The 57,671-nt window shown below is 42.2% G+C and carries 52 protein-coding genes, 7 tRNA genes and 3 rRNA genes (2 of these 62 only partly in view); 5 read left to right on the top strand and 57 right to left on the bottom strand.

Going from position 1 to position 57,671, the window contains the following annotated elements:
• From rpsM to HT99x_RS02290, 45 genes are all read right to left on the bottom strand, one after another.
• Positions 1-289, bottom strand: the 5' portion of a protein-coding gene (gene rpsM / locus HT99x_RS02510; protein ID WP_075067686.1) for a 30S ribosomal protein S13. It extends 89 nt beyond the left edge of the window; the window shows 289 of its 378 coding nt (coding positions 1-289); its start codon is at positions 287-289; its stop codon lies beyond the left edge, outside the window.
• A gap of 102 nt (positions 290-391) precedes the next feature.
• Positions 392-520: a 50S ribosomal protein L36 gene (gene rpmJ, locus HT99x_RS02505; protein ID WP_075067648.1), complete on the bottom strand. Its 129-nt coding sequence runs from the start codon at positions 518-520 to the stop codon at positions 392-394.
• A gap of 16 nt (positions 521-536) precedes the next feature.
• Positions 537-1,877 (bottom strand): preprotein translocase subunit SecY, encoded by a 1,341-nt coding sequence (gene secY, locus HT99x_RS02500; protein ID WP_075067649.1) that lies wholly within the window; start codon positions 1,875-1,877, stop codon positions 537-539.
• Between the two features lie 6 nt (positions 1,878-1,883).
• Positions 1,884-2,321 carry a 50S ribosomal protein L15 gene (gene rplO / locus HT99x_RS02495; protein WP_075067650.1) on the bottom strand — a complete coding sequence of 146 codons (438 nt, stop codon included), beginning with the start codon at positions 2,319-2,321 and terminating at the stop codon, positions 1,884-1,886.
• The gene (gene rpmD, locus HT99x_RS02490; RefSeq protein WP_075067651.1) at positions 2,318-2,509 is read right to left on the bottom strand and encodes a 50S ribosomal protein L30; all 192 of its coding nucleotides are present in this window, start codon (positions 2,507-2,509) and stop codon (positions 2,318-2,320) included. The genes rplO and rpmD overlap by 4 nt, the downstream gene beginning before the upstream one ends.
• A complete protein-coding gene (gene rpsE, locus HT99x_RS02485; protein ID WP_075067652.1) occupies positions 2,502-3,020 on the bottom strand; it encodes a 30S ribosomal protein S5 in 519 nt (172 codons plus the stop codon). The genes rpmD and rpsE overlap by 8 nt, the downstream gene beginning before the upstream one ends.
• A gap of 11 nt (positions 3,021-3,031) precedes the next feature.
• On the bottom strand, positions 3,032-3,403 hold the full coding sequence (rplR, locus tag HT99x_RS02480) for a 50S ribosomal protein L18 (RefSeq protein WP_075067653.1): 372 nt from the start codon (positions 3,401-3,403) through the stop codon (positions 3,032-3,034).
• A 14-nt stretch (positions 3,404-3,417) separates the two neighbouring features.
• Positions 3,418-3,981, bottom strand: coding sequence for a 50S ribosomal protein L6 (gene rplF / locus HT99x_RS02475; protein WP_075067654.1), 564 nt, complete (start codon positions 3,979-3,981; stop codon positions 3,418-3,420).
• A gap of 10 nt (positions 3,982-3,991) precedes the next feature.
• Positions 3,992-4,387: a 30S ribosomal protein S8 gene (gene rpsH / locus HT99x_RS02470; protein ID WP_075067655.1), complete on the bottom strand. Its 396-nt coding sequence runs from the start codon at positions 4,385-4,387 to the stop codon at positions 3,992-3,994.
• A 16-nt stretch (positions 4,388-4,403) separates the two neighbouring features.
• On the bottom strand, positions 4,404-4,706 hold the full coding sequence (gene rpsN, locus HT99x_RS02465) for a 30S ribosomal protein S14 (protein WP_075067656.1): 303 nt from the start codon (positions 4,704-4,706) through the stop codon (positions 4,404-4,406).
• Entirely contained in the window at positions 4,699-5,319 is a 621-nt protein-coding gene (gene rplE / locus HT99x_RS02460; RefSeq protein WP_075067657.1) for a 50S ribosomal protein L5, read from the bottom strand. Before rplE ends, rpsN begins: the two co-directional genes overlap by 8 nt.
• Positions 5,312-5,650: a 50S ribosomal protein L24 gene (gene rplX / locus HT99x_RS02455; RefSeq protein WP_075067658.1), complete on the bottom strand. Its 339-nt coding sequence runs from the start codon at positions 5,648-5,650 to the stop codon at positions 5,312-5,314. Before rplX ends, rplE begins: the two co-directional genes overlap by 8 nt.
• Before the next feature lie 14 nt (positions 5,651-5,664).
• On the bottom strand, positions 5,665-6,030 hold the full coding sequence (rplN, locus tag HT99x_RS02450; protein ID WP_075067659.1) for a 50S ribosomal protein L14: 366 nt from the start codon (positions 6,028-6,030) through the stop codon (positions 5,665-5,667).
• 92 nt (positions 6,031-6,122) lie between these two features.
• Entirely contained in the window at positions 6,123-6,392 is a 270-nt protein-coding gene (gene rpsQ, locus HT99x_RS02445; RefSeq protein ID WP_075067660.1) for a 30S ribosomal protein S17, read from the bottom strand.
• Positions 6,385-6,591, bottom strand: coding sequence for a 50S ribosomal protein L29 (gene rpmC, locus HT99x_RS02440; RefSeq protein WP_075067661.1), 207 nt, complete (start codon positions 6,589-6,591; stop codon positions 6,385-6,387). The genes rpsQ and rpmC overlap by 8 nt, the downstream gene beginning before the upstream one ends.
• Positions 6,591-7,004, bottom strand: coding sequence for a 50S ribosomal protein L16 (gene rplP / locus HT99x_RS02435; protein WP_075067662.1), 414 nt, complete (start codon positions 7,002-7,004; stop codon positions 6,591-6,593). Before rplP ends, rpmC begins: the two co-directional genes overlap by 1 nt.
• A gap of 8 nt (positions 7,005-7,012) precedes the next feature.
• Positions 7,013-7,690: a 30S ribosomal protein S3 gene (rpsC, locus tag HT99x_RS02430; protein WP_075067663.1), complete on the bottom strand. Its 678-nt coding sequence runs from the start codon at positions 7,688-7,690 to the stop codon at positions 7,013-7,015.
• Positions 7,690-8,040, bottom strand: coding sequence for a 50S ribosomal protein L22 (gene rplV, locus HT99x_RS02425; RefSeq protein WP_075067664.1), 351 nt, complete (start codon positions 8,038-8,040; stop codon positions 7,690-7,692). The genes rpsC and rplV overlap by 1 nt, the downstream gene beginning before the upstream one ends.
• An 11-nt stretch (positions 8,041-8,051) precedes the next feature.
• Positions 8,052-8,348 carry a 30S ribosomal protein S19 gene (gene rpsS / locus HT99x_RS02420; RefSeq protein WP_075067665.1) on the bottom strand — a complete coding sequence of 99 codons (297 nt, stop codon included), beginning with the start codon at positions 8,346-8,348 and terminating at the stop codon, positions 8,052-8,054.
• A 3-nt stretch (positions 8,349-8,351) separates the two neighbouring features.
• Positions 8,352-9,194 (bottom strand): 50S ribosomal protein L2, encoded by an 843-nt coding sequence (gene rplB, locus HT99x_RS02415; RefSeq protein ID WP_075067666.1) that lies wholly within the window; start codon positions 9,192-9,194, stop codon positions 8,352-8,354.
• A gap of 11 nt (positions 9,195-9,205) precedes the next feature.
• Entirely contained in the window at positions 9,206-9,517 is a 312-nt protein-coding gene (rplW, locus tag HT99x_RS02410; RefSeq protein WP_075067667.1) for a 50S ribosomal protein L23, read from the bottom strand.
• Positions 9,514-10,128 carry a 50S ribosomal protein L4 gene (gene rplD / locus HT99x_RS02405; protein ID WP_075067668.1) on the bottom strand — a complete coding sequence of 205 codons (615 nt, stop codon included), beginning with the start codon at positions 10,126-10,128 and terminating at the stop codon, positions 9,514-9,516. The genes rplW and rplD overlap by 4 nt, the downstream gene beginning before the upstream one ends.
• Positions 10,129-10,138: 10 nt before the next feature.
• On the bottom strand, positions 10,139-10,801 hold the full coding sequence (rplC, locus tag HT99x_RS02400) for a 50S ribosomal protein L3 (protein ID WP_075067669.1): 663 nt from the start codon (positions 10,799-10,801) through the stop codon (positions 10,139-10,141).
• 73 nt (positions 10,802-10,874) lie between these two features.
• Positions 10,875-11,189 carry a 30S ribosomal protein S10 gene (gene rpsJ / locus HT99x_RS02395; RefSeq protein WP_445971429.1) on the bottom strand — a complete coding sequence of 105 codons (315 nt, stop codon included), beginning with the start codon at positions 11,187-11,189 and terminating at the stop codon, positions 10,875-10,877.
• A 25-nt stretch (positions 11,190-11,214) separates the two neighbouring features.
• Positions 11,215-13,317, bottom strand: coding sequence for an elongation factor G (gene fusA / locus HT99x_RS02390; RefSeq protein ID WP_075067671.1), 2,103 nt, complete (start codon positions 13,315-13,317; stop codon positions 11,215-11,217).
• A gap of 21 nt (positions 13,318-13,338) precedes the next feature.
• A complete protein-coding gene (gene rpsG / locus HT99x_RS02385) occupies positions 13,339-13,827 on the bottom strand; it encodes a 30S ribosomal protein S7 (RefSeq protein WP_075067672.1) in 489 nt (162 codons plus the stop codon).
• A gap of 30 nt (positions 13,828-13,857) precedes the next feature.
• The gene (gene rpsL / locus HT99x_RS02380) at positions 13,858-14,238 is read right to left on the bottom strand and encodes a 30S ribosomal protein S12 (RefSeq protein ID WP_075067673.1); all 381 of its coding nucleotides are present in this window, start codon (positions 14,236-14,238) and stop codon (positions 13,858-13,860) included.
• 260 nt (positions 14,239-14,498) lie between these two features.
• Complete coding sequence (rpoC, locus tag HT99x_RS02375) at positions 14,499-18,710, bottom strand: DNA-directed RNA polymerase subunit beta' (RefSeq protein WP_075067674.1); 4,212 nt, start codon at positions 18,708-18,710, stop codon at positions 14,499-14,501.
• A 103-nt stretch (positions 18,711-18,813) separates the two neighbouring features.
• On the bottom strand, positions 18,814-22,899 hold the full coding sequence (gene rpoB, locus HT99x_RS02370; RefSeq protein WP_075067675.1) for a DNA-directed RNA polymerase subunit beta: 4,086 nt from the start codon (positions 22,897-22,899) through the stop codon (positions 18,814-18,816).
• 95 nt (positions 22,900-22,994) lie between these two features.
• Positions 22,995-23,372 carry a 50S ribosomal protein L7/L12 gene (rplL, locus tag HT99x_RS02365; protein ID WP_075067676.1) on the bottom strand — a complete coding sequence of 126 codons (378 nt, stop codon included), beginning with the start codon at positions 23,370-23,372 and terminating at the stop codon, positions 22,995-22,997.
• 50 nt (positions 23,373-23,422) lie between these two features.
• Positions 23,423-23,950, bottom strand: coding sequence for a 50S ribosomal protein L10 (rplJ, locus tag HT99x_RS02360; protein WP_075067677.1), 528 nt, complete (start codon positions 23,948-23,950; stop codon positions 23,423-23,425).
• A 278-nt stretch (positions 23,951-24,228) separates the two neighbouring features.
• The gene (gene rplA / locus HT99x_RS02355; protein ID WP_075067678.1) at positions 24,229-24,936 is read right to left on the bottom strand and encodes a 50S ribosomal protein L1; all 708 of its coding nucleotides are present in this window, start codon (positions 24,934-24,936) and stop codon (positions 24,229-24,231) included.
• A 5-nt stretch (positions 24,937-24,941) separates the two neighbouring features.
• Positions 24,942-25,373, bottom strand: a complete 432-nt coding sequence (gene rplK, locus HT99x_RS02350) for a 50S ribosomal protein L11 (protein ID WP_075067679.1) — start codon at positions 25,371-25,373, stop codon at positions 24,942-24,944.
• Positions 25,374-25,536: 163 nt separating this feature from the next.
• Positions 25,537-26,088: a transcription termination/antitermination protein NusG gene (nusG, locus tag HT99x_RS02345; RefSeq protein ID WP_075067680.1), complete on the bottom strand. Its 552-nt coding sequence runs from the start codon at positions 26,086-26,088 to the stop codon at positions 25,537-25,539.
• Positions 26,088-26,468, bottom strand: coding sequence for a preprotein translocase subunit SecE (gene secE, locus HT99x_RS02340; protein ID WP_075067681.1), 381 nt, complete (start codon positions 26,466-26,468; stop codon positions 26,088-26,090). The genes nusG and secE overlap by 1 nt, the downstream gene beginning before the upstream one ends.
• Before the next feature lie 25 nt (positions 26,469-26,493).
• Positions 26,494-26,569, bottom strand: a tRNA-Trp gene (locus HT99x_RS02335).
• Between the two features lie 57 nt (positions 26,570-26,626).
• On the bottom strand, positions 26,627-27,811 hold the full coding sequence (tuf, locus tag HT99x_RS02330; RefSeq protein WP_075067682.1) for an elongation factor Tu: 1,185 nt from the start codon (positions 27,809-27,811) through the stop codon (positions 26,627-26,629).
• A gap of 80 nt (positions 27,812-27,891) precedes the next feature.
• Positions 27,892-27,966 (bottom strand) — tRNA-Thr (locus HT99x_RS02325).
• A 23-nt stretch (positions 27,967-27,989) separates the two neighbouring features.
• A tRNA-Gly gene (locus tag HT99x_RS02320) sits at positions 27,990-28,063 on the bottom strand.
• A gap of 43 nt (positions 28,064-28,106) precedes the next feature.
• A tRNA-Tyr gene (locus tag HT99x_RS02315) sits at positions 28,107-28,191 on the bottom strand.
• A 117-nt stretch (positions 28,192-28,308) separates the two neighbouring features.
• Positions 28,309-28,384, bottom strand: a tRNA-Thr gene (locus HT99x_RS02310).
• A 133-nt stretch (positions 28,385-28,517) separates the two neighbouring features.
• On the bottom strand, positions 28,518-29,510 hold the full coding sequence (gene birA / locus HT99x_RS02305; RefSeq protein WP_075067683.1) for a bifunctional biotin--[acetyl-CoA-carboxylase] ligase/biotin operon repressor BirA: 993 nt from the start codon (positions 29,508-29,510) through the stop codon (positions 28,518-28,520).
• A gap of 141 nt (positions 29,511-29,651) precedes the next feature.
• Positions 29,652-33,596 carry a hypothetical protein gene (locus tag HT99x_RS02300; protein ID WP_259565223.1) on the bottom strand — a complete coding sequence of 1,315 codons (3,945 nt, stop codon included), beginning with the start codon at positions 33,594-33,596 and terminating at the stop codon, positions 29,652-29,654.
• Between the two features lie 121 nt (positions 33,597-33,717).
• Positions 33,718-34,899 (bottom strand): hypothetical protein, encoded by a 1,182-nt coding sequence (locus HT99x_RS02295; protein ID WP_075067782.1) that lies wholly within the window; start codon positions 34,897-34,899, stop codon positions 33,718-33,720.
• A 128-nt stretch (positions 34,900-35,027) separates the two neighbouring features.
• The gene (locus HT99x_RS02290; RefSeq protein WP_083483013.1) at positions 35,028-36,713 is read right to left on the bottom strand and encodes an ankyrin repeat domain-containing protein; all 1,686 of its coding nucleotides are present in this window, start codon (positions 36,711-36,713) and stop codon (positions 35,028-35,030) included.
• A 155-nt stretch (positions 36,714-36,868) separates the two neighbouring features.
• Between HT99x_RS02290 and HT99x_RS02285 the strand changes: the two genes are divergently transcribed.
• Positions 36,869-40,381, top strand: coding sequence for a hypothetical protein (locus HT99x_RS02285; protein WP_259565219.1), 3,513 nt, complete (start codon positions 36,869-36,871; stop codon positions 40,379-40,381).
• Between the two features lie 47 nt (positions 40,382-40,428).
• On the opposite strand, the gene rrf is transcribed toward HT99x_RS02285, so the two are convergent.
• The 6 genes from rrf to tyrS form a co-directional block, all read right to left on the bottom strand.
• Positions 40,429-40,543, bottom strand: a 5S ribosomal RNA gene (gene rrf, locus HT99x_RS02280).
• 150 nt (positions 40,544-40,693) lie between these two features.
• Positions 40,694-43,596, bottom strand: a 23S ribosomal RNA gene (locus HT99x_RS02275).
• A 246-nt stretch (positions 43,597-43,842) separates the two neighbouring features.
• Positions 43,843-43,918 (bottom strand) — tRNA-Ala (locus HT99x_RS02270).
• A 37-nt stretch (positions 43,919-43,955) separates the two neighbouring features.
• Positions 43,956-44,032: transfer RNA gene (locus HT99x_RS02265), tRNA-Ile, on the bottom strand.
• A 70-nt stretch (positions 44,033-44,102) separates the two neighbouring features.
• A 16S ribosomal RNA gene (locus HT99x_RS02260) occupies positions 44,103-45,643 on the bottom strand.
• The 16S, 23S and 5S rRNA genes sit together here with 2 tRNA genes alongside, the layout of an rRNA operon.
• Positions 45,644-46,016: 373 nt before the next feature.
• Positions 46,017-47,234, bottom strand: a complete 1,218-nt coding sequence (gene tyrS / locus HT99x_RS02255) for a tyrosine--tRNA ligase (protein WP_075066982.1) — start codon at positions 47,232-47,234, stop codon at positions 46,017-46,019.
• Between the two features lie 216 nt (positions 47,235-47,450).
• Here tyrS and HT99x_RS02250 point away from each other — a divergent pair, with 216 nt between their 5' ends.
• Positions 47,451-48,887: a peptidoglycan DD-metalloendopeptidase family protein gene (locus HT99x_RS02250; protein ID WP_083482938.1), complete on the top strand. Its 1,437-nt coding sequence runs from the start codon at positions 47,451-47,453 to the stop codon at positions 48,885-48,887.
• Positions 48,877-49,995, top strand: a complete 1,119-nt coding sequence (locus HT99x_RS02245) for an anhydro-N-acetylmuramic acid kinase (protein ID WP_075066980.1) — start codon at positions 48,877-48,879, stop codon at positions 49,993-49,995. Before HT99x_RS02250 ends, HT99x_RS02245 begins: the two co-directional genes overlap by 11 nt.
• Positions 49,996-49,997: 2 nt before the next feature.
• On the opposite strand, the gene HT99x_RS02240 is transcribed toward HT99x_RS02245, so the two are convergent.
• Positions 49,998-51,293: an amino acid permease gene (locus HT99x_RS02240; RefSeq protein WP_075066979.1), complete on the bottom strand. Its 1,296-nt coding sequence runs from the start codon at positions 51,291-51,293 to the stop codon at positions 49,998-50,000.
• Positions 51,294-51,741: 448 nt separating this feature from the next.
• Between HT99x_RS02240 and HT99x_RS02235 the strand changes: the two genes are divergently transcribed.
• Complete coding sequence (locus HT99x_RS02235) at positions 51,742-52,941, top strand: MFS transporter (protein WP_075066978.1); 1,200 nt, start codon at positions 51,742-51,744, stop codon at positions 52,939-52,941.
• Here the strand turns inward: HT99x_RS02235 and kynU are convergent.
• From kynU to HT99x_RS02215, 4 genes are read right to left on the bottom strand one after another with little or no spacing between them, the layout of a single operon-like run.
• Positions 52,934-54,109: a kynureninase gene (gene kynU, locus HT99x_RS02230; RefSeq protein ID WP_075066977.1), complete on the bottom strand. Its 1,176-nt coding sequence runs from the start codon at positions 54,107-54,109 to the stop codon at positions 52,934-52,936. The two genes, HT99x_RS02235 and kynU, sit on opposite strands and share 8 nt — an antisense overlap.
• Positions 54,106-54,951 carry an ABC transporter permease subunit gene (locus HT99x_RS02225; protein WP_075066976.1) on the bottom strand — a complete coding sequence of 282 codons (846 nt, stop codon included), beginning with the start codon at positions 54,949-54,951 and terminating at the stop codon, positions 54,106-54,108. The genes kynU and HT99x_RS02225 overlap by 4 nt, the downstream gene beginning before the upstream one ends.
• Positions 54,948-55,706: an ABC transporter ATP-binding protein gene (locus tag HT99x_RS02220; protein WP_075066975.1), complete on the bottom strand. Its 759-nt coding sequence runs from the start codon at positions 55,704-55,706 to the stop codon at positions 54,948-54,950. The genes HT99x_RS02225 and HT99x_RS02220 overlap by 4 nt, the downstream gene beginning before the upstream one ends.
• Entirely contained in the window at positions 55,706-56,695 is a 990-nt protein-coding gene (locus HT99x_RS02215; protein WP_075066974.1) for an ABC transporter substrate binding protein, read from the bottom strand. Before HT99x_RS02215 ends, HT99x_RS02220 begins: the two co-directional genes overlap by 1 nt.
• Positions 56,696-57,090: 395 nt before the next feature.
• On the opposite strand from HT99x_RS02215, the gene HT99x_RS02210 reads away from it, so the two are divergent.
• Positions 57,091-57,408, top strand: a complete 318-nt coding sequence (locus HT99x_RS02210; RefSeq protein WP_075066973.1) for a hypothetical protein — start codon at positions 57,091-57,093, stop codon at positions 57,406-57,408.
• 34 nt (positions 57,409-57,442) lie between these two features.
• On the opposite strand, the gene HT99x_RS02205 is transcribed toward HT99x_RS02210, so the two are convergent.
• A protein-coding gene (locus HT99x_RS02205; RefSeq protein ID WP_075066972.1) for a coiled-coil domain-containing protein crosses the window boundary here: on the bottom strand, positions 57,443-57,671 show its 3' end. The gene runs 4,940 nt beyond the window's last position; only the last 229 of its 5,169 coding nucleotides appear in the window; its start codon lies off the right edge, out of view — the gene reads right to left on this strand; its stop codon occupies positions 57,443-57,445.

Below are 57,671 nucleotides of genomic sequence, written 5' to 3'. Positions count from 1 at the left end.
CAGGGAGTCTTGAGCGATGACGTTTGCCACGGTAGCAACCTACATCTCGCAAACGCTTAATTCGCATAGAAACTTCACGACGTAAATCACCTTCAGTCGTGAAACCGCTCACAGCGTCCTGTAATTGACGAACTGTTTCTTCATCTAAATCTTTAACTTTAGTATTAGTTGCCAGACTAAGATTTTCACAAATAGATAGTGCTCGGGTTTTACCGATCCCATAGATACTTTGTAAAGCAACCCAAATGTGCTTATTTGGCTCTAGTGGCACATTTTGAATTCGGACCACAGACATGAAAGACTCCTAAATAGACCCCGGCGCTTGTAGACGCAACAGACTACTGCACCTATGTAAAAAAATCAACTAAACAGCTTGGCTTGCTGCAAAAGACTACCCTTGGCGCTGTTTGTGGCGAGGATTATCTTTGCAAATAACAAATAATGCTTTTTTATTACGCTTTGTGCGGCTAACTACTTTGCAGCCTTTGCACATTTTGCGAATCGACGCACGTACCTTCATAACGTTTTACCCCAAATTACTTAAATAACCCAAACCCACCAGGTCCACCATTGCGACCTTTCAAGTTAGCCTTCCGCATTAATGACTCATATTGCTGTGACATCAAGTGCGCCTGAATTTGGGCAATGAAATCCATGATAACAACCACAATAATCAGCAAGGAGGTACCACCAAAATAAAACGGTACTTTCCACGCTAAAACTAAAAACTCAGGCAAAATCGATATTGCAGTGATATAAAGTGCCCCAACTAAGGTCAATCTTGTCATCACCGTATCAATGTAGCTTGCTGTTTGATCACCCGGACGAATTCCTGGAACAAAAGCACCTGAACGCTTCAAATTATCTGCCGTTTCTTTAGGGTTAAATACTAACGCTGTATAAAAGAAACAGAAGAAAATAATACCGCTAGCAAACAACAGAATATAAAGTGGCTGGCCCGGTTGTAACGCCAAACCAATTTCTGCCAACCAAGAAGATGATGATTGGGTTTTACCACTAAACCATTGACTGATCGATGCAGGGAAAAGGATCAAGCTCGATGCAAAGATCGGCGGAATCACCCCTGCCATATTGATTTTCAATGGTAAATGGCTTTGTTGTGCTGCGTACATTTTGCGCCCTTGTTGACGCTTAGCATAATTAACCGTGATACGTCGCTGACCACGCTCAACAAATACAACGAAAGCGGTAATACCTAGCAATACCAACAACAAAGCTAACAATGCAAAACCGTTCATGTTGCCTTGTCTAACTTGGTCAAAAGTATTTCCTATAGCGCTTGGCAATCCTGAAGCGATACCCGCAAAAATGATAAGCGAAATACCGTTGCCAACCCCTCGCTCTGTAATCTTCTCACCTAGCCACATTAAAAACATAGTACCCGTTACTAACGTAACAACGGTGGTAAGGTGAAATAAGAAACCACTGTAAAGCGTTGCGTGTGAACTGACGAGAAATTTACTCATACCAAACGCTTGGAACGTCGCTAATAGCAATGTTCCTACGCGTGTGTATTGAGAAATTTTACGTCGCCCCATTTCCCCTTCTTTTTTAAGCTGTTCCAGGGAAGGAACAATAACCGTCATCAACTGCATGATAATGGAAGCAGAAATGTAAGGCATAATTCCGAGTGCAAATAGCGACAAACGCTGCAATGCACCACCTGAAAAAACACCGGCCATGCCAATAATGCTATTTTGGCTATTGGCAAAAATTTCTGCCAATTGAGCGGAATTGATCCCTGGCACAGGAATATGCGCCCCAATACGGAAAACAATTAACCCCCACAGCACAAACCAAAGTCGCTGTTTGAGTTCCGCAAGTCCACTCGATTGATTTTTTCCAGAACCTATCATTGGTTACTAAGCCTCTATTTTTCCACCTTTGGCTTCTACTGCTAGTTTTGCACCTGCAGTAATACCAACGCCGGAAATGGTGAGTCCATCATGGATTAATTCGCCACTCAGAATGATCTTTACACGCTTAATGTTAGCAGAGATAAGCCCCGCTTCGAGTAAAGTTTCTAAATTAACGACCTTTCCTTCCACTTTGTTCAATTCACTTAAACGAACTTCTTGGAAAGATAATGCTTTGCGGGAACGGAAACCAAATTTAGGTAAACGTCGCTGCAAAGGCATCTGACCGCCTTCAAAACCCACTTTATGGTAACCACCTGCACGGGCTTTTTGACCTTTATGGCCTTTACCGCAGGTTTTACCTTTGCCACTACCTGGGCCACGACCAAGGCGTTTTCCTACTTTTCTAGCGCCTTCGCCTGATGTAATCGTATTGAGTTTCATTTTGTTTCCTCAACTTTCACCATAAAGTAAATTTGGTTAATCATACCCCGAATTGCTGGGGTATCTTGAAGATGAACCGTTTGGTGAATACGTTTTAGGCCTAATCCATGCGCATTCGCAAGATGTTTAGGCAAGCGCTTAGCCAAACTTTTGGTTAGTGTAACTGATAACGATTTTGCTTTAGCCATTAGCTTCACCCGTAATTTCTTCTACTGATTTGCCACGCTTATCAGCAACCGTCTGCGGAGAATGGGAGCCTGCCAAACCTTTCATGGTTGCACGGACAACATTCACTGGATTCGTTGAGCCATAGCACTTCGCTAAAATATTGTGAATGCCTGCCACTTCAAATATTGCACGCATTGCACCGCCTGCGATGATACCGGTACCATCAGAAGCAGGTTTCATAAATACTTTTGAAGCACCATGAGATGAAACGATGGTATGGTGAACCGTTGTACCTTGCATGGGGATTTCCACCAAGTTGCGTCTCGCGTTTTCCATGGCTTTGCGGATAGCTTCTGGTACTTCACGCGCTTTACCACGGCCAATTCCTACTCGACCACTGCCATTACCTACAACAGTCAGTGCAGAGAAACCAAATATACGACCGCCTTTTACGACTTTCGCTGTTCTACGTACTTCAATTAATTTTTCTTCGTATTGACCTTCGGTCTTTTGGTCTTGTTTTGATGCCATGATGCCAACCTTTAAACCGTTAAACCATGTTCATTTGCTGATTGAATTAATGCTGCGACACGTCCATGGAATTTGTATCCTGAACGATCTGAAGCAGCAGCATCAATACCTGCTTCCTTAGCTCTTTCTGCTAAGAGCTTACCCACTTGCTTTGATAAATCAGTTTTTGTTTCTTCGCCTTTTGCTGCGTCTTTGATAGCTTTTTCTAAGCTAGAAGCTGAGGCTAGAATTTTGCCACCTTCTGGCGCAATCAATTGAGCATAGATATGACGAGCTGAGCGACCAATACATAAACGTACCGTGCCTTTTTCAGCTCCCAATCGCTTAACATGCTCTCTTGTGCGACGCGATCTTCTTATACGCGCGATACGCTTTTTATTCATTGTTACTCACCTAATTATTTTTTCTTGGTTTCTTTCAAAATAATCACTTCATCTGCATAGCGGATCCCCTTACCTTTGTAAGGTTCAGGGCTACGTAATCCACCACAGATGCCGCGAATGTCCGCTGCGACTTGGCCCACTAATTGACGATCTAAACCACTTACTTCAATTTCAGTGAAAGAAGCAGACGCCAAGTTAATTCCTGCAGGTGCTGTGAAAGTGACGGGATGTGAAAGACCCAGCGTCAAATTCAACATAGGACGACCATCTGGTGATTTAGCTAATTGAGCACGATAACCTACACCAACCAAGGTTAATTTCTTTACGAAACCTTCAGAAACACCTTTAACATGATTTTGTAATATGGCACGTGTTGTTCCCGCAATCGCATTAGCATTAGCGAAGGATTCATTAGCAGAAACTTTAATTTGCTGATCTTCAAATACAACAGAAACGGCTTGATTTAAAGGCTGTTTCAGCTCGCCTTTTGCCCCTTTGATCACAACAACATTGTCAGCAATTCGCACTTCAATGCCTTTGGGAACTTCAATCGGCAGTCTTCCGACTCTTGATGACATTTTCTACCCCTTACGCCACATAGCACAGAACTTCACCGCCCTGGCCTTTTGCTGCTGCTGAACGTCCTGTCATGACCCCTTGTGAGGTTGAGACAATGGTAATACCCAAATTATCCATCACAATTGGCATTTCGCGTGCTGATGTATATTGACGCAAGCCTGGACGACTAACTCGTTTTATCATTTCGATTACAGGTTTGTTATCGAAATATTTTAAAAATATTGTAAGAGACTTCTTGCCTTCGTTATCTTCAAGCGCAAAATCAGCGATGTACCCTTCGTCTTTTAATACACCAGCAATTGCAACTTTAACTTTAGAAGAAGGCATCGAGACTTCTGCTAATTGAGCAGATTGTCCGTTACGGATCCGCGTTAACATGTCCGCGATGGGATCCTGCATACTCATGATGTTCTCCTCGTTGCTACCAACTTGACTTAACTAATCCAGGAACTTCCCCTGACATTGCGCGTCGACGAAGTTCATTACGGCATAAACCGAATTTACGATAAACACCTCGACCTCTGCCAGTAACGCGGCACCGACGAGATAAACGCACGTAACTTGAATCACGAGGCATCTTTTCAATTTTCGCAATGATTTCGAATTTTTCTTCGATATCTAAAGCGGGATCGTTTAATTGCTTGCGTAATTCTGAACGCTTTTCGGAAAGTCTTTGCAAACGAACTCGTTTATTTTCACGTCGTATCATGCGCTGACTAGACATTGGTTTTCACCTCGGCAGTTTTAGTTTCGCGAAATGGGAAATTAAATGCTTTCAGCAATGCATAAGCTTCAGCATCCGTCTTCGCAGATGTTGTAATAGTGATATCAAGTCCACGAACAGCATCTACTTGGTTGTAATCGATTTCAGGGAACGTAATCTGTTCCTTGAGGCCTAAGCTATAGTTACCTCTTGAATCGAATGAACGTGGATTTAAACCACGAAAGTCACGTACACGTGGCAAAGCAACGCTTAATAAACGATCTAGGAATTCATACATACGATCGCCGCGTAAGGTAACTTTACAGCCAATTGGCCAGCCATCACGAATCTTAAAGCCTGCAACAGATTTACGGCTGAGCGTAATAACTGCTTTTTGGCCTGCGATTTGCGTTAAGTTGTCTTGTGCTGCTTTAGCAATCTTCTTATCTTCAGCTGCTTCGCCTACACCCATATTCAAGGTGATTTTTTGCAGACGTGGCACTTGCATCACATTTTCGTATTTGAATTGCTTTGACAGCGCAGCAATAACTTTGTCATTGAAGTGCTTCTTCAATCGGCTTTGGCCTTTTGCTGTACCTTCTTGTGCTTTAGCACTTTTGCGCTTATTAGACATCCACCACCTCATTCGATGACTTGAAATATCGAACTTTTTTACCATCTGATAATGTTCGAACACCAACACGACTAGGCTTATTGGTCGTTGGATCTAACAAAGCAACCTTACAAGCTGGCATCGCAACTTCCCGAGGAATAATGCCACCTGGCTGTTCACGTTGTGGGTTAGGCTTCACATGTTCTTTTTTAATGTTGATGCCTTCAACGACAACCCAAATCCCAGACTCTGGACGCTGTGGCTTGGTCAGGACTTTTAAAACTGTTCCTGTACGACCTTTATCTTTGCCCGACGTCACCCGAACTTTATCGCCTTTTCGAATTTTGCGCATAATATTCTCTCAACTCACAGCACTTCGGGTGCTAATGAAATAATTTTCATATAATTGTTACGTAGCTCACGTGTTACCGGCCCGAAAATACGGGTACCGATGGGTTGCATTTGGCTATTTAATAATACCGCTGCATTACCATCAAAACGGATGAGTGAACCATCATCGCGTCTTACACCTTTACGTGTACGCACGACGACTGCTAACAATACATCGCCTTTTTTAACTTTGCCGCGAGGAATAGCTTCTTTGACAGTAATGCGAATGACATCGCCAATACCTGCATACCGTCTTTTAGATCCCCCGAGGACCTTGATGCACATCACTCGACGGGCACCGCTATTATCTGCCACGTCAAGAACCGTTTGCATCTGAATCATGATACTCTCCGCTCACTCAAGTCTTAGCTAACAGCCACTCTCCGGCCAAAGGTCGAATATAGTACCATTGCTGCTGTCTAAGAGAAACCAGCTTACTCTGCTTTTTCTATTACTTGTACTAATTGCCAAGTTTTTGTCTTTGAAATTGGTCTAACTTGCTTTATTTCAACCAAGTCACCAACTTTACCTACACTTTCAGGATCGTGAACATGAAAGGTGGTATCTTTTTTGATTACTTTGCCGTAACGCTCATGACGACGTGACCAGCTAACTTTCACTTTAAGCGTTTGCTGGCGGTTGTCGCTAACGACTTTACCCATGAGAGTACCGGATTTGTTCTCAACGTTCTCGACGTTACTCATCCTTACTTCCTTTCATATCAATTTCTGTCATAACGGTCTTAACTCGAGCAATATCACGACGTACATGTCGTAATTGCTGATTAGTCGCTAATTGACCACTACCATGCTGCATTTTTAATTGAAATTGTCTTTTAACAAGCTCTTTCAATGTATTTTGCAACGTCGATTTATTTTGTTGTCGTAACTCGTTTGCTTTCATTACATTACCGTCCGTTCAACAAATTCTGTTCTAACGGGAAGTTTTGCCGCAGCTAATTTGAACGCTTCTTCAGCAACTTCACGTGAAACACCTTGGATTTCATAAAGCATTTTACCTGGTTGAATTAAAGCAACCCAATACTCTACGTTACCTTTACCCGACCCCATTCGAACTTCTAATGGTTTTTGTGTAATAGGTTTATCTGGGAAAATTCGGATCCAGATCTTACCACCACGTTTAACGTAACGACTCATTGCTCTTCGAGCCGCTTCAATTTGACGTGCAGTAATACGACCTCTATCCGTGGCTTGCAATCCAAAATCACCAAAGTTTACTTTATTGCCACGCAAAGCAAGACCGCGATTACGCCCTTTATGTTGTTTCCTATATTTTGTACGTTTAGGTTGTAGCATGTCGCCCTCTATTGCTGTTCCACAGTGGTGGTGGCATTACTTCCAGCAGTGATATCTTTATCAAAGATTTCGCCTTTGAAAATCCAAACTTTGACACCAATAATTCCATACGTTGTTTTAGCAATTGCAGTTGCATAATCAATATCAGCACGGAAAGTATGAAGTGGCACACGCCCTTCACGCACCCATTCCGTACGAGCAATTTCTGCACCGCCTAAACGTCCTGCAACACAAATTTTAACGCCTTTGGCACCAAAGCGTAATGCATTGCTTACCGCTCTTTTCATTGCACGGCGGAACATAACGCGACGCTCTAATTGTTGTGCAATACTTTCAGCAACCAAATAAGCATCTAATTCAGGACGGCGAATTTCTTCGATATTAATGTGTACAGGAACGCCCATCAAAGTAGATACTTTTTGACGTAATTGTTCGATGTCTTCGCCTTTTTTACCAATCACAACACCCGGACGTGCAGTATGGATGGTAATACGTGCATTCTTTGCAGGTCGTTCGATTTGAATACGGCTAACAAACGCATTTTTGAGTTTTCCACGAAGATACTCACGTGTTTGTAAATCGCTTAATAACAAACCTGGATAGTGTTTCTTATTGGCGTACCACATCGAACGATGGGTTTCAATAATGCCTAAGCGCACACCTGTCGGATGAACTTTTTGTCCCATTACGCCCTCTCTTTGCTGTGATTGTCTGATACCACAATTTTAATGTGGCATCGGCGTTTAACGATACGATTACCGCGACCTTTAGCACGTGCTTTAAAGCGCTTTAAAGAAGTTGCTTCGTCAACCGTAATAGTCGCAACTTTCAATTCATCGATGTCTGCACCTTGATTGTGCTCAGCGTTTGCAATTGCAGATTCTAATAATTTTTTAATTAACACTGCTGCTTTTTTACGAGCAAATGTTAATAGTTCAACTGCTTTTTCTACACCAAGACCACGGATTTCATTGGCAACTAAGCGGGCTTTCTGTGGCGATGAGCCAGCATTTTTTAATACTGCAGATACTTCCATTTTTTAGCCCCCTACTTTTTGTCTTTGCCTGAGGTTTTCTTATCGCCTGAATGCCCACGAAATGTTCTCGTAGCAGCGAATTCACCTAGCTTATGGCCGACCATATTTTCATTCACCAGGACAGGTACAAAAATTTTGCCATTATGTACCATCATCGTAGCCCCGACAAATTCGGGAACGATGGTGCTACGACGTGACCAAGTTTGCACAACGACTCGTCCGCGACCACCCGCATCTTGACGGGTTTTCTCAACTTTCTTTAATAATTTTGGGCTGCAATATGGCCCTTTTTTCAATGAACGTGCCATTTATTAACCCCTTTCACCCTTCTTCTGACCACGGCGGCGTACAATAAACCGACTAGAAACTTTTCTACGATTTCTGGTCTTCTTACCTTCTGGCTTACCGTTTTTATTACATGGCGGACGACCACCTGAGGTACGGCCTTCACCACCACCCAACGGATGGTCAACTGGGTTCTTCGCAACACCACGAACTGTAGGACGAATACCGCGCCAACGCTGCGCACCCGCTTTACCAATGACTCGCAGATTGTGCTCGCCATTACCTACTTCACCAATGACCGCACGGCACTCTGCTAATACTTTACGCATTTCACCACTACGCAAACGAATGGTTGCGTAAGAGCCTTCACGAGCAAGTAATTGAACATACGCACCAGCACTACGTGCCATTTGCGCCCCTTTACCTGGCTTTAATTCAACACAGTGAATGGTTGCACCCACTGGAATGTTGGTAATAGGTAAGCAGTTTGCTACCAGAATTGGCACATCTGGACCAGATTCAACTTTGGTTCCTACTTCTAAGCCTTTTGGCGCAATAATATAGCGACGCTCACCATCGGCATAAATTAATAATGCGATGTTCGCGCTACGATTAGGATCGTATTCAATACGTTCTACACGTGCTGGAATACCATCTTTATTACGTTTGAAATCGATAACCCGTAAGCGACGACGATGACCACCACCACGATGATCAACAGTGACTCGACCAATGTCATTTCGACCATTGGTACGATTCTTTTTCTTCGTTAATGCTTTGACTGGGCGCCCTTTGTGCAAGCCTTCCGTTTTAATTTTAATTTTAAAACGTTGACCTGGTGAAGTTGGCTTTAACTCAATAATGGCCATATAACACCTTATTACTCAAGCTCTGCAAAATTGATCTGTGTGCCTTGCGCTAATTTGACGTAGGCTTTCTTCATTTTTTTTGTGCGACCTTCAACTTGGCCAAAGCGAACAAATGCTCGCCCTTTCACAAGTGTTCGAACCGACTCTACTTTTACATCCGGAAAAAACTGCTCAACAGCTTGTTTGATCTCATGTTTACTTGCTTTTGGATTGACCCAAAATGAAACAGAGTTCTCACGCTCACCGGTTCGGCTCGCTTTTTCAGAAACTAACGGTGCTATTAATACCTTTGATAAGGCATCGATTGGTTGTTTTCCACTCATCCTAGCACCTCTTCTAGTTTTCTAATTGCATCGACTGTGATCAGCACATGATCGTATTTCAAGAGCTGAACTGGGTTTACGCCGCTTGCTTCTTTTACAGCAATCGTGGGGACATTACGTGATGATAAGTAAAGATTTTCATCTAATTTATCAACAACAATCAGCACACGATCTAATTTGAACTCTTTCAGCTTGTCTAATAAAACTTTTGTTTTTGGTTGATCAACGCTGAATTCGTTTACTGCATGTAATCTTTCTTGACGCACTAATTCAGAAAGAATGGAGCTCATCGCACCACGATACATTTTCTTATTTACTTTTTGGCTATGATCACGAGGAGTCGCAGCGAAAATCACGCCACCTTTGCGCCATAACGGGCTTCGAATGGTACCTGCACGAGCACGGCCGGTTCCTTTTTGACGCCATGGTTTAGCGCCACCGCCTCTCACTTCTGCACGGGTTTTTTGCTTTTTGGTACCAGCGCGAGCGCCAGCCATTAAAGCAACTACCACTTGGTGCACAAGAGGTTCATTAAACTCGCGTCCAAAGGTTACTTCAGAAACGTCGATACTATTTGTGCCGCCTGCGGCTTTAGCTAAAGCAAGTTTCATCGCACCCTCCTTACGCTGTTTCTGCATTATTGATTTGGACTTTTGCCGTTGGTTTGATGATGAGATCACCACCTGTGCTACCTGGCACGGCACCACGAATCAATAGCAAATTACGTTCAGCGTCTACTCGTACAACTTCTAAATATTGTGCAGTACGACGAACATCACCCATATGGCCACACATCTTTTTACCCTTGAATACACGACCTGGCGTTTGGTTTTGACCAATAGAGCCTGGTACACGATGCGAACGGGAGTTACCATGTGTTGCATCTTGAGTACGGAAATGATGGCGCTTAACGGTACCAGCAAAACCTTTACCTTTGGTTGTACCAACCACATCAACGCGTTGCCCCGTTTGGAACATATCAACCGTTAACGCTTGGCCAACTTTAAATTCAACACCTTCATTCGCGTTTAAAGGAAATTCCCATAAACCTCTACCTGCTTCCACGCCTGCTTTTGCAAAGTGGCCTGCTTCAGGCTTATTGACGCGTTGTGCTTTACGTGAACCGGTTGTTACCTGAACTGCACGAAAGCCTTCGTTATCTTGCGATTTTAACTGCGTAATGAGATTGGGTAACACTTCAACTACCGTTACAGGGATTGAACTCCCTGTCTCGGTAAATACCCGAGTCATCCCTACTTTTCTACCAACCAAACCTATTGCCATTTTTCCCTCCGCCGTACAAGCAATGTTGTACCGGATTTAATTTTGTAAAAACTGCTCTTTAATTCAATAAAACTTAACTAACAGCGATCTGTACATCAACGCCTGCTGCTAAGTCGAGTTTCATCAATGCATCAACTGTTTTATCAGTTGGTTCAGCAATGATAACAAGGCGATTATGTGTACGGATCTCATATTGATCGCGCGCATTACTATCAATGTGTGGCGAGATCAAAATGGTGTATTTTTCAATGTGGGTTGGCATTGGAACTGGACCTCTTACTTGCGCACCAGTACGTTTTGCGGTTTCCACAATTTCTTTAGCCGATTTATCGATCAATTTATGATCGAAGGCTTTTAAACGAATTCTTATGATTTGGCCTTTCATCATCTCTCTCCTGGGCAACTGCGATTTATTAACCGCGTTGCTTACTAATTACTTGTTCTGTAACGTTTGCTGGTGCTTCCATGTATTTTTCAAATTCCATGGAGTAAGTAGCACGACCTTGCGACATTGAGCGCAAAGCAGTTGCATAGCCAAACATTTCAGACAAAGGAACCATTGCAGAAACTGTTTTACCTGATGGCGTATCATCCATCCCTTGTAGTACACCACGACGACGGTTAAGGTCACCCATCACATCGCCCATATACTCTTCAGGAGTTACCACTTCTACTTTCATGATAGGTTCAAGCAATTTAGGCTTAGCTTTTAATGCACCTTCTTTGAAGGCCATAGAACCTGCAATCTTGAACGCCATTTCACTGGAGTCGACGTCATGGTAAGAACCATCAAATAATGTCGCCTTTACGTCAACGACAGGATACCCAGCCAACACACCATTCTGCATTTGTTCAGCAATACCTTTGCTAACTGCAGGGATGTATTCTTTAGGAATCGCACCACCTTTGATTTCATCAACAAACTCAAAACCTTTACCAGGTTCGTTAGGTGCCAAACGGATCCAAACATGACCGTATTGACCACGACCACCTGACTGACGAATGAATTTACCTTCTTGTTCCACACTAGCGGTGATGCTTTCACGGTAAGCTACTTGTGGGTTACCCACGTTGGCTTCTACTGAAAATTCCCGCTTTAGACGATCAACCAAAATTTCTAAATGCAATTCACCTTGACCTGCCAAGATGGTTTGACCGGACTCTTCATCCGTAAATACACGCATTGAAGGATCTTCTTTTGCCAAGCGACCCAATGCGATACCCATTTTTTCTTGATCGGCTTTGGTTTTAGGTTCAATCGCAACGTTAATAACGGGTTCTGGGAATATCATTTTTTCTAAAACAATCACATTCTCAGGATCGGTGAGAGTATCACCTGTGGTGGTATGTTTTAGACCCACAACGGCAGCAATATCACCTGCGCGAACCTCTTTAATTTCTTCGCGTGAGTTAGCATGCATTTGCAGAATTCGACCAAATCGTTCTTTTTTGTCTTTCAACGAATTTAAAATGGTCGTACCTGCTTCTAACGTTCCGGAATAAACACGGAAGAAGGTTAAAGTACCAACAAATGGATCGTTGATAATTTTAAATGCATAAGCAGAGAATGGGGCATCATCAGAAGCAGCACGCGTAATGTGCTTTTCAGATGATTCATCTTCTGTACCAACAACATCAGGAATGTCTGCTGGTGAAGGCAAAAATTGAACAACCGCATCAAGCATCGCTTGCACGCCTTTGTTCTTAAACGCTGAACCACAAAGAACGGGCACGATTTCATTTGCAATCGTACGTGTACGCAAGCCGAAATAGATATCTTCGCTGGATAAATCACCTTCGCTTAGGTATTTTTCCATCAATTCTTCACTGGCTTCTGCAGCAGCTTCAACCATGTTTTCGCGCATTTCTTGGCATTTATCTTTGATATTCTCAGGAATATCATGCTCTTCAAAGCGTGTACCTTCAGTTTTGTCATCCCAAATGATTGCTTTCATTTTGACAAGATCGACAACGCCTTCGAAATTTTCTTCTGCGCCAATGTTTAACTGGATAGGAACTGCGTTGGCACCTAAACGTTCACGCATCTGTTTCACGACACGTAAGAAATCTGCACCAGCACGATCCATTTTATTAACAAACGCAATGCGAGGTACTTTGTATTTATTTGCTTGACGCCATACGGTTTCAGATTGGGGTTCTACACCACCAACTGCACAAAATACACCACAAGCACCATCAAGTACGCGCAATGAACGCTCTACTTCGATAGTAAAATCAACGTGTCCTGGGGTATCAATAATGTTGATACGATGTTCAGGGAAGTTCTGTGCCATCCCTCTCCAGAAGCAGGTTGTTGCTGCTGATGTGATGGTAATACCACGTTCTTGTTCTTGTTCCATGTAATCCATAACAGCTGCGCCATCATGAACTTCACCAATCTTATGTGAAACGCCCGTATAGAACAGGACTCGTTCAGTTGTCGTGGTTTTACCGGCATCAATATGTGCCATAATCCCGATATTTCGAACGTGTTGTAAAGGTGTCTTACGCGCCACGTTTTTGCTCCTAGGGCTTTTTTACCAACGGAAATGTGAAAATGCTTTGTTCGCTTCAGCCATACGGTGAGTATCTTCTCGCTTCTTCACCGCGCCGCCTTTACCTCGACTACCGCCTTCTTCATCAGCAGCATCCAAAATTTCAGCTGCTAAACGTGCTGTCATTCCTTTTTCACCGCGTTTACGGGAATAATCAACAATCCAACGCATTGCTAATGCCGTACTACGGGATGGTCTGACTTCAACAGGAATCTGGTAAGTCGCACCACCAACACGGCGAGATTTAACTTCAACCGTTGGGCGTACGTTCTCAACAGCGCGTTTGAATAGCTCGATAGGATCTTTATTACCGCGGTCACGGATAATTTCTAAAGCACCATATAAGCTTTTTTCTGCGATTGATTTTTTACCATCTTGCATAAGATGGTTAATAAATTTAGCAGCTAACTCGCTTCCATAAACTGGATCCGGTAGCGTTTTACGTTTGGTAACGACTCTTCTTCTTGGCATGATCTAATTTTCCTACAACCAAGTTATGAACTATGCAGCTTGTTTAGGACGCTTTGTACCGTACTTCGAGCGACCTTGCTTACGATTATTCACACCTGCAGTATCCAAACTACCGCGCACGACGTGATATCTCACACCTGGTAAGTCTTTTACACGACCACCGCGGATTAATACGACTGAGTGCTCTTGTAAGTTATGTCCTTCACCACCGATATAGACAGTAACTTCGTAGCCGTTTGTTAACTTAACACGACATACTTTACGTAATGCCGAGTTAGGCTTTTTAGGGGTTACAGTGTAAACCCTTGTGCATACGCCACGACGAAGTGGGCATGACATTAACGCCGGGCTTTTTGATTTTCTTTTGACTGAGCGACGTCCTTTACGGACCAGCTGATTCACGGTTGCCATAACGCGCGTGACACTCCTCAATAAAAATTGCAATTTTTACTCAAACAAAAAGGGCAAAAAGCATCCCGCTTGCCCATTTGAGAAGCGTGATGCTAAATGCATTAAGACATTCTGTCAACCCGTCTTCGCTTACTTTGTAAGCTATGCCGGGCAAGCCCCTTGTAGAGCGATGTCCTTTATCCTTTAGGGCCACCCCTTAAATTGTATGGGGCCCATTTTTTTATGAGGGCTGATACTTAATCAGCCCTTTAGTCATTCGACTAAGATGTAGATGAATTTAGCATCTCACTTAGTGCGTGTTCTACATCACTTGCTGTCACTGTGCTCTTTTGCCCCAGTGCACCACGAGCAAGTGCTTGTTGCTCTTTACGACGCTGCAGGTGGCTAGCTAACCCAGTACCTGCGGGAATTAGTCGGCCAACAATAACGTTTTCTTTCAGTCCGCGCAACTCATCTTTTTTACCACTGACCGCAGCCTCTGTTAAAACGCGGGTCGTTTCTTGGAAAGATGCCGCAGAAATGAACGATTCTGTTGCTAACGACGCTTTGGTGATACCTAACAACATGGGCTCTATACGAGCAACCATCTTGCCCTTGGCAATCATCTCTTTGTTTACATCGTTAACACGGTAAACCTCAGCTTGCTCACCTTTTAAGAAGCGTGTATCGCCTGGATCGCTAATCACCACTTTGCGCAGCATTTGACGAACAATCGTTTCGATGTGCTTATCGTTAATATTTACACCTTGTAAGCGATAAACATCTTGCACTTCATTAACGATGTAGTTCGCAAGCGCCCCCACGCCTAATAAGCGCAGGATATCATGCGGGTTATTAGGGCCATCTGCGATGACTTCCCCACGCTCAACGTATTCCCCTTCAAACACGCCAACATGACGCCATTTAGGAATAAGTTCTTCGTGTGATTCACCACCTTCTTGTGAGGTAATGACCAGTCTTCGTTTACCTTTTGTTTCTTTACCAAAGCTCACAATACCTGAGATCTCTGCCAAGATAGCAGGCTCTTTAGGTTTACGTGCTTCAAAGAGGTCGGCCACTCGGGGCAAACCACCGGTAATGTCGCGGGTTTTAGAGGTTTCTTGTGGAATTCTCGCTAAAACGTCACCCACTTTAATTTGTTGTCCGTCTTCAACATTGGCAATTGCGTTAGCAGACAAGAAGTAATGTGCTGGCAAACTGGTTCCTGCCAAGCAAAGATCTTCTCCATTTTCATCCACTAATTTCAACATCGGACGCAATTCTTTACCCGAGCTCGAACGGTATTGTTTTGCGTCAGAAATCACAATGCTAGATAGACCAGTCAATTCATCGGTTTGACGATGCATTGTTACGCCATCAACCATGTCGACAAAGTTAATGAAACCGGCAACTTCAGTAATGATCGGATGGGTATGCGGGTCCCAGTTAGCAACGGTTTGACCACTTTGTACTTTATCACCATCGGCAATGGTTAATACCGCACCATAAGGCAATTTATAACGTTCACGATCACGACCGTGTTCGTCCATGACAGACAGTTCACCAGAACGAGAAACCGTCACATAGTTACCACTATCATTTTTAATAATCTTCAAGTTATGTAACTTGACTGTACCATTCGATTTCACTAACACGCTATTTTCAGCGGTGGCTCTGGACGCTGCACCCCCGATGTGGAAGGTACGCATGGTTAACTGTGTACCCGGCTCACCAATTGACTGCGCTGCGATAACCCCAACAGCTTCACCGCTATTGACTAAATGGCCTCGAGCTAAGTCACGGCCATAGCACATTGCGCAAACACCATGACGAGATTCACAGGTAATAGGCGAACGAACGAGTACCTTATCAACGGTATTTTGCTCAAGTGTTTCAACCCATTTTTCATCTAATACCGTGCCTGATGGAACCAGAATGTCATTGGTACCTGGCTTGAGTACAGGAGAGATAACGGTACGACCCAATACACGTTCGCGTAATGGCTCAACCACGTCACCACCCTCAATGTGTGGCATCATCACCAGACCATCAGTAGCACCACAATCATGCTCGGTGATCACCACATCTTGTGCGACGTCAACTAAACGTCGGGTTAAGTAACCAGAGTTAGCGGTTTTAAGCGCCGTATCGGCCAAACCTTTACGAGCACCGTGGGTCGAAATAAAGTACTGCAATACGTTCAACCCTTCACGGAAATTCGCCGTAATTGGGGTCTCAATGATCGAGCCGTCTGGTTTTGCCATCAAACCACGCATACCAGCCAACTGACGGATCTGAGCAGGGCTACCACGAGCGCCTGAATCAGCCATCATGTAGACAGAGTTGAATGATTCTTGCGCAACTTCAACACCTTTTGCGTCTTCAACGTTCTCAGTAGAGATTTCGTCCATCATCGCTTTCGCAACTTGATCGTTAGCGCGTGACCAAATATCGATAACTTTATTGTAACGCTCACCATGGGTCACTAAGCCGGAGCTATATTGTGACTCAATTTCTTTTACTTCTTCTTCAGCGCGATCAACGATGCCGCTTTTCGCTTTTGGAATCACTAAATCGTTAATACCGATAGAACAGCCTGAAATCGTGGCATAACGGAAACCAAAATACATAAGCTGATCGGCAAAAATAACCGTGTCTTTTAAGCCAACTTGACGGTAGCACTGGTTAACTAAACGAGAAATGGCTTTCTTCGTTAGGGTTTGATTCACTAATGCAAATGGCATTCCAATAGGTAATAGTTCCGATAGCAATGCACGCCCGACGGTGGATTCAACAAGCTTCTTATTGTTTGCACTTTCGCCAGTGTTCTCAACATCCACACGAACACGAATTTTTGCATGCAAATCAACGGCTTTAGCAGAATAAGCGCGATGAACTTCAGCAACGTCACTAAAGACCATTCCTTCGCCTTTGGCATTCACTTTTTCGCGGGTCACATAGTAAAGCCCTAATACCACGTCCTGAGAAGGAACAATGATAGGCTCACCATTCGCAGGTGACAGTACGTTATTCGTCGACATCATTAAAGCACGTGCTTCTAATTGTGCTTCAATGGTTAATGGCACGTGCACGGCCATTTGGTCACCGTCAAAGTCCGCGTTATATGCAGCACACACTAACGGGTGTAATTGAATTGCTTTACCTTCAATTAACACGGGTTCAAATGCTTGAATACCCAAACGGTGCAAGGTAGGTGCGCGGTTTAACAGAACAGGATGCTCTCGAATCACTTCTTCTAAGATATCCCAAACTTCTGGACCTTCTCGTTCTACCATTTTCTTGGCAGCTTTAATGGTTGTTGCCAAGCCTCTTAATTCAAGTTTGCTAAAAATAAATGGTTTAAATAATTCTAAAGCCATTTTTTTCGGCAAGCCGCATTGATGTAATCGTAAGGTAGGACCCACAACGATTACCGAACGGCCTGAGTAGTCAACACGTTTACCTAAAAGGTTTTGACGGAATCGACCTTGTTTACCTTTAATCATATCCGCTAAGGATTTTAAAGGACGTTTATTAGAACCAGTAATGGCTCGACCACGACGACCGTTATCCAATAACGCATCAACCGCTTCTTGGAGCATACGCTTCTCGTTGCGCACAATAATATCGGGAGCATTGAGATCTAACAGACGTTTCAAGCGATTATTACGGTTAATGACTCGACGATAGAGATCGTTCAAATCAGATGTTGCAAAACGTCCACCATCTAACGGTACTAAAGGCCGCAAATCGGGTGGCAAGACGGGTAATACCGTCATAATCATCCATTCAGGCTTATTGCCGGAATCCAAGAACGCTTCAACCAATTTAAGACGTTTAGCCAATTTCTTGGATTTCGTTTCGGAATTGGTGGTTGGAATTTCTTCACGAATGGTTTCAGCTTCGGTTTTCAAATCAATGCGCTTTAGCAGTTCTTTTACTGCTTCTGCACCCATGCGCGCATCAAACTCATCACCATATTGTTCAATAGAATCCAGATAGGCTTCTTCAGAGAGCAATTGACCTTTTTCTAGAGGGGTCATGCCTGGATCAATGACGACATACGCTTCAAAATAGAGAATGCGTTCAATATCACGCAGTGTCATATCCAGCAGCAAGCCAATACGAGATGGCAAAGATTTTAAAAACCAGATATGCGCGACAGGGCTTGCAAGTTCAACGTGGCCCATACGTTCACGACGTACTTTTGCCAAGGTGACTTCCACACCGCATTTTTCACAAATAACACCACGATGCTTGAGGCGCTTATATTTGCCACATAAGCATTCATAGTCTTTAACGGGACCAAATATTTTGGCACAAAACAAACCATCTCTTTCTGGTTTGAAGGTACGGTAGTTAATGGTTTCAGGCTTTTTCACCTCACCATAAGACCAAGAGAGGATCAATTCCGGTGGAGCAAGGCCAACCGCGACCCTATCAAAATCGTGACCTTTCGTTTGTTGGCGTATGATAGAAAGTAAATCTCTCAAGGTTCTCTCTCCATATCAATGGATGCAAATTCTTTAACGCTATTCGTTTTCTCGAACCCGCATAGAGCGGATTCGAGAAAGCTTAGGTATTACGGATACAGAATCAATTTTCGTGTTCGAGTTCCATATTGATACCCAAGGAACGGATTTCTTTCACCAATACGTTGAAAGATTCCGGCATACCAGGTTCCATACGATGATCGCCATCAACAATGTTTTTATACATCTTGGTACGACCTGCCACGTCATCGGATTTAACCGTTAACATTTCTTGCAAGGTGTAAGCTGCGCCATATGCTTCTAAGGCCCACACTTCCATCTCACCGAAACGCTGACCACCAAATTGTGCTTTACCACCTAGTGGCTGTTGGGTTACTAAGCTGTAAGAACCGGTTGAACGAGCATGCATCTTGTCATCAACCAAATGGTTTAACTTGAGCATGTACATGTAACCAACCGTCACAGGACGATCAAAGGCTTCACCGGTACGGCCATCGTATAACGTTGTTTGGCCACTTTCTGGTAAATCCGCCATCTTCAACAATGACTTAATTTCACCTTCACTCGCACCATCAAATACGGGTGTCGCCATCGGAATACCATGACGCAGATTCCCGCTCATTTCTGTTAGTTCTTCATCAGTAAATTGTTGGAAATCAATTTTTTGACCACCCATGCTATAAACTGACTGCAAGAAAGTTCTAACATCATTTAATGCGCGTTTTTCATCTAACATCTTACCGATCTTGAGCCCAAGGCCTTTGGCTGCCCAACCTAAGTGGGTTTCTAGGACCTGACCGACGTTCATACGAGAAGGAACACCTAATGGATTCAATACGATATCAACTGGCGTACCATCTTCTAGATAAGGCATATCTTCAACAGGAACAATGGTTGAAATCACACCTTTGTTACCATGTCGACCCGCCATTTTATCGCCAGGCTGAATGCGACGTTTAACCGCCAAGTACACTTTGGCAATTTTTAACACACCAGGTGCTAAATCATCACCTTGTTGTAACTTCGTGCGTTTTTCATCGCGACGTTGTTCATAATCTTCACGTAAAGCTTTAATACGCTCATTAGCCGCTTCCAACTTTTGGTTTGCTTTATCGTCTTTTAAGCGAATTTCAAACCATTTTTCATGCGCTAATTTTGCAAGGTACTCTTGTGTGATGCTGTCACCCGCTTTTAAGCCTGCAGGACCACCTTCGGCAACTTTACCAATCAACATTTTTTCAACGCGTTGATAAATATCACCTTCACGAATACGGAATTCATCTTCCAAGTCTTTCTTGATGCGCTCAAATTCTGTTTTTTCAATTTGTAACGCACGCGCATCTTTTTCGACGCCATCACGTGTAAAGACTTGAACATCAATAACCGTACCGTTCATACCGGTAGGAACACGCAAAGAAGTATCTTTTACGTCAGAAGCTTTTTCACCGAAGATAGCTCTTAAGAGTTTTTCTTCAGGGGTAAGCTGTGTTTCACCTTTAGGTGTCACTTTACCTACCAGAATATCACCCGCTTCTACTTCTGCACCGATGTAAACAATACCGGACTCATCCAGTTTAGAAAGTGCGCTTTCGCCCACATTCGGAATATCGGAAGTGATTTCTTCTGGTCCTAATTTGGTATCGCGAGCTACACAAGTTAATTCTTCGATATGAATGGTTGTGAATCTATCTTCTTGCACAACACGTTCACTGATGAGAATGGAATCCTCAAAGTTGTAACCATTCCATGGCATGAATGCCACGAGCAAGTTTTGCCCCAGTGCTAATTCACCCATATCAGTAGAAGGACCATCTGCCAATACGTCACCAGCAGAGACTCTGTCACCTTGGTTAATCAAAGGCTCTTGATTAATACAGGTATTTTGGTTTGAACGGGTATATTTCGTTAAATTGTAGATATCAACGCCCGCTTCATCTTCCAGTGTTTCGTCATCGTTTACACGAATAACCACACGGCCTGCATCAACAGAATCCACAATCCCGCCACGTTTAGCAACAACGGTAACTCCAGAATCGGTTGCAACGGTACGTTCCATCCCTGTACCCACTAAAGGCTTTTCAGCTTTTAGGGTAGGTACTGCTTGACGTTGCATGTTCGAGCCCATCAAGGCGCGGTTCGCATCGTCATGTTCAAGGAACGGAATTAAGGAAGCCGCTACTGACACGATTTGTTTAGGCGAAACGTCCATAAACTGTACGCGTTCTTTTGTTGTGAAAGTGAATTCGTTTTTATGACGGCAAGGTACTAAATCATCAAGCAATTCACGCTTTTCGTTCGTTGTCGCATTTGCCTGCGCAATGACGTAATCGCCTTCTTCAATTGCTGACAAGAATTCAACTTCATCCGTTACTCTGCCATCAACGACTTTACGATATGGGCTTTCTAAGAAACCATATTCGTTGGTTCGAGCATATACCGCCAAAGAGTTGATCAAACCAATGTTTGGACCTTCAGGCGTTTCAATTGGGCATACACGACCATAATGTGTTGGGTGAACGTCACGAACTTCAAAGCCCGCTCGTTCACGAGTCAAACCACCCGGTCCTAATGCAGATACCCGACGTTTGTGCGTCACTTCTGATAGTGGGTTATTTTGATCCATAAATTGCGACAATTGCGATGAACCAAAAAATTCTTTAATTGCGGCAGAAACAGGTTTTGCATTAATTAAATCTTGGGGCATTAAACCATCTGATTCAGCGACGCTTAAACGCTCTTTAACTGCGCGCTCAACTCGCACAAGACCAACGCGGAATTGATTTTCTGCCATTTCACCGACGCTACGAACACGACGATTACCAAGATGATCGATATCATCCACTTCGCCTCGTCCATCACGGATATCAATGAGTGTTCGGATAACAGCAATAATATCGTCTTTGGATAAAACGCCTTCACCAATGATCTCTTTACGGCCAACACGTCGGTTAAATTTCATTCGACCAACCGCAGAAAGATCGTAGCGATCAGCTGCAAAGAATAGATTTTCGAATAAGGTTTCCGCCGCTTCTTTGGTAGGAGGTTCGCCTGGGCGCATCATACGATAAATTTCAACTAAAGCTTCTAATTGAGATTTCGTTGGGTCGATACGCAATGTATCAGAAATGTACGGACCATGATCCAAATCATTCGTGTAAAGTATTGAGAATGAAGAGATGCTTGCTTTAATAAAAGCTTCTAACAATTCAGGTGTGATTTCAGCATTTGCTGCAGCAATAATCTCACCTGTTTCTGTATCGATAATATCTTTAGCAAGTGCTTTGCCATAAAGATATTCACGAGGTGTACGTAATTGTTTGACGTCACCTTCTTCCATTTGTCGGATATGACGCGCGGTAATACGGCGGCCTTCTTCGACAATCACATTGCCCTTTTTGTCACGTATATCAAACATAGCGGTTTCGCCACGTAAACGTGCAGGGACTAAATTCAGAATGAAATCACCTTTTTCAATTTGATATTCATTCGTTTCAAAGAATATTTCTAAAATTTCTTGCGCACTGTAACCTAAACCACGCAACAAGATGGTGGCAGGAATTTTGCGACGACGATCGATTCGTACAAAAATGCAATCTTTAGGATCGAATTCGATATCTAACCATGAACCACGATAAGGAATAATACGCGCTGAATACAGCAATTTGCCGGATGAGTGGGTTTTTCCTTTATCATGATCAAAAAACACACCAGGGGATCGATGTAACTGAGAAACGATAACACGTTCAGTGCCATTGATCACAAAAGTACCGTTAGGAGTCATGAGCGGGATTTCGCCCATGTAAACTTCTTGTTCTCTAATATCTTTTACTTTTTTGGTATCGCCAGAAGCTTCTTTATCAAATAATACTAATCGAACCAATACCCGCAATGGCGTAGCGTAGGTTAAGCCACGTTGTTGGCATTCTTTCACGTCAAATGTGGGGGTTCCCAAGCGATAGCAAACAAACTCCAGCTGTGCATTTCCAGAAAAACTGGTAATCGGAAAAACAGAATTAAACGCTGCCTGCAAGCCGATATCTTTGCGTTGTTCAACCGGAACATCTTCTTGCAAAAAGTTTTGCTTATACGAAGTAAGCTGTATATCAAGAAGTGGCGGGATCTCCAAAGTATTCAGGCGTTTGCCAAAATCAGCACGGGGTCGCTTTTTCTCGGTATAGGATAATGCCATTGGGAGTCCTCAGCTAATAATCACCTAAAAACGACGAAAACTGAAGAGGAACGAAGTTCCTCTTCAGCCTAAACAAATAATCAAGAGCAAAAGTCTTATTTAATTTCAACCGTTGCGCCAGATTCTTCAAGTTCTTTCTTGAACTTATCTGCATCAGCTTTTGAAACAGCTTCTTTAACAGGTGCAGGAGCGCTTTCAACCAAAGCTTTTGCTTCTTTCAAGCCTAAGTTGGTGATAGCACGAACCGCTTTAATAACGTCTACTTTCTTGTCACCAAATGCTTTCAAGATAACATCAAATTCAGTCTTTTCTTCAGCAGCAGCAGCAGCGCCACCAGCAACAGGTGCAGCAACAGCGACAGCAGCTTGTGCTGAAACGCCTAATTCGTCTTCCATCTTTTTAACAAGATCAACAACTTCCATAATGGAAAGTTCAACGATGGAATCGAAAATCTTTTGAATTTTGTCTGACATAGTATTTCTCCGGGTATCTATAATTCAATCAAGCGTTCGTAACAGATTCGTTACTCGCCTTCTTTTTTGCGTCGATAATCATCCAAAGCTCGGACTAAACCACTGTGTGGCTCTGCAATTGTACGTACCAGCTTGGTTGCAGGCGCAAGTAACGTTGCAGCCAATTGGCTCAACGCTTCTAGACGTGTTGGCAATGAAGCAACAGCATCTAACTTGCTTGCATCGTAATATTGTCCAGCAACGGATAAAGCTTTTACTTGGAACAAATCATTGGTCTTTGCAAACTCTTTAAACAATTTCGCTGCTGCACCTGGTTCGTTCTTAGCAAATCCAAATACAAGCGGACCTACCAAAGCGTCACTCATGCATTCGAAATTAGTGCCTGTTAATGCTTTACGCGCTAAGGTGTTACGAATCACCCGCAAGTAAATGCCATTATCACGCGCCTGCTTTCGTAGTGAGGTCATCGCTGGCACGCTTAAGCCACGATATTCCGCCACAACAAGTGAGATCGCTTCGTTAGCTACGTTCGAGACTTCGGCGACAATCGCTTTTTTATCTTCAAGATTGAGCGCCACTTTGTCTCTCCTTCTAAGGTTATTAACTGCGGTTACATTACTGCTCCCGCCTACGCAGATTTACTCTTTACAGAGCATCATTAAGCTTTTGGCATCTGCGGTCTTTGACGTTCACTGTAACTGCACTCGCCCTAAAGGAGAGCGGAGAAACTGCTACAGCCCCTCATCCCGATTTAGTTTTATTGATGTTGTCTCGGTTCACTCTCGTGACTTAACACACCCCTAATACCAAACTGGCTTGAGGGATTTAGGCAGGTTTTAACCTGCCCATTATTTCTTTAGATACTTAACGAACCTTGGTCAATGATAAGGCCTGGCCCCATCGTTGTGGTCAAGGTAATTCTTCGCATATAAACGCCTTTTGAGGTGCTGGGTTTTGCTCTGCGCAAATCCATCACTAATTTCTCTAGGTTTTCGCGAAGTGCTTTTACTTCAAAATTGACTTTACCGATAGTGCAATGAACGATGCCGCCTTTATCACTACGGAAAGAAACCTGGCCTGCTTTCGCATTTTTAACTGCTTTAGCAACGTCGGTTGTTACGGTACCAACTTTAGGATTTGGCATTAAACCACGAGGACCCAATACTCGGCCTAATTGACCAACAAGACGCATTGCATCAGGGGTTGCAATCAGAACATCGAATTCCCATTTACCGGTATCAGCCATTTGTTTGATTTGATCAGCAAGATCTTCAAAGCCAACAAATTCTGCGCCCGCATCTTTAGCAGCTTGCGCATTTGCACCTTGTGCAAATACTGCAACACGCATATCACGACCTGTACCATTTGGTAACAAGGTTGCGCCGCGCACAACTTGATCAGACTTCTTAGGGTCAATACCAAGCATAACGGCAACGTCCATACTTTCAACGAACTTAACGCTTGAAAGTTGCTTCAAAATGGTTAAGGCATCGTCTAATGCATAGACTTTATTCGCTGTTACTTTTTCAGCAATCGCTGACATTCTTTTTGATAGTTTTGCCATGACGATTAACCCTCTACCTCAATGCCCATGCTACGTGCAGTACCTGCAATCGTGCGAATCGCTGCTTCCATATCTGCTGCTGTCAAATCAGGCATCTTGGTGGTGGCAATTTCCATTAACTGAGCACGTTTTACTTTGCCCACTTTTTCAGTATTGGGTTTGCCGCTACCACTTTTCACGCCAGCTGCTTTTAATACCAAATAGGACGCTGGTGGGGTTTTGATAATAAAGGTAAAGCTTCTATCACTGTATACGGTGATAATAACCGGTAAAGGTAAGCCTTTTTCGTATGTTGTGGAAGTTTGTGCATTGAATGCTTTACAAAATTCCATGATGTTTACGCCGTGTTGACCTAATGCAGGACCAACTGGGGGGCTTGGATTTGCTTCCCCGGCTTTTACTTGCAGCTTAATATAAGCTGTAATTTTCTTAGCCATTTTATACCTCGTTGTGGGTTTTAGCGCCTTTTTACTCTTTCGAGCTATTAGCTCCCCGATTGTTTACACAAATCACGCTATGACGTGATTAAGTCGTTTAGTTACTTTAGACTGCCCGCCTACGCATAAATGCTTCGGCGTAGCTTAATTACGCTAAGCGTAATTAGGTTTTCTCAACTTGGCCGAATTCTAATTCAACCGGTGTTGAGCGACCGAAAATTAAAACCGCTACACGTAAACGGCTTTTCTCATAATTGACTTCTTCTACGACACCGTTAAAGTCAGCAAATGGACCACTGATAACCCGAACCACTTCGCCTGGTTCAAACAAGGTCTTGGGTTTGGGCTTCTCTGCCCCTTCTTTAACCCGTTCAATAATTTTTTGTGCTTCTTTATCAGAAATAGGTGCAGGTCTGTCACTGGTTCCACCAATGAAACCAAGAACTCGAGGTGTGCGTCGCACTAAATGCCACGTCTCATCATCAAGTTCCATTTGAACTAAAACATAACCTGGGAAAAATTTGCGTTCGCTTTTACGCTTTTGACCACTGCGGATTTCAACGACTTCTTCGGTAGGTACAAGAATTTCGCCAAATTTCTTTTCAAGACTGTGCAGTCGAATCGTTTCTCTTAGATTTTTAACGACTTGATTTTCATAACCTACTAATGCTTGTACGACGTACCAGCGCAATACGTTTTGTTCGGCTTCCATCATTAAGACGCTCCGTAACCGGTCAGCCAGGCTATTGCTCTGAGAAGGATAATATCGACTCCCCACAAAATAAGCCCAATAATTGCCACAACACCAAGTACCATCACAGTTGTCTGTACGGTTTCTTGGCGACTTGGCCAAACAACTTTTCTTAATTCATTTCGCGCGTCTAAAGCAAAACGCCAAAAGCGTTTACCTTTTTCAGTTTGGAGCGCAATAAATAGAGCAAGTACAGCAGTAATACATAAACCCGCCACTCGCAACATCAAAGATTGATCAGCAAAGTGATAATTGCCGAGGATACCTAACGCTATCAAAGATAGCACGATGGTCCACTTGAAGGAGTTCATGATACCACCTAGCGATGCTGATTGTTGGTTCATTAATGGTACTCTACTACCCTTTATTTGGCAGGCCAGGAGGGAATCGAACCCCCAACCTACGGTTTTGGAGACCGTCGCTCTGCCAATTGAGCTACTGGCCTAATAAAGAAAGAACAACTCGCGCTAAGCATGAGTTGTTCTTTAAAACATCTGGGTTATTACTCAAGAACTTTGGAAACAACACCAGCGCCTACGGTACGACCACCTTCACGAATTGCAAACTTCAGACCTTCTTCCATTGCAATTGGGTTGATCAATGTACCAATGATCTTCACGTTATCACCTGGCATTACCATCTCTATCCCTTCTGGAAGGTCAATAGAACCGGTTACGTCAGTTGTTCTGAAGTAGAACTGTGGTTTGTAACCCGTAATAAATGGGGTATGACGACCACCTTCTTCTTTGGATAATACGTAAATTTCGGCTTCGAATTTTTTGTGTGGGGTAATGGAGCCAGGAGCTGCCAATACTTGACCACGTTCAATATCTTCACGTTTGGTACCACGTAATAAGACACCAACGTTTTCGCCCGCACGACCTTCTTTCAGAAGTTTGCGGAACATTTCAACACCGGTAACCGTTGTTTTAACAGTATCTTTAATACCAACGATTTCAACTTCTTTACCTACTTCAATAATACCGCGTTCGATACGACCGGTTACAACAGTACCACGACCAGAAATAGAGAACACGTCTTCTACTGGTAATAAGAAAGGTTTGTCGATAACACGTTCTGGAATTGGGAAGTATTCATCCATTGCTGCAACAAGCTTCAGAACAGCAGGCTCACCAATATCACTGGTATCGCCTTCTAATGCTTTCAATGCAGAACCAATAACGATAGGAATTTCATCGCCAGGGAAGCCATAGCTGCTGAGCAGATCTCTTACTTCCATTTCAACTAATTCGATTAATTCCGCATCATCAACCATGTCTGCTTTGTTCAAGAAAACGATGATGTAAGGAACGCCTACCTGACGAGCTAACAAGATGTGCTCGCGGGTTTGTGGCATAGGACCGTCTGCTGCAGATACAACAAGAATCGCGCCGTCCATTTGTGCCGCACCGGTGATCATGTTTTTTACATAATCGGCGTGGCCTGGGCAGTCTACGTGTGCATAGTGACGGGTATCTGATTCGTATTCCACGTGAGAGGTAGAGATGGTAATACCACGCTCACGCTCTTCAGGGGCTTTATCGATGTTTGCATAGTCGATGAACTCTGCTTGACCTTTCGATGCAAGCACTTTAGTGATTGCCGCGGTCAATGATGTTTTACCATGGTCAACGTGACCGATGGTTCCGACATTCATATGCGGCTTGTTACGTTGAAACTCAGCCATTTGGTTTGCCCCCTGAAATTACGCTTACAATCAAATCAGCGATATCTATAGTAAAAAATCCGAAATTGTTCCTTTGGTCCTGGAGCCCACAACCGGGATTGAACCGGTGACCTCTTCCTTACCAAGGAAGTGCTCTACCACTGAGCTATGTGGGCTTTAGTCGCCAGCCGCCAGCTCTTGGAGCGGGTGATGGGAATCGAACCCACGTCATCAGCTTGGAAGGCTGAGGTTCTACCATTTAACTACACCCGCGATATTCCGCTTGCGCAGGATCTCAGCGTTTGGCACTTATTTTTGGTGGAGGGGGAAGGATTCGAACCTTCGAAGGCGAAGCCGTCAGATTTACAGTCTGATCCCTTTGACCGCTCGGGAACCCCTCCCAAAATACGAACGACGTATTTTCCTTAAGCGTCAAGTCCTTGTCAACAATTAAAACAAGGAAGTAGGCTTTACCCACTAAACTTAATGCAAAATTCTTTTAAATCGCACCTAACTCTTGGTGCTGGCGACAGGAATCGAACCCGTGGCCTGCTGATTACAAATCAGCTGCTCTACCAACTGAGCTACGCCAGCTAACGAACTATCCAATTCTCGTCCCGCTATAGAGTTAGCTTCGCCATTCTACTGAGGTCAGCGCTACGACGCAATGCTTTCTTCTTTGCTTACCAGGTGATATTCGCAAAACGATAGCCTTGATACAGAAAAGTTAGTGTTTATTGGGTTTCACACTGACGTCACCGTAGCGTATTGCTTTGAGACTCTCACCTATTTTGACAAGCAACTCACCTCGTTCATTCACGCCCTGCGCGATACCGCACTGCTGCGCATACGCTGTGGAAAGTTGTACTGATTGCTCTAATAGCAAATCATATTCGCGCCACTTCGATGTAAAATGAGCAAAACCATACAATTGAAACAATGCGATATATTCAGTGATCGAATTTAAGAGCGCCGCAATTAAATCATTTCGTCCAGGAATATATCCCAGTACTTGTTTCAAATCTGTCCAGGTGGACTCTAATTTCATTTGTTCAGGCATATTGAGGTTCATACCAATACCAACCACCACATCGGTAGAAGCACTTTGCTGCTGTGTTTGTTGATTACAGCTTTCTATCAAAATGCCACACAATTTAGCTTGGTGATACCAAACATCATTAGGCCATTTAATACCGATGCCTTCGGGTAATGGCGCTATTGCTTTTAATGCCTCAATAATGGCCAAGCCAAGTACAAGACTCAAACCCGATAATTCATGTAAACGGTTAGGAAAACGCCAATAAAATGAAAGATAGACATTAGCACCAAAGGGTGAGCGCCAGGTTTTCCCCATTCGCCCTCGCCCTGCCGTCTGCGCTTCTGCGACACACACGGTGCCATTAGGAAGTCCATGAGGAAGACGCTGAATTAAATAATCATTGGTCGAAGAAAGTACATTAACCACATCAATTCGGTTGTAAGCCTGTTTTGCCGCTAATGATAAACCTGCTTGAATAGCTTGTTGGTTTAATAATTCAAACGGTTGACACCATCGATAACCACGACCGGAAACTGCTTGAATATTGACTTCAAGCTGACGCAAAAAATGGATGCCTTTCCAAATGCTAGAGCGGCTCACTTTGAGCTCATTAGCCAGTGAAGTACCAGAATGAAATTTACCGTCTATTAACAGACGTAAAACATCGTAAGCGACTTGCATAATAATTATTAAGTCGAGCAGTTAAATAGTAGAATGAGCGTGATAATAGCTGCCTATTGTCTGCAAAAACAAGGGTTTGTAAAAGAAATTTTATCTATGCTTAAGGGAGAATTATCGCAATTCTCCCTTTATGGCAGACAATTAATGAGATTTACGTTGAAGATTGCTTGTCTGTTGAGGTTTGATTGGCTCATTAGCAGCTCTTCTAAATTCTTCAACCCCGCCGCTCTTATAGCTTTGATAGTATGTTTTGGTTCTCTCAGCATCCAGCGTCTGTACGCCTGCTCCTTTAACAGCTCCTTTCATTTCTTGACAAATGACTAATAGACGCGATTTAAACTTATTGCTTTGTTCTGTGCTTTGAATATTATCGATCACTGATTGTAAAGCACCTTGCAAAATAATCCCTTTTTCATGTTGATTCAAATCACGATCATTTTGTAATTTTGCCATAATAGTGGCTAAATCGCTAATTTGGCCATCTCGCTTGTTAGTAAATACACGACCATGAGCAATATTAAAACGCTGAAATAATCCTTTTAATTTCTTTTCTGTACGCTTACCTTGATAGCGATTTTTTAGCGTTCGATCAATAGCCGATTTTCCTTGGCCAAATTCTTGAAGATATCTATCGATTTTTTTCTGACCTGCATCTTTTAGCTCAAAAAAAGCAGTTTGCGGTTTGCCATCTGGTTGTGTTTTCGGCGGTTTAGGCTTGTTTTCATGCTCTTGTTTTTGCTTGGCTTCATTTTCGTTGCGAAGACGTTCCGCTTCTAAGGCTCGTAATTGCGCAATTCTGGCTCTTTCTTGTTCAAGACGCTCTGCTTCTTGCGCTTTACGTTCTGCTTCTAATGCACCCCGATCTTCAGGTGGCGTTATATTTGCAATATGCGGTTGTTCATTTTGCAAGCGTTCTTGCTCTGCTTTTAATCGTTCTTGTTCTTGCTGCAAACGTCGTAATTCAGCGCGCTCAGCTTCAGCAGCACGTTCAGCTTCAGCCCTTTGTTCTGCTTCTCGTCTAGCTTCTGCTTCTCGTTTCGCTTCTGCTTCTCGTTTCGCTTCTGCTTCTCGTTTAGCTTCTGCTTCTCGTTTCGCTTGCGCTTCTCGTTTCGCCTGCGCTTCTCGTTTCGCTTCTGCTTCTCGTTTCGCTTCTGCTTCTCGTTTAGCTTCTGCTTCTCGTTTAGCCTGCGCTTCTCGTTTAGCTTCTGCTTCTCGTTTAGCCTGCGCTTCTCGTTTAGCCTCTGCTTCTTTTCTAGCTTCTGCTTCTTTTCTAGCTTCTGCTTCTCGTTTAGCCTCTTCTGCTTTTTTAGCAGCCGCTTCCATGGCTTTTTCTTGCTCACGACGTGCTTGCTCTTGTGCTTGGCGAGCTTTCTCTTGTTCCTGTGCTTGGCGTAGCTGTTCTAATCTAACCTGCTCTTGTTGTTCCTTTTGGGCTTTCAGTTTTTCTTGCTCAAGACGTATTTTTTCTTGTGCAAGTCTTGCTTGTTCAGCTTTTAGCCTTTGTTCTTCTTCCTGTTTTCGCTGTTCTGTTGCTTGTCTTTGACGCTCTGCTTCTTGCGCAAGTTGCGCTTGATAATTTTCTTTCGTTGATGAAATATCATTTTTAGCATTGGCTAAACTATGAGTGACCGTTTGTTCAAGTTTACTTAAATGAAGCTCTTCCTTTATTTCCTGTGCTGCAGCAATATTCGCTTTAACTTGCTTATCTTGTGAGGGCTGTTCATGGGCTCCTGCTGACAGAAGCACTAAAAATTGTTGCTCTAACTGTGAATGTAATCTGTTGATGTTTTCGACCAATTCACTATATTTCGCTTCATGGGCTCGATTATCAGGAGCTTGCTTATATTTTCCAGTTACTGATTTTAATTCTTTCAGATTGGCTTTAATCTCTTTCTTAATATGCTCGGCATCTTTTTTGACTTTAATCGCGAGCATTTTTCTTTCTTTCTCTTGACGCTGATGTATTGCTTCCAATCGTTCTTTGTCAGCTCGCTCTACTTCGTCTCGCTTTGCTTCTTCTTTATGAGCAGTCAGTCCTTGTTTAACCTGTTGAAGTAACGGTTCTATTTGCTTTTGTAATCCTTGCCACTCTTTCAGTCCCATATTCTGGTAACTGTAAAATGTCACTAAATATTGCAAATCTTCAATTTCCTTTAAATGATCTTTACGATTATCAGCATGAAGCCAACCACACCTATCCATAAATTGAATAGCATTTTTAATATCCTGTAACATTTCTTGCTGTATTTTCATTAACACAGCTTCATTTTCAGTCGTAACCGATAAATTATGCTTATTGATATAATTTGCACGATTATGAAGACTATCACCCACGGCATCCTGATAGGTTTTCTTGGCATAGACTGCTGGATTTTCCATTAAACTGGTTAATCCTTGCTTAATGACCAGCAAATCAGCATCTTGATTAGCATCAGAGTTGGCACCTATCCAAACCCGCTCTCCATTACCATCTTGATTGAGTGTCAAGGTTACCCAGTGCCCCTCTTCATTTGAATTACCTACTATAAAAGTATGCTGTAACTCTTCATTAGGATGGGTTGCAATGTAATATAAATTGGCAGCATCTTCTAAATTATCTGAACCACTACTGGCATAACTATAACGATCGTTCCCTTCTATTGCTAACCCTGCAATACTCACAACCGGCAGACCTGTTTTGGAATGCAGTGTCTCTTTAACTTTGTCAATCACGGGATCATGATATTTATTCGCTTGCAAATCTTTAATAAAGGCTTTCACTTGCGCAATATTAACATCTCTAGAATCAGCATCTGAGGAAATATAGGTTCGTAATTTACTAAATACATTATTGAAATATCCCAGATCGTTCACCCAAGCCGAGGGTTGCTCTTGATTCGCTAAACAATAAATCATTGCCAATGCATTTTTAGTCGCATGATAACCACAAGATTCCTGCCCAAATCCTGTTTTATCTGCCACTTGATCCATAACCGGTACTTTAAAAAGAGTTGGATCAGCGGTAGCATCTAAGACCTTTGAGCCCTTTGCTGCCCAAAAGATTTCTTCTTCTTCTTGCTTAGCGCCAAGCGCGGCCTCTTCTTCAGAAGCGATACGAATATCCTCTTCAATTCGTACAACTGCTCGCTCTAAGGCTGCTAAAGGAGGCATTCTTCTGAATTTAATATTGGCTTCATAAGCTTGTTGTAATGTCTGTTGATACTTGAGAGCGTAATTTTTCATTAAATCCCGTAATTTCAGATCAGCCACTTCTCTTTCTGTTAGCTCTTTTTCGGGGAGGGGTGTATTTTCCAATTCATCGCTGCCTGATGATGGGGGTTTAACATCATGGATACTATCCCACATCAATGTTTTTTTCATTGTTTCCAATATTGCTGGTTTCAGCTCTTGAGGACCTTTACCATTAACCGTAAATTGTTGAGACATTAACCACTCAACAAAAGGTTCATAAGTTGCAAGATTATCTGGCAAGGTCGATAATTGTCCACCCATCCCACCCAATTCACTGACATAAGTGGTGCGATAGTGATCTATCATTGCACATATTGCTCTGACTTCGTCGCTGACATCATCAAATACACCTGGTTTGACATCTTCAAGTTGAATTCTCCATTGCTTAATGGCTCTTGAACAAACTTCATAACAGCCACCACTCATTTCTGATTTAATAAAATCCACTTTTTTACCACGGTCGATAGCCAACTGCCATGCTTCACCAAAATCCCTAATTTCTTTTTCTAAATATTGTTCTAAGGTGAAAAACTGCGTCATAAGGTCATCGGTATTTAATACTTTTTTAGGTGCCCAATACTCAATATGCATGGGAACCGATTCTTGTTTCTTTTTTATTGCTTCTGCGCGAGGGGTTTCAGAGGTATTGTAAATTTCAGTAGTAAAATATAAAGTTTGCTTTCCTTTATCATATCGAGTCTCTTTTATATATGCCGCATGTTTTTGAGGTCCTTCTTTATCTAATGCTTGGATGGTCCTAACATAACGGATTTTATCTTCCTTTATACTTTGTTTAAGACCTGAACGGTTGATCTCTTTAATGAGGTTTTCATAAAATTCATTAGTGTATATCATCACATACCTCAGGAAACTGAATTCTCTGTTCAATGAGACAGATTGACTCAAATAGAAGTTCAGGCAATATATGATGAAAAAAGACTTTTAAAGATGCATATGCATCCTTAAAAGTCTTTTTTTAAATTTTTACTACTTTAGAAACGGAGGGAACGGTCAATGCTTTGAAATCTTCAATATAGTTTTTCAATAACATTTTTAATTCCTCATTTTTAATGTTATCAATGTGTATGGTGTGCAATAATTGATAAAGTTGTTCTAAACGTTTGAAATGTTGCATTAATGTTAGAATTTCCGGGGTATTGTTTTGAAGTATAAAATTTAAAACCTTTTCAAAAGCACCATTTGTAATGAAACCATCACTCCTTTTAATTTGTATATTTTTTAATTTTTCAGAAAAGCTTAACCAGATTTGATAGAAAGTATCAATTGGTTCATCTACAGATTTTTCCATTCCATTTGCCTTGGGCTTCTCAAGGAACGTAACTTCTTCTTCCCACACTCTATCTAACGAAGGTACAAAAAGCATATGAATGTTATCCAGGCTAGGATGTTCTTCACTAAATGACTGACTAGCACCATTAAATTTCAAAGAACTATTATATACGAGATATTTTATTTCATCACATGACATTTTTTTGGAAACAACAATAGGCGCCCTGGTTGATATATAATACGCTAATGTCGGGTTCCAAGAACTACTCTCTTCGTTTATATTGAGATTAAGTTTCTGCAAATCTACAGCTAAAACAGCAAGAACTTCGCTTTCATTTGAAAAGATTTTCTGTAATTTATTATGTGCAATATACCAAGCTCGAATACTTCTAATTGCCATTTCAAAACAAAAACCTTCTTTAGATGCTAGCGCATCAAAAAAGCTTTTTTCTGCTTTGCTTGTTATAGCATTATCTGCAATCAAACAAAATTCGTTGACTGCATATTTAAGATAATCTTCAATAGATAATAAGCCCATTAAGGGTTCATCTGTGTTTGTAAATGGGTGTTCAGGATTAAAATATTCAATATGGACCACTGCATTGCGAGATTTTATTTTTTTACGTTCATAAGGGTCAAGTGCAGTAATATCTTGCACATGAGATAAAGCAGGAGTATACAAGGTAACATTTTTTTTAGCATAACGTTCTGCCAATGCTGAAAGATGTAAGGGATAATGTAAGTCAAACTCCTTTACTGTCTCTATTACAGCTCTAGCATATTTTGTCTTGCTTTCACTTAAAAAATCAGCGGCCTTTGATTTCAGTTCATCATAATATTGAAAGTCTTTATTAATCCCATTTATCATAAAGAAAAACCTAGTTATAAAAATTAATTGCCTAATATAATATACCTTTTATATTTTCAATCAATGCAATGTGTCTGTAATTTATTGCACGCTATCCTATTCTTAATACATGGTATTACACATCTTCATCAAAATACTTTCGGGCCCAATTTTGGTTGTAGCTGCGCAAGAAACTCCGGCTCTATTTCATTGTTTTGTTTGGCGAGCGTTAAAGGTGTGTTACCTTCATGATCATGTGCATTTATATCAGCACCCGAATCAATCAAAGCCATCAACATTTTTATATTATTCTCTAAAACAGCCAAATGAAGCGGAGTTCTTCCTGATAGGTCTGTTAAATTAAAAACACTTTTATCTTTCACCAAAGACATTAACCCATCTTTCCCTGTTTTTACAGCAAGATGAATAGGAGTATAGCCCAAATAATTTTTCGAATATAAATTAGGATTTCCTCTTTCAAAAATTTTATTCATGAAATTGCTATCTACTTGATTTAATGCTTCATGCAAAGCTGTATTTCCCAAATGGTCTTGAACGTTTTCATTTGCCCCCATTTCCAAAAACAATTCTACTACATCTAAAGCACCTGTTTTTATCGCATAATGTAATAATTTTTGTTCATCAATAATCTCATTATCAAGATAACCTTCCTTAAACAACCTTCTTAGAAAATCAATTTCCTTTTCCTTTATTAACATTTCAAGCACTGAAAGCTTTCCGGCTTGTTTTTCTTGCAAATTTGCATTTTGGCCAATCAAATTAAATGCCACTTTCCATTTTTTATTTTTAATAGCATATATCAAAGGACTATTTCCCGCATGACATGGAACATCAATGTTTTGATAATGCGGAATTAGTATTTCAGCCATTTCATGGTAACCGTGAATGGCAGCATAATGTAATGGAGTCATGCCTTTACTGTCTTTTAAAATCACTGAAACATTTTCGTCAATTAATGTTGTTAATATTTCATGATTATTTGCCAACACCGCCATATGCGCATCCGTTGTTCCATCTTTACTCATTCTAACTTTACCAGGCACAGGTCGTCGGGTTTTATTTCTTAAAACTTCAAGTGTAACCTCTCTGCTATTAGGAAAATTTATTAATTGATCATTTTTACCGAACACATCAATCATCAATTTCATATCAGGCGACAATTGAAACATATTGGTAAATAATGATTTTTTAATTTGTTGTGCTAGATTTTCTACTGTTGTCGTTATAATCCCTTCCCTATTTACTGAATCATAAAAGCGGATAGACTGTTCTTTTCTATAAAAACTGATTACATGATCTTCACTACGAACAACTATTGGCAATTGAGAATCAATTAATTTTTTTATAATAAATTCCAATTCACTCTCATTCAAAACAAAGCTAAAATTAAAATATCTTTGTATACTTTTCTTTCCAGTAAGAAAAGTTAATTGCTTGTCTAATTCAGCTTGTGGACGATTTGCAAACACTAATTTAAAATATTTTTGCAACCACATAATATGACTTATAAATTCTTCAATGCTATCAAATAATGCTTTATTCTGCTTCAACGTTATTTCTTTGCCGTCCCAAGCTGAAATTGTATTTAGTGTATCAAAATGTTTTTCTTCTTTCCCTTGAATAACCCTATACATCCACAGACCAATATATCCATTGCAGTTTCCATCTTTTATAATACTCAAAAGGGCATTCACATCTTCATCTTTGTATTTTTCCGGGTGTTTTTGTTTTTGTATTGCAATATATTTTTTGATTTTTTTATAAATACTTTTCTGCGAAACATCAATGGAATTGTAATAGTTCAACATCATCATTTTCCAATGCAATTTATATGATTTTGACTATAGATTTAAAAAAACGTTCTAGATATTTAGATTGCATCCACACGCAACATTTTTCCTCGTTAAAGAACTTTTATTAGACGACATTGTCATATTTGTAAAATACGAGTTTAAAATATAGGCTTAAGATGATATACACTAATGAATTTTATGAAAACCTCATTAAAGAGATCAACCGTTCAGGTCTTAAACAAAGTATAAAGGAAGACAAAATCCGTTATGTTAGGACCATCCAAGCATTAGATAAAGAAGGACCTCAAAAACATGCGGCATATATAAAAGAGACTCGATATGATAAAGGAAAGCAAACTTTATATTTTACTACTGAAATTTACAATACCTCTGAAACCCCTCGCGCAGAAGCAATAAAAAAGAAACAAGAATCGGTTCCCATGCATATTGAGTATTGGGCACCTAAAAAAGTATTAAATACCGATGACCTTATGACGCAGTTTTTCACCTTAGAACAATATTTAGAAAAAGAAATTAGGGATTTTGGTGAAGCATGGCAGTTGGCTATCGACCGTGGTAAAAAAGTGGATTTTATTAAATCAGAAATGAGTGGTGGCTGTTATGAAGTTTGTTCAAGAGCCATTAAGCAATGGAGAATTCAACTTGAAGATGTCAAACCAGGTGTATTTGATGATGTCAGCGACGAAGTCAGAGCAATATGTGCAATGATAGATCACTATCGCACCACTTATGTCAGTGAATTGGGTGGGATGGGTGGACAATTATCGACCTTGCCAGATAATCTTGCAACTTATGAACCTTTTGTTGAGTGGTTAATGTCTCAACAATTTACGGTTAATGGTAAAGGTCCTCAAGAGCTGAAACCAGCAATATTGGAAACAATGAAAAAAACATTGATGTGGGATAGTATCCATGATGTTAAACCCCCATCATCAGGCAGCGATGAATTGGAAAATACACCCCTCCCCGAAAAAGAGCTAACAGAAAGAGAAGTGGCTGATCTGAAATTACGGGATTTAATGAAAAATTACGCTCTCAAGTATCAACAGACATTACAACAAGCTTATGAAGCCAATATTAAATTCAGAAGAATGCCTCCTTTAGCAGCCTTAGAGCGAGCAGTTGTACGAATTGAAGAGGATATTCGTATCGCTTCTGAAGAAGAGGCCGCGCTTGGCGCTAAGCAAGAAGAAGAAGAAATCTTTTGGGCAGCAAAGGGCTCAAAGGTCTTAGATGCTACCGCTGATCCAACTCTTTTTAAAGTACCGGTTATGGATCAAGTGGCAGATAAAACAGGATTTGGGCAGGAATCTTGTGGTTATCATGCGACTAAAAATGCATTGGCAATGATTTATTGTTTAGCGAATCAAGAGCAACCCTCGGCTTGGGTGAACGATCTGGGATATTTCAATAATGTATTTAGTAAATTACGAACCTATATTTCCTCAGATGCTGATTCTAGAGATGTTAATATTGCGCAAGTGAAAGCCTTTATTAAAGATTTGCAAGCGAATAAATATCATGATCCCGTGATTGACAAAGTTAAAGAGACACTGCATTCCAAAACAGGTTTGCCGGTTGTGAGTATTGCAGGGTTAGCAATAGAAGGGAACGATCGTTATAGTTATGCCAGTAGTGGTTCAGATAATTTAGAAGATGCTGCCAATTTATATTACATTGCAACCCATCCTAATGAAGAGTTACAGCATACTTTTATAGTAGGTAATTCAAATGAAGAGGGGCACTGGGTAACCTTGACACTCAATCAAGATGGTAATGGAGAGCGGGTTTGGATAGGTGCCAACTCTGATGCTAATCAAGATGCTGATTTGCTGGTCATTAAGCAAGGATTAACCAGTTTAATGGAAAATCCAGCAGTCTATGCCAAGAAAACCTATCAGGATGCCGTGGGTGATAGTCTTCATAATCGTGCAAATTATATCAATAAGCATAATTTATCGGTTACGACTGAAAATGAAGCTGTGTTAATGAAAATACAGCAAGAAATGTTACAGGATATTAAAAATGCTATTCAATTTATGGATAGGTGTGGTTGGCTTCATGCTGATAATCGTAAAGATCATTTAAAGGAAATTGAAGATTTGCAATATTTAATTGCCTTTTATGCTAACCATGATGATTCTTTAGGGATATGGCAAGAACTGAATCAAATAATGGAATCGCCTCGGCAAATAAATGCCATTAGTGTCAAAACAACCTCTAAAAGAGTTTCCTCCATAACAACATCAGAGACTCAGAACGAACCACCATTATCTTACAAGCAATCCAAAAAACAAAAAGAATCCGTACCTAAATATGATTTTAAAGCTAAAAAAAATGCATTAGCCGATGTTTTTAAACCACCTGTAAAACCCAGTACTTCTTCTGATAAACCCGAAACCAGCATTTTAGCTCCTAGTACACCTAATACGGATATACTTCAATTTCAAAGCAATGTGCAACGGCTTATTCACGGTAAAGCCATTGAGATCCCCAGTCATATGAGTACTGATGATTTACAAGATTACCTTCTGGGTAAAAAGTCCATCGATACCTTTATACAGAAAAAGGGTTCACAAGGAACCAAACGAACCGCCGCTGTCGGAAGTAATGTTAATCCTGAAGAGCAACAACGATTACTTTCCGAATTACAGCAAGCCTTTAACAAAAGAGGGATATCTTCTACAAAGTTGACTCAACAAGAGCCTTCCCCCAAACAACCCTCTATACCTAAAAAGACTTCAAGTTCACAAGCGGCTTCTAGTTCTCCAGTAGAACCGTCATTACCATCTCTTCCTGAGCCTCAGGACATAACCCCTGATATTATAAAAACAAGACTCACAGCATTATCGAATGAAGGTGTTATTGGCATTAATTTTCCACTAGAAGGGGATAGCGGAATTATTAACTTCTTATTCAATAAAGATGTACAACTAGAGAAACGAAAAATTGATTCAAAACTCAAAGATCCTGCTTTAAAAGCTGCAATACAACCTGGCGCCTTAGTTCAAGACAAAAAAGCTTTTCTTTCGCATGCAAAGCAATTTGGTTCAGTTAGAAACCTCCTTGCAGAAAAGGAAAAGGAGAAGGAGCAAGAAACTAAAGTGAAGCGCCCTAAAGCAATCAGGCATCACAAAGTGGAAGACTTACCTCCTTTAAGTCCTTCTACTAATACTGAATTAAAGCAGAGTAAAAAACGCCCAAAACCAAAGGTGGAGGATATAGCTCCTTTAAGTCTAGAATCGCCTAATACTGAATTAAAACAAAGTAAAAAACGCCCAAAACCAATCATTAGTAGCGAAAAGGAAAACATCTCTCCTAATAATATACAACCTCAAAATTCACCACATTCACCACCACAAAGTATTTATGGACAATCTTGGCAACAATTTTGTGACAAACTTGAAGGAATTCAGATAGAAAAGAAGGATGGCACTATTACCAATAATGCTTATAAGAAGATATTAGGATTTCTTGCCAAAAATAATGATGGGAAAAGTAAAACACCGGCACAAGAACATCAACGTTTACAAGAACTGCGTGATATGCTGCTGGGTATGCATACTGTTAAAAATGCCGACCTAAAAGATGCGATAAAAATATTCATTGAGGATTACAAGAAATTGCCTCCACCGCTATCAAGATCTTTATCAATAAAAAAACGCTAGGCAATAAAAAACCCCTAACGGTAACCCGTTAGGGGTTGAAGTTAAAAGCCTGGCAGTGTCCTACTTTCACATGGGATCTCCCACACTATCATCGGCGCTGAGTCGTTTCACTACTGAGTTCGAAATGGTTTCAGGTGGTTCCCACTCGCTATTGCTACCAGACGTATTCGGTCTTCCTTTTTAGGAAATTTCTTAGTTTTTGTTTAACAAATTTGGTTACACACTTCGCGAATACCCGCTCTCTAAAAAAGCGTTATCGTTTTTAAAAATTTTCGTTTGTTGCATATCGCACCCAAATTTCTTGGGCGTTATATGATCAAGCCGCTCGGTCAATTAGTACAGGTTAGCTCAACGCCTTACAGCGCTTACACATCCTGCCTATCAACGTTGTAGTCTTCAACAAACCTTATGGAGACCTTATGGTCTCGGGAGAATTCATCTTGAGGCAAGTTTCCCGCTTAGATGCTTTCAGCGGTTATCTTTCCCGAACTTAGCTACCCGGCAATGCGACTGGCGTCACAACCGGAACACCAGAGGTTCGTCCACTCCGGTCCTCTCGTACTAGGAGCAGCCCCTCTCAATTCTCCAACGCCCACGGCAGATAGGGACCGAACTGTCTCACGACGTTCTAAACCCAGCTCGCGTACCACTTTAAATGGCGAACAGCCATACCCTTGGGACCGGCTACAGCCCCAGGATGTGATGAGCCGACATCGAGGTGCCAAACACCCCCGTCGATGTGAACTCTTGGGGGGTATAAGCCTGTTATCCCCGGCGTACCTTTTATCCGTTGAGCGATGGCCCTTCCATACAGAACCACCGGATCACTAAAACCTACTTTCGTACCTGCTCGACCTGTCAGTCTCGCAGTCAAGCACCCTTTTGCTTTTACACTAACAGCATGATTTCCGACCATGCCTAGGGTACCTTCGCGCTCCTCCGTTACTCTTTGGGAGGAGACCGCCCCAGTCAAACTACCCACCATACACTGTCCACGCTCCTGATTATGAAGCTGTGTTAGAACCTCAAACATTTAAGGGTGGTATTTCAAGGTTGACTCCACGCCACCTAGCAGCGGCGCTTCATAGTCTCCCACCTATCCTACACATAAATGTTCAAAGTCCAGTGCAAAGTTGTAGTAAAGGTGCACGGGGTCTTTCCGTCTAGCCGCGGGTACACTGCATCTTCACAGCAATTTCAATTTCACTGAGTCTCGGGTGGAGACAGTGTGGCCATCGTTACGCCATTCGTGCAGGTCGGAACTTACCCGACAAGGAATTTCGCTACCTTAGGACCGTTATAGTTACGGCCGCCGTTTACCGGGGCTTCGATCAAGTGCTTTGCCGAAGCTAACACTCTCAATTAACCTTCCGGCACCGGGCAGGCGTCACACCCTATACTTCCTCTTTCAAGTTTGCAGAGTGCTGTGTTTTTAATAAACAGTCGCAGCCACCTGGTATCTTCGACCACCCTAAGCTTCATCCGCAGGGATTACACTCAAAGTGGCACACCTTCTCCCGAAGTTACGGTGTCAATTTGCCTAGTTCCTTCACCCGAGTTCTCTCAAGCGCCTGAGTATTCTCTACTTGTCTACCTGTGTCGGTTTTCGGTACGGTTCAATAATGTTTATGCTTAGTGGCTTTTCTTGGAAGCATGGCATCGATCACTTCAGCGCCCGAGGGCACCTCGTCATCACGTCTCGGAATATGTTAGCCCGGATTTGCCTAAGCTAACTTCCTACCGGCTTAAACCACCATAACCAAAGGGTGGCTGATGTAGCCTTCTCCGTCCCCACATCGCAACATTACCAAGTACAGGAATATTAACCTGTTTCCCATCGACTACGTGTTTCCACCTCGCCTTAGGGGCCGACTCACCCTGCTCCGATTAGCGTCGAGCAGGAAACCTTGGACTTTCGGCGTGCGGGTCTTTCACCCGCATTATCGTTACTTATGTCAGCATTCTCACTTCTGATATCTCCAGCGCCCCTTACAGGACACCTTCACAGACCTACAGAACGCTCCTCTACCGCGTGCACAAAGTGCACACCCGCAGCTTCGGTAATTGGTTTGAGCCCCGTTAAATCTTCCGCGCAGGCCGACTCGACCAGTGAGCTATTACGCTTTCTTTAAAGGATGGCTGCTTCTAAGCCAACCTCCTGGCTGTCTATGCCTTCCCACATCGTTTACCACTTAACCAATATTTTGGGACCTTAGCTGGCGGTCAGGGTTGTTTCCCTCTTCACGACGGACGTTAGCACCCGCCGTGTGTCTCCCGTGATAACACTTCTTGGTATTCGGAGTTTGCATCGGGTTGGTAAGATCTTCGATCCCCCTAGCCGAAACAGTGCTCTACCCCCAAGAGTTACTTCACGAGGCGCTACCTAAATAGCTTTCGAGGAGAACCAGCTATCTCCGAGCTTGATTAGCCTTTCACTCCTATCCACACCTCATCCCCTACTTTTTCAACAGGAGTGGGTTCGGACCTCCAGTAAGTGTTACCTCACTTTCATCCTGGGCATGGATAGATCGCCCGGCTTCGGGTCTATTCACAGCAACTTAACGCCCTTATCAGACTCGGTTTCCCTATGCCTCCCTTATTAAAGTTAAGCTTGCTACTGCAAATAACTCGCTGACCCATTATACAAAAGGTACGCAGTCACGGAACTAAATTCCGCTCCCACTGCTTGTACGCACACGGTTTCAGGATCTATTTCACTCCCCTCTCCGGGGTTCTTTTCACCTTTCCCTCACGGTACTGGTTCACTATCGGTCAGTAAGTAGTATTTAGCCTTAGAGGATGGTCCCCCTATCTTCAAACGGGATTTCTCGTGTCCCGATCTACTCATCGTTACCCACTTATATACTCTTTCGTTTACGGGGCTATCACCCTGTATCGCCGTCTTTTCCAAAACGTTCAACTAGAATAAACAAGCTTGTGTAACTGGGCTGTTCCGCTTTCGCTCGCCGCTACTGACGGAATCTCGGTTGATTTCTTTTCCTACAGGTACTTAGATGTTTCAGTTCCCTGCGTTCGCCTTACTACCCTATGAATTCAGGTAGCAATAACTGAATAAATTCAGCTGGGTTTTCCCATTCGGATATCTTCGGATCAATGCTCGTTTGCCAACTCCCCGAAGCTTTTCGCAGGCTACTACGTCCTTCATCGCCTCTTACTGCCTAGGCATCCACCATGTGCGCTTAGTTCGCTTGATCATATAACCCCAAAAAATCTGCTGCGTTGACGATATTGATTTGAATAAATTCAAACCTCATCATCAAACACACGACATTCGGAATTACATGTGAAAACTCTTAAAAATTGCTTTTTAGATTGCAAATGTATCGCGTTGTGTGTTGTTACCAAATTGTTAAAGAACTCTTCTTACACTCTTTCGAGCACAAGCCTTAATTATCTTTTCGAAATAATTAAGGCTTAAACTCTCTTGCCTATTTGACGAGTGGTGGAGCCAGTCGGGATTGAACCGACGACCCCCTGCGTGCAAAGCAGGTGCTCTCCCAGCTGAGCTATGGCCCCTTGTCAAATACTCTTCTTCTTGGTGCGCGCTCATTACTGGTGGGTCTGGGTGGACTCGAACCACCGACCTCACCCTTATCAGGGGTGCGCTCTAACCACCTGAGCTACAGACCCAAGCTGAGAGCGATATTAACTAGACCATGGTATTTGTGTGGACTCTTAATCTTAAGGAGAATCTTTTCGATAAGGAGGTGATCCAGCCGCAGGTTCCCCTACGGCTACCTTGTTACGACTTCACCCCAGTCATGAATCATACCGTGGTAGGCGACCTCCTTACGGTTAGTCTACCTGCTTCTGGTACAACCCACTCCCATGGTGTGACGGGCGGTGTGTACAAGGCCCGGGAACGTATTCACCGCGGCGTTCTGATCCGCGATTACTAGCGATTCCAGCTTCATGGAGTCGAGTTGCAGACTCCAATCCGGACTACGACCGGCTTTTTGAGATTAGCTCCCCCTCGCGGGTTGGCAACCCTTTGTACCGGCCATTGTAGCACGTGTGTGGCCCTACCTGTAAGGGCCATGAGGACTTGACGTCATCCCCACCTTCCTCCGGTTTATCACCGGCAGTCTCCTTAAAGTCCCCGACATAACTCGCTGGTAACTAAGGACAAGGGTTGCGCTCGTTACGGGACTTAACCCAACATCTCACGACACGAGCTGACGACAGCCATGCAGCACCTGTCTCACGGTTCCCGAAGGCACCCTCACATTTCTGCAAGGTTCCGTGGATTCAAAGGTAGGTAAGGTTCTTCGCGTTGCATCGAATTAAACCACATGCTCCACCGCTTGTGCGGGCCCCCGTCAATTCCTTTGAGTTTTAACCTTGCGGCCGTACTCCCCAGGCGGAGAACTTAACGCGTTTGCTGCGATACTAAAAGGTCTAAGCCCCCTAACATCTAGTTCTCATCGTTTACGGCGTGGACTACCAGGGTATCTAATCCTGTTCGCTCCCCACGCTTTCGTGCCTCAGTGTCAGTAGTGGTCCAGGAAGTCGCCTTCGCCACTGATGTTCCTTCCGATATCTACGCATTTCACCGCTACACCGGAAATTCCACTTCCCTCTACCACACTCAAGTTATTCAGTATCAAATGCAATTCCTAGGTTGAGCCCAGGGATTTCACATCTGACTTAAAAAACCACCTACGCACCCTTTACGCCCAGTAATTCCGATTAACGCTTGCACCCTCTGTATTACCGCGGCTGCTGGCACAGAGTTAGCCGGTGCTTCTTCTGTGGGTAACGTCAATCCTCAGCAGTATTAATACTGAGGCCTTCCTCCCCACTGAAAGTGCTTTACAACCCGCAGGCCTTCTTCACACACGCGGCATTGCTGGATCAGGCTTGCGCCCATTGTCCAATATTCCCCACTGCTGCCTCCCGTAGGAGTCTGGGCCGTGTCTCAGTCCCAGTGTGGCTGGTCGTCCTCTCAGACCAGCTACAGATCATCGCCTTGGTAGGCCTTTACCCCACCAACTAGCTAATCTGACGCAGGCTCATCTAATAGCACAAGGTCTTACGATCCCCTGCTTTCCCCCTTAGGGCTCATGCGGTATTAGCCTGGGTTTCCCCAGGTTATCCCCCACTACTAGGTAGATTCCTACGCGTTACTCACCCGTCCGCCACTCGTCAGCACCTAGCAAGCTAGGCCTGTTACCGTTCGACTTGCATGTGTTAAGCATGCCGCTAGCGTTCAATCTGAGCCAGGATCAAACTCTTCAATTTAATCTTGTTTGGTCTTTCGACCGAGTCTTTTTTGTCACCACTTACGTGGCAACTAATCTTGTTGACTCTCGCTCTTGACTAAGCGCCCACACAAATAACATGGTCTATTTTGTTAAAGAACAGTGCTTGTTTCTTATTCAGTCTCAAGCTTTACTTCGTATTCGTCTTCGTTTTCTTTCGTTTCGAAGGTTGCTTATTTTAACCATTCTCAACTCTTTGTCAACACTTATTTTCTTTCGTCTTTTTCGTGTTGTTGTCTCAACTTTCGTCTCGACTCTCGTCTCACTTCACCGGCTTCGTTTGCCCTGTGAAGTGGAGCGAATTCTACGCTTTTTTCGTGCAGTGTCAAACAACTTTTTCATTTTTTTTGAAATTAGGTTGGTTCGACTTCTGACACTGTTATCTTTGCGAAGCGTCTTTTGCCTACCTGCGCAATCACAATAATGCCACTTTTCAGCTGAAAATCTGCAGAATTTACCCGCTCACCATCAAGCTTCACAGCACCTTGCTGGATCATTCGAATCGCCTCAGAAGTGCTCTTAGTTAGCCCTGCTTCTTTCAAAACATGCACCAATGCAACCTCTTTTTTGGAGGTCGAAATCGTTATTTCTTCAATATCATCTGGGATTGCCCCTTGTCGAAATTGTGAAACAAATTGTTCTTCGGCTGTATTGGCAGCCTCAATGCTATGAAAACGTGCCACAATTTCTTTAGCCAAGGTTACTTTCACATCTCTGGGATTCATTCCTTCATCAACAGCTTTGCGTAACGCAGCAATTTCTTGGATAGTTTTAAAGCTTAATAACTCAAAGTAGCGCCACATTAATACATCTGAGATCGACATCATCTTCCCAAACATATTATTAGGGTGCTCTGCGATGCCTATATAGTTGTCTAATGACTTAGACATCTTCTTAACGCCATCCAACCCTTCTAATAGTGGCATTGTAATCACGATTTGAGGGGATTGCTGATGTGCCTTTTGCAACTCTCTTCCCATTAATAGATTGAATTTCTGATCTGTTCCGCCAAGTTCAATATCTGACTTCAACATAACGGAGTCATAGCCTTGTAATAACGGGTATAAAAATTCATGAATTGCTATGGCTTGCCCTTGGCGGTAGCGATTTGAAAAATCATCACGCTCAAGCATTCTCGCTACAGTTTGTTTAGCTGCTAAACCAATCAAGTCTCTAGCACTTAATTTACCTAACCAAGCTGAATTAAAAACAATCTGTGTCTTATGGGGATCTAATATCTTATAGATTTGCGATTCGTAGGTTTTTGCGTTTTCAATAACTTGTTCAACGGTCAAGGGTTGGCGAGTTATATTTTTACCTGTTGGATCCCCAATCATGCCAGTAAAGTCACCGATCAAGAATAAAATCTCATGCCCCATATCTTGGAGCTGCTTCATTTTGTTGATGAGTACGGTATGACCTAAGTGGAGATCAGGCGCTGTTGGATCAAATCCTGCCTTAACACGTAAAGGCGTTCCTTTTTTTAATTTTTCTACTAACTCATCTTTGATTAAAATTTCTTCCGTGCCGCGAGCAATCTCTGCTAACGTGACATCTATATGTGTGCCCATGTACTAATACTCTCAACAAAATTTATTTCTACAGCTTAAATCGTCTTTTAATCATGATATTGTACAAGGTGAAATATCAGTTAATATAATTACCCTTGCCTGTCTTTGATTAATTTTGTTAACCAAATTTCGCACGGTAGCAGCAGAATGAATAAAAATCAACAGACCGCAGCCAACATTGATTTTATGAAAACTGGCAACTAAATTTGAAAGGTAATGTCATCAAGGATGCGAAGTACCATTAAAGTGAAAACCGATTATAAATACAGCACGGTAAAATCTAGCGCAGCTAGATCCACAGCTGCTGCAGTTGCTAGCAAATGGATAACACCCGCGGCTCTTAGTGCTCTGGGATTTGTTGTTATCTGGCGATGCATTAATTGGTTTACCCCCACTTACACCCCAGAATTAACAGAAGATGAATGGCTTGCTTCACAGCAAGTTTCTACCAGCATTGCCTTGCCAGAAATGAATGAACCCGCTAAGCCAACCAAATCGTTAGCTAGCACAGCGCAGCCAAAAGCAACAACGCCAACGACCGTCACTGAAGATCCTTGGCAAACTTTTACTATTAAAGCGGGCGATAACCTTGCTTACTATTTCCAACAAGCCGGGCTCTCTTCTAAGGCCTTAGACGAAGTCATTTCTCTGCGTCAGGCACATTCACTTAAGAAAATATTTCCTGGCCAAACCCTCAGAATCAATGCTGATGAGAGTGGTCGATTACTTGCCCTTCAATTTGATGTTGATCCACTTACCACATTGATGGTTCAACGCCAAGATAACGGCAGTCTAACGGCAAAAGTTGAAGAAAAACCCATTGAAAAGCGTGTTGCCTTTGGTGGGGGTCAAATAAATGATTCTCTATTCCTCGCTGCTAAACATGCGAAACTCGACGATGCCTTAATTATGGAACTTGCCAATATCTTTGCCTATGACATCGATTTTGCCCAAGATATCCAGCCCAATGATAATTTTAAAGTTCTCTATGAAGAATATTTTGTGAATGGGGTCAAAGTCGGTAATGGGCCCATTGTTGCAGCGGAATTTACTAATAATGGAAAAGAATACCGCGCGATTCGTTATACTGATACCGATGGTCAAACTAGCTATTTTAGCCCAGCAGGACAAAGTTTAAAGAAAGCCTTTATCCGTACCCCTGTTCAGTACACTCGGATCAGTTCACATTTTAATTTACATCGTAAACACCCCGTCTTACATAAAATTCGCGCTCATCGCGGCGTTGATTATGCAGCGCCCACAGGCACTCCTGTGAAAGCAGCAGGTCAAGGTAAAGTCGTTTTTGTGGGACGCAAGGGTGGATATGGCAATACGATCGTTCTCCAGCATGGCTCTAAATACACCACTCTTTATGGTCATCTTTCTCGTTTTACCAAAAACCTTAAAAGCGGTATGCCTGTTAAACAAGGCCAAGTCATTGGTTATGTAGGCAGTACAGGACTTGCATCCGGCCCCCATTTGCATTTTGAATTCCGTGTTAATGGCGTTCACCATGACCCCTTAAAAGTAGCTTTGCCATTCGCTGATGGGCTCACGGGTAAAGCCAAAACACAATTTTTAGCTTATTCCAAAGACTTGCTCAGCGTGATGGCTCGCCACGAAAAAACCATGATCGCTTCAAATGAGTACTAATCAGGCTGAAAAATACTTTATTGGATTAATGTCAGGCACCAGTATGGATGGCGTTGATTGCGTCATCGTCGCCTTGGCTGCCACCAAACTTGAGCTCATTGGCTCACACCTTGAACCCATTCCTGAGGACTTAAAATCAACCGCTCTTAAAATAAGCCTTGGTCAGGGCAGTGAATCTTTCACTGAAATAGCAGAACTGGATGCTAAATTTGGCCATTTATTTGCCAACAGCGTTAATCATCTTTTGCAAAAGACTGCCGTCAATGCGCAAGAGATTATCGCGATTGGTAGCCACGGCCAAACGCTCTGGCATCAACCAAGCGGGCGCTATCCTTTTACCTTACAAATTGGCGATCCTAATATCATTGCGAAAAACACAGCGATTACCACCGTTGCCGATTTTCGTCGAGCGGATATCGCTCTGGGAGGCCAAGGAGCTCCTTTTGTTCCTCCTTTTCATCAATGGTTATTTGGCTCTGATAATCCTCGTATTGTTCTTAATATTGGTGGGATTGCGAATATCACTGTGTTGGCGCAAAACGCCAGCCCTTGTTTTGGGTTTGATACAGGCCCTGGAAATGGTTTGATGGATGCTTGGATCATGGAAAACCTTCTTGTTCCTTATGACCAAGGTGGTGCTTTTGCTAAACAAGGTCAAGTTCAGCCTGATTTACTGCAGCAGTTACTGGATGATCCTTTTTTCACGCAAACAGGCCCTAAAAGTACCGGTAAAGATTATTTTAATTTACGCTGGTTAAAAGCTTATCTGAAAAATAAGCCCTTAGCGCCTGCCGATATACAAGCAACCTTATTAGAACTCACTGCCATTTCTATTAGCAAAGCTATCAAGCAAATTCACCCGACTGCAGAAATTGTATTATGTGGCGGCGGCTGCCATAACACGGCATTAGTCGCCTGCTTAGAGAAGCATTTAGGCAAGGGTTACCATTTAAATACCACGCTTAATTACGGCTTACACCCAGATTGGGTGGAAGCCGCTTGTTTTGCTTGGCTGGCTAAAATGCGCTTAGACAATCAAGCCATTGATTTAACCGCAATCACCGGCGCTAGAAAGCCTGCGATATTAGGAGGCATTTTTGCGCCTTAATATTAAATCGCTTCAGCTTGTATAGTAGCTCGCTCCTTTGCTGACATATATAAGCGCATCGGTATTCCCAATAAAAGTAGTACTAATGATAATGTAACCATTTTAAAGCCCGCAGCCCACAGCGAGAAACCCACAAATACTAAAGCGCCCACTCCAATTGCCATTGCAGCTTTGCTTGAATAGCCTATTTTCAGTTTGAAATAAGCTAAAATACAAACCAGATAAATAAGCAATATTAAGGTAATAGAAATATCAATAATGGCATTAAATTGGCTCAATAAATTCTCTTGTAAAGAGAGAAATAGCAAAGGCAGTGTGCAAAGTGCAGAAATAATGAGACCTCGAACAGGCGTACCTTGCTTGTCAACCTTTGCAAAGGCACGGGGGAATAATCCTTCCGTTGCCGCGCCTTGTGCAATGCGACTCACAACCATCGTCCAACCATTAAAAGAACCTAAGCAGCAACAAAAAGCAGCAGCAGCAATAATATGAGTCCAATTTCCACCCAATAAATGCCCTGCCAGATCAGCATAAGGGGCAGAAGAGGTGCTTAATCCATTGCCAAGAATTCCTAGCATTACCACAGACCCTAACACATAAACGAGTAAAGCGATTAACGTTCCTAGCAACGTTGCCAAAGGAATAGTTCGTTTTGGATTTTTTACCTCGCCAGAAGGCACCGTGGCGGTTTCTAATCCAACAAAAGCCCACAATGTTAAAAACATTGCCATTTTCACTCCATCTAATAATTCAACATTATCAGGGGGAGCAAAGCTTAATTGTTGCCAATCTACGACAAAAAGACCAATCAGTGGAATGATGACTAAAGGCATGAGCTTGATTGTCGTCATCACTAATTCAAAACGACCTGCAAATTGGATCCCTTTAAAATTAATGAGGGTCACTGTAGCTAAAATAAGGATTTCGCTGAGTAAAACCATCGGTTGAGACATGCCTCCTACCAATGGTGAAAAGTAACTGACCGCAGCAACAACTAACGCTGTATTACTAATCCAAGAAAGTACCCAATAACCCCATGCAATCCAATAAGCCGCTTCTTTACCAAAGGCGAGACCTACATAATTATGAGGACCACCATTAGCTTGAGTTGTTTGGCTTAATTTTGCAAAAACGGCCGCCAATAACAAAGCGCCTATTCCAGTTAACATCCAACCGACTAAACTAAGGCTACCCAATGTTCCCAAGCTTGCAGGTAAGAGAAAAACACCGGATCCAATTAAATTACCTGTCACCAAAGAAATGGTTTGCAGCAATCCTAAACGAGGACCTGAAGACATACTAAACTCCCAACAAATAATATTTATTCGAGAAAAGTGGCTTAATTTTTGATAAAGAAGTTGTAGTGCCCCTAGCGGGCCTTTCGGAAGGATGATTTAGAACGTTTCAGATTGTCGTGATACATAGCTTACATTCTGTAAAAAGGCGTTGATGTAGCATAAAGGATCTAAGCAACTTTGAATAGGTCACTTGTCCCATGATTCTTCCTTTTATCGCAGCTATCGCTCTGGATGTCAAGTTCAACGACTTGGAAAGAGTGTGGCTACAAAGAAATGAAATTTTATTGACGATAAGCTCACTAGCTCGTTATCCTAACGAATTATACCCACAGCAGATGATTTGTCGGGTAGGCGCCGAACTCCCGAACAACCGCAATGTATACAAAATTCATGAGGATTGTGAGGTGAGTGAAGGCAACACCCCCGAAAATTCAGCTGCGAAGGGTATATGTTTAGATTTATTGCTATTCTCCTCATTCAGATCCTTGTCGGCGTAGAAATCGATCTTTTTACACCGAGCTTTCCTGAATTACAAAGCGTATTTCAGCTATCTCCTGTGATGGTGCAATTAATGCTGAGCGTTAATTTTATCGCTTACTGTATTTGTTGCTTATTTGCGGGCACCTTAGGCGATCGCTATAACCGCCGATATGTCATGCTGTTGAGTTTAGTGCTTTTTGTTATCGGTAGCGTCTTTTGCGTTAATGCAGATCAGTATATTGGGCTCTTGCTCGGACGCTTTTTGCAAGGCATTGGGATTGCAGCGCCTTGTACTCTTTCTTTTGTGATCATTGCGGATGAATATCCTATTGAAAAACAGCCTGGTTTAATGGGGACGCTGAATGGTTTGACGACAATGGCAATGGCCTGTGCACCCGTACTTGGAAGTTACGTTGCACTTTACTCCAGTTGGCGTGGCAATTTTTTTATCCTATTAATATTAGGGCTAATTTGTTTGGCTGTCAGCTGGTTTGCTATCCCTCACCGTAAAGGGGATCCAAACGTTTCACTCTCACTGAAGGCCTATTTGCCATTGCTGCGTTCGCCTTCATTGCTATCTTATATTGCGGCATTCTGTTTACTATGCATTCCTTATTGGTTATTTGTGGGCATGTCTCCCATCCTTTATATGCAAGATATGGGCGTCCCATTAAATCATTTTGGCTTCTATCAAGGGGCTACTGCACTGGTGTTTGCTAGCGTTAGCATTTTCAGCCCTTATATTCTGAAAAGAGTTGGCACCCATCGATGCTTCTATATAGGCATTGGACTGTGTGCGTTAACGGCCCTCATGATTAGTTGGCTACTCTGGTATCGCATCCAAAGCCCCATGCTTATCACTTTGATGATGATTATTTTTGCGATTGGCGCAGTATTCCCCATTAACATTATTTATCCTTATTCCCTGGAAATTATCCCTAATAGCAAAGGACGCAGCGCAGCGCTAAATCAAAGTTCGCGATTAATTTTTACGGCGATATTACTTGAAACGACAAGCTTCTTTTATCAAGGTAATTTTATCGCTGTGGGTATTGGTATGCTTATCCCCTTGATGCTCTTTTTCTGGATAATTCAAAAACTCATTGTCAATCAATGGCTCACTTTTGATTCACCCTCTATAGCTTTACAAGCAGAACATGTCATGTAACGAGGAGGCGCTTTTGAAATACCTCCCGTTGATAGAGTCGTGATTCAAAGATTTCAATTAATGTTTGCACCACCCGGTCGATATCGAGTTCATCGATATACAGTGGGGAAATACCCATGCGAATAAGCCCTGGCTCTCGGTAATCAACAATAACGCCTCGTGAAATAAGCGCTTGTGTGATGGCATAAGCTTGTGGGTGAGCATAAGCAACGTGCGAACCTCGAACACTTGCCGCTTGAGGTGACACTAAATGTAACATAGGAAGCGCTTGCTGAATCTTGTCAATCAGTTGTTGCGAAAGTTTGACACTTTTTTCTTGTAAACTAGATAAGTCAACCGCATCAAAACAGGTTAAGGCTCCCTCTAATGCTTTGAGACTCATAATCGCTGGCGTTCCAGTTAAAAAAGCTTTGATCCCCTCAGCTGGTTCAAAATCAGGCGCAAAAGCAAACGGAAGCTTATGCCCCATCCAACCTTTAATCATAGGAACCATGCGTTCATGGTGTCGCTTGGTAGCATAGATGAAGCCAGGGGCCCCGGGTCCACCATTCAGATATTTATAAGTACACCCTACTGCAAAATCAACGTGATCATCAGCACAAGCAAGCGACATTGCACCCACACTGTGAGACAAATCCCATACCACTAAAATACCTAATGCATGCGCTTTTTGCGTTAATGATGCGATATCATGTTTTTGACTGGTGCGATAATTGACTTGTGTTAGCATTAATACTGCAATCGTCTCATCAAGCATTGCAACCAATTCATTGTTAGCGACCGTTTTTACCTGAATCGTCGGATCGATTGCGGTGATAGATTGTGCAATATAGTGATCCGTCGGAAAATTATCATGCTCTGTTAAGATAACTTTACGTTGACTATTTAATGCTAATGCCGTTAATAAACATTTCAACAAATTAATTGAAGTGCTATCAGCAACAATCACTTCTTCAGGCTGCGCACCTATCAAGGGAGCAATTGATTTACCAAGTTTTTGTGGCAAATGAATCCATGCTGACTTATTCCATCCTCCGACGAGTTCATGACTCCAACTTTGCAAACCTTCATTGAGAGTTTCTTTGGCTGCATGACAGACAGGACCTAAAGAATGACCGCACAAATAAATTTGCTTATCAGGGATAGCAAAAAGAGTTCTGTTCTTCACAACGCTTGCCTCACTCCAAACCGCTGATAACTGATTGCGAATAAAACAATCGCTCCCGTAATAAATTTGAGATCGGTTGGCGCTAATCCCATGCTCAATGCCATCCCTTGCATTTGCTGATAGATAATGGCCCCAACAATCGGTGCAAGCATTTGCCTAAAAAGGGTTTGTGTTCCGACCAAACTTTCGCCAATCATGAGTGCCGCTAAAGCATGAATGACAATACCCAGGCCCATGCTAATATCGGCATAGTGTTGAATTTGCACAATAATACTACCTGCAAAAGCGGATAATGCATTGCCTGCAAACAGACCTAGAAATAAATACTTTGAGATGACAATTCCTTGCTTAGCAGCACAATGCGTATTCAAACCAACCGCACGAAATCGTAATCCTTTCTCAGTCATCAGAAAATAATAGCCAAGCCCTAATAACAAGATATTGATACTGAGTAACAATACTATATTGCCAGGAAATAAATCATTTATTTCAAATAAAGGAACATTGGGTTTACCCATTAGTCGTAAATTAATGCTATAGACCATGGTGCTCAAAATAATGCCTGATAACAACGTATTAAGCCGTAATCGCAGGTGCAAATATGCGGTCCCAATACCCATCATTCCACCGCATAAAGTAGCAAGCAATATCGCCAATAAGGGGTGACACCCCTTAACGGCTAATACGCAGGCAACGGCCCCTCCTAAAGGATAGGCTCCCTCTGCCGTCAAATCAGGAAAATTCAATAGGCGAAAAGGTATCATGACACCCAAAGCAACCATCGCCAGTATCAATGCATATAACAAACCGCTGGGAATCAATGACAAATAGGTTGCAATCATTGGAACACCTCGTTATTTATTTGAAATAGCTCAAACAAATCTGCCATTTTTAATGATTTTTTTTGTCGCTGATTAAAATCATGACTGATCTGGCCTTGATGAAGCATGATTAATCTATCACCATAATTGAGGGCATCATTAAGATGATGTGTTACCATCAACGCCGTGATTCCTAATTCAGCAATCATTTTTGCTGTGAATTCCATGACATCAATCTGCGTTTTAGGATCTAATGCCGAACAATGCTCATCTAGCAATAATAGAAATGGCTCATTTAAGGTTGCCATCAGCGTCGCTACCATTTGCTTTTGCCCACCTGACAAACAAGAAAGAGGCTTGTCTAAATAGATTTCTAAAGCGGGATTTAAATGAAACAATTTTTCTCGGAGATTTGCATAGTGGTGCTTTATTTTTTTAAATTTTGCTTTTTCACCTCGCAATTGGCTTAACACTAAATTCTCTAATAATGTCATCTCTTGAATAGTGCCTTGCAAAATATTTTGTGAAACCCCACTGATATATTTTGCGCGTTCGCTGAATGATAAAGTTGTAATATCTCTTCCATTTAACAAGATCTGACCTGAATCAAGGGTGTTTTCGCCCGATAATGTTTTTAAGAAAGTCGATTTTCCTGAACCATTACTACCTATTAATACGCAAAATTCACCTGGCGCCAACGACAAATTTAGCTTGTTTAAAATAGGTGACGTATCTTGCGTAAAGGATTTTACAATATTTTTTGCTTGTAACATCATTATTCCACCACCGTCACATTTTCTATCTCAGATAAATCAATGCCATACTTAAGTGCTCTTTTTTTACTGATATAACCTTGATGATCTTGAGCTTTGGGATAGCGTGGGGTGAGCGTATTAAACGGTTTGCCATTGAGTAATCCGGCTATCAATTGTGAAGTATTGACTCCCACTTGATAGTAAGAAACACCCATACTAGCCAGTACTTGATGGTTTTTTACGGCATCTTCATTCGCATTAAATATCGGAATATTCATGCGGTCTGCTTCTTGCACAATAGCCGGTAATGATGGTTGAATAAGACCACTAACGCCAACATAAATGAAATCGACTTTATTTTTGAGGGCTTGCATTCGAAACGGGATATCTCTGGCATGCTCAACCGGTATGCAAATCACGTCCATCTCTAATTCTTTTGCAGCCTTTTGAAGCATATTCACTAAAGCAATATCATTTGCTTCACTACTTGCATAAAGTAGCCCTACTTTCTTTGCATTAGGTAAGAGCTTTTGAGCAAAAGCTAATAATACATTTAAATCTTGCTTATCAGATGCCCCTGTCATGTTATTGAAGGTGTGTTCATTATCCTTTAGCAAACCTGCCGATATGGGTTCGGTTACATCAGTAAAGAATAGCGGAATATCTTTAATCGTATTTTTGGCATTTTGTGCAATCGGCGTGGAAATAACCACCATGGCTTGTGGTTGCATTGCGCGTAATTTCGCTAGCATCTGTGGAATGAGAGTAAGTTCAAAATTAACATCTAACACTTCGATGCTAATATTTTCTTTATCTTTAAAACCTTGCTGAGCTAAGCCTTCTTTAATGCCCCGAATACTTTCTTCTAAGGAACTATGCGGACCATAATGAGCTATCGCAATTTTAGGCAAAGATGAGGTAGAAACCGCGGGATTTAAACAGAAATAAGTGCAAAGCGTAAGGAACGTTACAATGAATAATGAGAGTAGTATTCTTCGACAAGATAACATGTTTTAACCCTTTTAACCTTTTTATGAAACCAATCAAACGTGCAAACGACTGCGTCTAGCCATCGCCACCAACGGTTTGAAAGGTTATTTAGGTTAAAGGAAAACATTTTCTTACTTGTCATCCACAAAAATAAAATGAAGTATCGAGCTTGAACTTAATATAATTAACCAGAACAAGCAAGCCTTGTTTTTCAAATTATAGGATAAAGGTCCTATTCTGTCAGATGAACATCTCAGCCTATTTGCATGCTGCTTCGAACTCGTAGCGCTTTGCCTCAAAGGAAGATATCAACCCCGTGTATATTCATTAAAAGAAAATGTTTAAAATTACTTTACATTGACAAAAATTTAGTTAAAATCATGACTAAATTTCATTTGTCGCTTTAGGAATACCGATGAGTATCATTAGTGAGGAAAAAATGGCTGCTTATTTACCTGCATTCGAACTACACAAAGCTATTTTAAACGAACAACAAGGGTTAAATCCTAATGAAGAAACCGCTTTGCGTGAAAGTTTACAATTAAATGGGATTAACCTTCATAGCGATATTTTACACGGCAATGAAATCGATCTGAAAACGCGTCTATTTTGGCAAGAAATGGGTATTGATCCCGATTCTGAAGATGAAGTCTATGACTTGTTGCGACGTCTTGGGATTGAAGACTATCCACAAACCCCGGGTGTTACGAATAAAAAATTACTAATGCGTTAATCAATCTTCAAGCTTCAATTAATCTTAACGCCGCTTAACGGCGGCGTCTTTCAGGACTTGACCTTTCAACAGGAGGGGTTTCTGCCGATGGGGTCACTATTTCTGCTGATGGGATGGCTGCACTTGCTGTGCTTGTTGTACTTGGCGATGTTCCACCAAAAACAAAAGTCATCGCTTGTCGTCTTGAAGGAGAAGAAGAGGTTGAGGACGAACTTGCACGCTGTTCACTTGAAGCGGTAGAAGAAGACGACGAACTCATTTGC

Origin of the sequence: Candidatus Berkiella aquae (assembly GCF_001431295.2) — a bacterium.
Classification (GTDB): Bacteria; Pseudomonadota; Gammaproteobacteria; order Berkiellales; family Berkiellaceae; genus Berkiella; species Berkiella aquae.
The sequence above is the reverse complement of the archived record's forward strand: the minus strand, read 5'-3'. Positions and strand labels throughout refer to the sequence as shown.

Bases quoted from the DNA above. Each gene is read 5' to 3' on its own strand.
- rpmJ (WP_075067648.1), bottom strand. From the start codon at position 520: ATGAAGGTACGTGCGTCGATTCGCAAAATGTGCAAAGGCTGCAAAGTA.
- secY (WP_075067649.1), bottom strand. From the start codon at position 1,877: ATGATAGGTTCTGGAAAAAATCAATCGAGTGGACTTGCGGAACTCAAA.
- rplO (WP_075067650.1), bottom strand. From the start codon at position 2,321: ATGAAACTCAATACGATTACATCAGGCGAAGGCGCTAGAAAAGTAGGA.
- rpmD (WP_075067651.1), bottom strand. From the start codon at position 2,509: ATGGCTAAAGCAAAATCGTTATCAGTTACACTAACCAAAAGTTTGGCT.
- rpsE (WP_075067652.1), bottom strand. From the start codon at position 3,020: ATGGCATCAAAACAAGACCAAAAGACCGAAGGTCAATACGAAGAAAAA.
- rplR (WP_075067653.1), bottom strand. From the start codon at position 3,403: ATGAATAAAAAGCGTATCGCGCGTATAAGAAGATCGCGTCGCACAAGA.
- rplF (WP_075067654.1), bottom strand. From the start codon at position 3,981: ATGTCATCAAGAGTCGGAAGACTGCCGATTGAAGTTCCCAAAGGCATT.
- rpsH (WP_075067655.1), bottom strand. From the start codon at position 4,387: ATGAGTATGCAGGATCCCATCGCGGACATGTTAACGCGGATCCGTAAC.
- rpsN (WP_075067656.1), bottom strand. From the start codon at position 4,706: ATGTCTAGTCAGCGCATGATACGACGTGAAAATAAACGAGTTCGTTTG.
- rplE (WP_075067657.1), bottom strand. From the start codon at position 5,319: ATGTCTAATAAGCGCAAAAGTGCTAAAGCACAAGAAGGTACAGCAAAA.
- rplX (WP_075067658.1), bottom strand. From the start codon at position 5,650: ATGCGCAAAATTCGAAAAGGCGATAAAGTTCGGGTGACGTCGGGCAAA.
- rplN (WP_075067659.1), bottom strand. From the start codon at position 6,030: ATGATTCAGATGCAAACGGTTCTTGACGTGGCAGATAATAGCGGTGCC.
- rpsQ (WP_075067660.1), bottom strand. From the start codon at position 6,392: ATGAGTAACGTCGAGAACGTTGAGAACAAATCCGGTACTCTCATGGGT.
- rpmC (WP_075067661.1), bottom strand. From the start codon at position 6,591: ATGAAAGCAAACGAGTTACGACAACAAAATAAATCGACGTTGCAAAAT.
- rplP (WP_075067662.1), bottom strand. From the start codon at position 7,004: ATGCTACAACCTAAACGTACAAAATATAGGAAACAACATAAAGGGCGT.
- rpsC (WP_075067663.1), bottom strand. From the start codon at position 7,690: ATGGGACAAAAAGTTCATCCGACAGGTGTGCGCTTAGGCATTATTGAA.
- rplV (WP_075067664.1), bottom strand. From the start codon at position 8,040: ATGGAAGTATCTGCAGTATTAAAAAATGCTGGCTCATCGCCACAGAAA.
- rpsS (WP_075067665.1), bottom strand. From the start codon at position 8,348: ATGGCACGTTCATTGAAAAAAGGGCCATATTGCAGCCCAAAATTATTA.
- rplB (WP_075067666.1), bottom strand. From the start codon at position 9,194: ATGGCCATTATTGAGTTAAAGCCAACTTCACCAGGTCAACGTTTTAAA.
- rplW (WP_075067667.1), bottom strand. From the start codon at position 9,517: ATGAGTGGAAAACAACCAATCGATGCCTTATCAAAGGTATTAATAGCA.
- rplD (WP_075067668.1), bottom strand. From the start codon at position 10,128: ATGAAACTTGCTTTAGCTAAAGCCGCAGGCGGCACAAATAGTATCGAC.
- rplC (WP_075067669.1), bottom strand. From the start codon at position 10,801: ATGGCAATAGGTTTGGTTGGTAGAAAAGTAGGGATGACTCGGGTATTT.
- rpsJ (WP_445971429.1), bottom strand. From the start codon at position 11,189: ATGATGAAAGGCCAAATCATAAGAATTCGTTTAAAAGCCTTCGATCAT.
- rpsG (WP_075067672.1), bottom strand. From the start codon at position 13,827: ATGCCAAGAAGAAGAGTCGTTACCAAACGTAAAACGCTACCGGATCCA.
- rpsL (WP_075067673.1), bottom strand. From the start codon at position 14,238: ATGGCAACCGTGAATCAGCTGGTCCGTAAAGGACGTCGCTCAGTCAAA.
- rpoB (WP_075067675.1), bottom strand. From the start codon at position 22,899: ATGGCATTATCCTATACCGAGAAAAAGCGACCCCGTGCTGATTTTGGC.
- rplL (WP_075067676.1), bottom strand. From the start codon at position 23,372: ATGTCAGACAAAATTCAAAAGATTTTCGATTCCATCGTTGAACTTTCC.
- rplA (WP_075067678.1), bottom strand. From the start codon at position 24,936: ATGGCAAAACTATCAAAAAGAATGTCAGCGATTGCTGAAAAAGTAACA.
- rplK (WP_075067679.1), bottom strand. From the start codon at position 25,373: ATGGCTAAGAAAATTACAGCTTATATTAAGCTGCAAGTAAAAGCCGGG.
- nusG (WP_075067680.1), bottom strand. From the start codon at position 26,088: ATGATGGAAGCCGAACAAAACGTATTGCGCTGGTACGTCGTACAAGCA.
- secE (WP_075067681.1), bottom strand. From the start codon at position 26,468: ATGAACCAACAATCAGCATCGCTAGGTGGTATCATGAACTCCTTCAAG.
- tuf (WP_075067682.1), bottom strand. From the start codon at position 27,811: ATGGCTGAGTTTCAACGTAACAAGCCGCATATGAATGTCGGAACCATC.
- birA (WP_075067683.1), bottom strand. From the start codon at position 29,510: ATGCAAGTCGCTTACGATGTTTTACGTCTGTTAATAGACGGTAAATTT.
- HT99x_RS02300 (WP_259565223.1), bottom strand. From the start codon at position 33,596: ATGATATACACTAATGAATTTTATGAAAACCTCATTAAAGAGATCAAC.
- HT99x_RS02295 (WP_075067782.1), bottom strand. From the start codon at position 34,899: ATGATAAATGGGATTAATAAAGACTTTCAATATTATGATGAACTGAAA.
- HT99x_RS02290 (WP_083483013.1), bottom strand. From the start codon at position 36,713: ATGATGATGTTGAACTATTACAATTCCATTGATGTTTCGCAGAAAAGT.
- HT99x_RS02285 (WP_259565219.1), top strand. From the start codon at position 36,869: ATGATATACACTAATGAATTTTATGAAAACCTCATTAAAGAGATCAAC.
- tyrS (WP_075066982.1), bottom strand. From the start codon at position 47,234: ATGGGCACACATATAGATGTCACGTTAGCAGAGATTGCTCGCGGCACG.
- HT99x_RS02250 (WP_083482938.1), top strand. From the start codon at position 47,451: ATGTCATCAAGGATGCGAAGTACCATTAAAGTGAAAACCGATTATAAA.
- HT99x_RS02245 (WP_075066980.1), top strand. From the start codon at position 48,877: ATGAGTACTAATCAGGCTGAAAAATACTTTATTGGATTAATGTCAGGC.
- HT99x_RS02240 (WP_075066979.1), bottom strand. From the start codon at position 51,293: ATGTCTTCAGGTCCTCGTTTAGGATTGCTGCAAACCATTTCTTTGGTG.
- HT99x_RS02235 (WP_075066978.1), top strand. From the start codon at position 51,742: ATGTTTAGATTTATTGCTATTCTCCTCATTCAGATCCTTGTCGGCGTA.
- HT99x_RS02225 (WP_075066976.1), bottom strand. From the start codon at position 54,951: ATGATTGCAACCTATTTGTCATTGATTCCCAGCGGTTTGTTATATGCA.
- HT99x_RS02220 (WP_075066975.1), bottom strand. From the start codon at position 55,706: ATGATGTTACAAGCAAAAAATATTGTAAAATCCTTTACGCAAGATACG.
- HT99x_RS02215 (WP_075066974.1), bottom strand. From the start codon at position 56,695: ATGTTATCTTGTCGAAGAATACTACTCTCATTATTCATTGTAACGTTC.
- HT99x_RS02210 (WP_075066973.1), top strand. From the start codon at position 57,091: ATGAGTATCATTAGTGAGGAAAAAATGGCTGCTTATTTACCTGCATTC.